A 56,165-nucleotide genomic window follows, 5' to 3' on the forward strand; every position below is an offset into this window, starting at 1 on the left:
CGCGCGGCTGGACACCGCGGCCGCATCAGCTCCAGCTTGTCGAGAAGGCGCGCAGTGGGCGTTCGGCCCTGCTGATCGCCCCCACCGGTGCCGGCAAGACCCTGGCTGGCTTCCTGCCGAGCCTGATCGATCTCGCAGCTCGCCGCGCCGGCGCTCCCGCCGCGCTCCACACGCTCTATATCTCGCCCCTGAAGGCACTGGCTGTCGATGTCGCCCGCAATCTGGAGCGTCCCGCCGGCGAAATGGGCCTGCCCATCCGCATCGAGACCCGCACCGGCGACACACCCCAGGCCAAGCGCCAGCGCCAGAAGCGCGATCCGCCCGATATCCTGCTCACCACCCCCGAACAGCTCGCTTTGCTGCTGGCAAGCCGGGAGGCCGCCGACCTCTTCGGCGGTCTCAAGCGCGTGGTGCTGGACGAACTTCATTCCATCGTCACCTCCAAGCGCGGCGACCTGCTTGCCCTCGGCCTGGCGCGCCTGCGGCATTTCGTGCCGGATCTCGAAGTCGTCGGCCTCTCGGCCACGGTGCGCGATCCGGACGAACTGCGGCGCTGGATCGTGCCCCAATCCCCGGGTCACCCTGCCATGGCCGACCTGGTGATCGCCGAGGGCGGCGCGGCGCCGGTGCTCGACATCCTCGAAACCGCCGAGCGGCTACCCTGGGCCGGGCATACGGCGCGCCACGCCATGGCCGAGCTCTACGCCCTGATCAAGGCTCACAAGACTACGCTCATCTTCGTCAACACCCGTATGCAGGCCGAGTTCGTGTTCCAGGAACTCTGGCGGGTGAACGAGGAGAATCTGGCCATAGCGCTCCATCATGGCTCTCTGGAGGTCGGCCAGCGCCGCCGGGTCGAGGAGGCCATGGCGACCGGCCGGCTCAAGGCGGTGGTCTGTACCTCCACCCTCGACCTCGGCATCGACTGGGGCGACGTCGATCTCGTCATCAATGTCGGTGCACCCAAGGGGGCTTCCCGCCTGCTGCAGCGCATCGGCCGTGCCAATCACCGGCTGGACGAGCCCTCGCAGGCGATCCTGGTGCCGACCAACCGTTTCGAGGTGCTGGAATGCAAGGCGGCCGTCGATGCGGCCAAGGCCGGCGAGCAGGACACGCCGATCGCCCGCACAGGCGCCCTCGACGTGCTGGCCCAGCACGTGCTCGGCGTCGCCTGCGGGGCGCCCTTCGATGCCGATGCGCTCTACCGGGAAATCGTTTCCACCGAAGCCTATGCCGGGCTCGACCATGCGACGTTCGACGACGTCCTCGCCTTCGTGGCCACCGGTGGCTATGCCCTGAAGACCTATGACCGCTTCGCCAAGATCCGGCAGGGCAAGGACGGCCTGTGGCGCGTCGCCAATCCCATGGTGGCGCAGGCCTATCGGCTCAATGTCGGCACCATCGTCGAGGAAGCCCTGCTCAAGGTCCGCCTTTCCAATCGCGGTCCGCGCGAGCCGACGCGCATGGCCGCCGACAAGCCGACGCCCTATCTGCCCTGGTTCATGGACCCAAAGGCCTCCGGCCCGCCCAAACGCAAACCGGGCGAGACCACGGCCCGGCGCGGCTTCGGCCGGGTGCTGGGCGAGGTCGAGGAATATTTCGCCGAAGGGCTTTCGGTGGGCGACACCTTCCTGTTCGCCGGGGAGATCCTGCGCTTCGAAGGCATCCAGGAAGAGGACGTGCTGGTCACCCGCGCCCCGCCCGGGCGCGATCCGAAGATCCCCTCCTTCGCCGGCGGCAAGTTTCCGCTCTCCACGCATCTGGCCAGCCGGGTGCGCTCGATGCTGGCCGATCCCGACAGCTGGGGCGGATTGCCGGACCAGGTGGCGGACTGGCTGCGCCTGCAGCGCGACATCTCCCGGATGCCGCCGGCCGGCGACCTCCTGGTCGAGACCTTTCCGCGCGGCAATCGCCATTACCTGGTCTGCTATCCCTTCGAGGGCCGCCTCGCCCATCAGACGCTGGGCATGCTGCTGACGCGCCGACTGGAACGAGCCAAGCTGAAGCCGATGGGTTTCGTCGCCAACGACTATGCGCTCGCGGTCTGGGGCGTCTCGGACATGCACCGGGCCGCTATGGACCAGCTCTTCGACCAGGACATGCTCGGCGACGATCTCGAGGAATGGCTGGCAGAGTCCGCCCTGATGAAGCGCATGTTCCGCACCTGCGCCATCATCTCGGGCCTGATCGAGCGCCGGGCTCCCGGCAAGGAGAAGACCGGGCGCCAGATCTCGGTATCGACCGACCTCGTCTATGACGTGCTGCGCCAGCACGAACCTCACCACATTTTGATGCGCGCCGCCTGGGAGGATGCGCGCACCGGCCTGCTCGACCTCCAGCGCCTGTCCGGCATGCTCTCGCGCATCAGGGGCCGAATCATCCATAAGAGGCTGGATCGCATCTCGCCTCTGGCGGTACCGATCATGCTGGAGATCGGCCGCGAGCCGGTCTATGGCGAGGCGACGGACAGCGTCCTCGCCGAGGCAGCGGATGATTTGATCGCGGAGGCCATGGTTGGACGGCAGGATCGACCCGACGACAGAGAAAGCGCCTGAGATGATCCGGCGGGATGAAGCCGTGCTGGCGGTCGCGGGCGTCGAATTCCTCGCCACCGCCGACGGCGCGCTGGTCTGGCTCGAGGAAAGCCTGGTCGTCGTTTCGGACCTGCATCTGGAAAAGGGCTCCTCCTTCGCCGAACGCCGCGTGCTTCTGCCACCCTATGATACCGCCGAGACCTTGAAGCGCCTGGCGCGGCTCCTGTCCCGCTTCGGCGCGAAGCGACTGGTCTTCCTCGGCGACAGTTTCCACGACCGCCGCGCCGATACCCGTCTCGCCACCGGCGATCGCGAAGCGCTGCAACGCTGCATTCACGGGCGCGAGATATTCTGGATCGCCGGCAACCATGATCCGGATCCGCCCACGGGCATTGGCGGCACCGCAACGCCGGAACTCGCCATCGGGCCGGTGCTGTTCCGTCATGAGCCATCGGCAAGGGCCGAGCCGGGCGAGATCGCCGGCCACCTGCATCCGGTCGCCCGGGTGGCGACGCGCGGCAGGTCGCTCAGGCGGCGATGCTTTGCCGGCGACGGCCGGCGCGCCATCCTGCCGGCCTTCGGCGCCTATGCCGGCGGGCTGAACGTGCGCGACGCTGCCTTCGCGCCGCTCTTTCCCGACGGCTTCACCGCCCATCTGATGGGCGATGAACGCGTCTTTGCCTTCCCGCGCGCACGCTGCCTGGGCGGGTGAGGGAGTGCCACTTCCTTCTCCCCTCGTGGGAGCGGGCTGGTCACTCCTCATCTTGCTGGAACAACGCTCCCCTCAGCAGGGATGGTGCCCAGCCTTGCCGCCATCGAGCGCCGCGCGTTGCGACGGCGTCAGGCGCGGCTCGATCTCCGCCAGCTTCATCAGGGCGTCGGCATCGCCCGCCGCGGCGGCCAGTGCGAGGAAGCGGTAGGAAACGGCGAGATCACGCGGCGTGCCGAGCCCCCGAGCCGCCAGCAGGGCGTAATTATACTGGCTGGCGACATGGCCCTTCTCGGCGGCCTGATGGAACCAGCGAGCCGCCTGTTCGTAATCGGGAGCGCCCATGACGGCGCCATTGGCATAGAGCACGGCCAGATTGTACATCGCGTTCACGGAGCCATGCTCGGCCGCGCGCTGATACCACAGCCCGGCCAGCACGGCATCCTGGCCGACTCCCCTGCCCTTGTCATAGGCCAGCCCCAGCAGGAACAAGGCCGGGGTATAGCCCATCTGGGCCGCCTGGCGATACAGCCCGGCCGCCTTGGCAAGATCCTGGGTGGAGGCATCGGGCCGATCGAGCCGGCGTGCCTCCTCGAACCAAACCAGGGCCTGGCCGGCCTGCTCGGGCTTGGGTATGGCGATCTCCGGCCGCATCTGGGGCGTTGCCGACGTGCTCAGGCGCGTCATGGGCCGGCTGCTGGGTGCGGCGCCGGCCTTGCCGCCCTGCAGCGCGCCCAGCATCATGGTCACGGCCGCCAGTCCCAGCAGGATCGGGCGCTTGTGCCGTTTGTAGAAAGGTTCACCTCCGGTCACGGGATCGTTCTCCTCGCGCGTGATAGCACCCTCGGCCTCGTTTGCGGCACGCGCCGCCCGCCGCGCCGCGGCGATGAAGGCGCTGCGCGTTCCGCTCGGTGGCGGCGAGCCGCCCGCCCCGAGTGCGGAAACCTGGCTGGGACGGCCGGTATTGTGCGGTGTGTCGGTGACAGAACTGCGGGGGCCGTCCCCCGCAAGGGATCGCGGCAGGTCATCCGACCAGGCGATGTCGTCGGGTCGCTCGCGGCCGAACAAGGGCGGAACCCCCGCCAGATCCGGCGGTCCGGCAACGACCGCTCCGCCCCGGCTCCTGACCACCTCCTCGACGGAGGCAAGGCGGTTGCCGAGCTGGTGCAGCAGCGATTGCAAGGAGTCGAGAGCCTTTCGAGTGTCCCGGACATCGTCCTGCTGGTACTGGCGCAGTTCACGATAGATCCGCTGCAATTCCTCCGGCAAGGCGGCCAGCGCCGATCCGGCCAATGTCTCGCCGAAAGCCGCCCGCAGCTGCGCAGCGCCAGGCCCGCCGCTGGCGAGCCCCTCGATGCTGCCGCCCATGGCCGCGATCTGCCGCTCCAAGGCGGAAAGAGCCGCCTCGTCGACGACACGCCCATCCAGGCCTTCGAGCCGGGCCATCAACCCCGTAAGCGAGGCATTGGTCGAGGACTGCGCCTCGTCGACGGCCTGGCGCAGGGCATCGATCTTCTCATGAAGCTCGTGTGTGCTCTCGGGCTGGCGGACGAGATCGCCGATGCGGGCGCGAATATCGGCCGTCTCCCGCTGGAGTGTGGCCAGCACGGCTGGATCCTGGGCCTGGCGTGCCAACAGATCGAGTTTCTTGTCGAGGCGCGCAAATTGTTCGGGGGAACGGATGTCGGCCACGTGCCGGCTGAGATCCGCCATCTCCGCACGCAGGCCGGCGAGATCCTCCTGGCCGGATGCGGCCGGGGGATGGCTGCGCCTGAGTTCGGCGACCTCCCGCGTCAGCGCCGCAATCTGCTCGCTCAGATCATCGCGAGGCGCAGGCTGGACCGAAGGTATGGATGCGGACGAACCGATCTTGTCGGCCATGCCGGCGATGCGCTGCTCCAGATCCCGCGCCAGATCGTCGAGGGCATCGACTTCGCCGCCCGGCGCCGCAGGGGCGGGCCGGGACGCAAAACCATCGACGAGGGCATCGACCAGGGCAGCCATCTGCACCTCGCTCTGCTCCTGCCTGTGGATAAGTTGCTCGATCAGCCCCGCCATTCTGGCTTCACTCGCACGGATATGGCGCGCGAGCACTGCCGCACTGACTCCTACCGTCTGGATCTTTCGTTTCGGGTCATCGGAACCACTACCGACATACCTCTCCCGGGTCGCAGCCAGCTTCCGAGCAATCGCGGCCAAGGGCGAATCCGGCAGGTCGCTCTGCGTCTCAAAAAGCGACGGTTCATGCAATTTCTGCTCGGCAACAGTGGATTTGAGCCATTGTGCAAGCGTCATGCCCGAGCGGCGGGCCAGAACGGCGGCAGCCTCGCGCGTCTGGGAATCGACGCCCTCGACACTCCATGACGCTGCTTGGCTCATTTGGCTTCCCGTGCCGACGAACGGCCTGATTCTCACGCCTCTCCCAGCCTCCGCCCCGGAAAACCGGGCCGGGAACGCGTGGAGAGGGCGGCACGCAGTGCCCGCAACAGCAGGTTTCGCGCAACAGGGTAAATATCCTGTTAACCCTCACTGCCCTAGCGCTCTTCCCGATGGCAACAACATTGCAGAGCATCCAAAGCGCTTTTTTTACTAAAAACCTTCCGACCCGAACTGCAGAGCAGACGGGAAAGTGGGATACCTTGCAAGAACCGACATTAGACTTTGCAACAAGGTCAGAATTCTGTTGATGCTCGTGTTGTTCGAAACGCTCAACGCGCCCTAATTTAATACGTTACCCTTGAAAGGAAGCAGAGCGAGGGTTATGATCTCCCTGCTGGAGATTTGGGCGTTCGCTTGGTAATATATTAATTGCTGACGCCCCCCGGATTTCGTATTATGGTACCTGTTGCAACGAATGAGTAGCGGCGCTGCTAGCCTGTAACGGGCGCGAGAGAGAGACCATGTCAAAGTTGGAAGCCAGGTCGGCAACAAACACAAAAGGCCAACCGGTGACGGTATTCGTAGCAGAGACAGAAAACGCTACGAATAGCACGACCACCTATACAATAGGTGACCTTGCGCGAGAATTTGGCGTTACTTTGCGAACCTTGCGCTTCTACGAGGACAAGGGTCTCCTCAATCCTACGCGCGACAACCTGACTCGGCTCTATAGTGCACGCGATCGTGAGCATCTGCAACTTATCCTTAAGGGTAAGCGGCTGGGTTTTACCCTGGTAGAAATCGGTGAGATGATCGCCCATCACGGTGAAGGCAAGACGGCGAGTCTCGATATCAGCGCCAGCACCGTCCGCGAGCAGATCGAACATCTGGAGCGTCAGCGCCGCGAGATCGATGAAGCCCTGGTCGAATTGCGCCGCAGCTACGAGGGATTGGCCAACGCCCTGCCGCGTTAAGTGGCCGTATTCCTGCGTCGAAAATACCTGATCGGCAGCGCAGCGTTCCTTGTGTTTGCCGGCCTTGGTCTATGGGCCCTCTTCCTTTTCCTGCACAAGCCCATCGGCGTGATCGACAGGCCGTTCAAGTTGACGGACGCTGAAGGCCGCGTGTTTGACTCCAAGGAATTGCAGGGCAAGCCGAGCCTGGTCTATTTCGGCTTCACCCACTGCCCCGACATTTGCCCGACGACCTTGTTCCTGCTCGCGCAGGCGCTGAAGAAACTCGGGCCGGACGCCTCGCGGATCAACGCCCTCTTCATCACTGTCGATCCCGACCGGGACACGCCCGAGCAATTGAAGACCAGCCTCGCCGCCTATGACCCTCACCTGCGCGGCCTGACCGGCGACCCCGCACAACTCGCCTCGATACGCGACATCTACGGTATAGAAGCAAATATCTTGCCTGGGACAGGCAAGAACTACAATATCGACCACACCGACACCGTATTTGTACTCGACAAGAATGGCCGCGTACAATCGAGCTTCGACCTGCACGCCTCTTCGGACGAAGTGGTTGCTCTTCTGGAAACTGTCATGCAGGCTCGATAAAGTGCAACATCGAGGGTTGGCCTTGCAACCGGCATCCAGGAAAGGATCGGGCACTCCCTGCCAGGGCAGCAGCCAACTCCAGGACACATCCATGGACCCCGCCGGGAAACCCTGCCCGGCCCCGCTGCAATAGGAATATGGCCTGTTGAAATTCGGTGCCCTCTGGACGCTCCTCCTCGGATTGATGCTCGCCATCCCCGCCCATGGCAACGGCACTGCAGCCCCGACCGGCACCGGCCCCTACGGCCTGTGGGATCCGCACCGGCGCCCGGAGCGGCCGGATCTGAAATCCGTACGCCGGATCCGCTTCCTGACGGAGGACGATTTTCCGCCTTTCGACTTCCAGGGATCCAGCGGCGCCCTGGAAGGCTTCAATGTCGACCTCGCCCGCGCGGTCTGCCGGCAGCTGAAGGTCCCCTGCACCATCCAGGCCCGGCGCTGGGACACCATCGTCGCAGCCCTGGAAGAGGGGCAGGCGGATGTGATCGCTGCCTCGCTCGTGCCGAGCAAGGAAGCCCGCGAAAGACTGCAGTTCTCCCGCCCCTATTACATGCGCCCCGCCCGCTTCGCCATGCGGCGCCAGGACCCGCCACCGGCCCTGACGCCGGAGGGACTGGCCGGCCGTCGCATCGGCGTCGTCGCCGACACGGCGCATGCCGCCTACGCCAAGGCCTATCTCAAGACCGCCAACCTGGTATCCTTCGCCAATGACGCGGCGCTGCGCGAGGCGCTCAAGCGCGGAGAAATCGACCTGGTCTTCGCAGATGGCATCGGCCTGTCGCTCTGGCTCAACGGCTCGGAGGCCGGCAATTGCTGCAGCTTTGCGGGCGCGCCCTATCTCGACGGCCACTTCTTCGGTGACGGCATCGGCATGGCCATGCGCCGGGAGGACGGGGATCTCAAGCAGGCCATCGACTATGCCCTTTTCCAGATCTGGGAACAGGGCATCTATGCAGATCTCGTGCGCCGCTGGTTTCCTGTCGATCCCTTTGCAGGCCTTCCGTGACGTAAACGGAAACTTGCACGCCCTCCGCTGTTACCGAAAAGACTCACTTTGTCGCCGAAGCTGGGGAAAACGCACCCCGCGCCAGCAGGACTCTTGCGCGAGAGTCACTGCCTATTGTAGTTAAGGCTTCGTTAAGCACGACATCTCGTGCGGCGTCTCGTAACTCCTGTCAGCTCATGGCGTGCATGCGCAACGATGTTCTGTCGACATCGTGGCTGATGGGAAAGGATTCGGCGTAGCGAATTCGGGCGAAAACAAGGCGGAAGGCAGGAGAGGCTGATGCACTGGACAGACGAGCGGGTAGAACTTCTGAAAAAGCTGTGGTCAGAAGGTCTGTCTGCTAGCGCCATTGCCACAGAACTTGGCGGCGTCACACGCAACGCCGTGATCGGCAAGGTGCATAGACTCGGTTTGTCTGGCCGGGCCAAGGCGCCCGCGCCGGCACCACAGCGTCGCATCAAGCCCACGCGGGCTCCCTCGCATCCGCTCCGCACCCAGACCTCCGCGCCCGTGGTGCGGGGCAATACCGCCCTCGCTCCGCAGATCATGCCGCTCGTCGCCATTGAAGAACGCCCCGAACCCGCCTTGCGTCCGGTCGAGGAAGTCGTCATCCCGATGTCCGAGCGTGTCACCATCATGGAACTGCGCGAGCATATGTGCCGCTGGCCGCTGGGCGATCCCGGGCGTGAGGACTTCCGTTTCTGCGGCAGCCGCGTCGGCCCCTCTGGCCCCTACTGCCCCCATCATGCCTCGATCGCCTACCAGCCGGTGCTCGACCGTCGGCGTGAGCGCGACAAGGAGCGTCGTGCCGCCCGCGCCTGATCGCAGCCTTCCATCCGATCCATTCAAAGGCAGGGATTTCCCTGCCTTTTTCTTTGCGGCGTACTGGTACCTTTCCCAAAAGGAAATCCGCTTGCTTTTAGCGGCGCATCGGCCTAAACGCCGGGCCGCCCCAAACTCTTGTTGCGCGGCGTTGCAAGACAACACACCGGAACCAGAGCAATGACACGGAATGTGGACGGGGCATCTCCCGACATGACCGCAACCATTGGCACCATCGATGGCACGACGCTGATTGCCTGGGGCTTTCAGCCCGGCAAGTGGTTCGGGCGGGCCCTGGCCGAGGCCAATCGCCTGCGCCAGGCCGGCGCGGATGACGATGCCATCTTCATCGCCCTGCAGGCCTTGCAGCCGGTCGAGACCCTGCTGCGCACCAATGGCCTGCCCTATGGCGTCTTCCTCGACGCCGAAGGCGAACTCGAACGGGCCAACCTCGCGGCCGTGACCGCGCATATGGACGCTCTCATGCGGGTGCCGACCATCGTCGCCGGCGCCGTGATGCCGGACGCCTGCCCTTCCGGCACCGCTCTCGGGACGATCCCGGTCGGCGGCGCGGTCGCCTGCGAGGACGCCATCCATCCCGGCTTTCATTCCGCCGACATCTGCTGCTCGGTGGCGATCACCGTGTTCGCACGCAAGGATGATCCCAGGCGCATCCTTGATGCGGTCCAGGCCGTGACTCATTTCGGCCCCGGCGGACGCAAGGCGATGATCGTCCCGGATTTCGCGCCCGACATCGATGCCACGCTACAGGCCAATCCCTTCCTGCACGGGCTCGGCAACATCGTAACAGGCCATTTCGGCTCGCAGGGCGATGGCAATCACTTTGCCTATGTCGGCCACCTCAGCTCCAGCGGCCAGCCGGCGCTGGTGACCCATCACGGTTCGCGCGGGCTCGGTGCCCAGCTCTACAAGCGCGGCATGGCAGCCGCCCGCAGGCACACCCAGATCGTGGCGCCGCGGGTGCCGGCCCACAATGCCTGGCTGCAGGCTTCGAGCGAAGAGGGGCAGGCCTATTGGCAGGCTCTGCAATTCGCGCGGAGCTGGACCAAGGCAAGCCATTTCGCCATTCACGACCTTGCAGCCCGATCGCTGGGCAATGCCGTGGCCGACCGGTTCTGGAACGAGCACAATTTCGTGTTCCGGCGCGATGACGGGCTCTATTATCATGGCAAGGGAGCCACGCCCTCCTGGGCCGGCTTCTCGCCGGATGACGACGGCCGCACGTTGATCCCGCTCAACATGGCCGAACCGATCCTGATCACGACGCATCGCGACCGCAAGGAGGCCCTCGGCTTCGCCCCGCACGGGGCGGGCCGCAATCTCAGCCGCTCGGCCTTTCTGCGCCAGGAAAAGCCGGGCCTGCCCGAGGGTATCGACGTGCGCTTCTATTGTGGCAAGGCGGACCTGTCCGAATTGCCGCAGGCCTACAAGAATGCTGCCGCGGTCCGGGCCCAGATCGACAAATACGGCCTCGCCGAGGTGATCGACGAGGTCATCCCCTATGGCTCGATCATGGCCGGCGACTGGGAGCAGGACGCACCCTGGCGCAAGAAGCGGAGGTGAACCGCGAACCTGCCGGCATCTCGCCTGTTCCAGCCCCATGCCTTTTACCGCGCGGGAAAGACGGACAAGGTGCCGGCACGCAGGCTGCATCACCGCTTCAATGGTTTCACCATCACGATGTTGGCATATCCCCGCGGATAATCCTCGATCGATGCCAACCGCCGGAACCCGCACTTCTCGTAGAAGGCGGGCGCCTGGAAGGAGTGGGTCGTCAGTACAATCTGGCAGCAGCCCCGACGGAGCGCCTCTTCCTCGGCCGCTGCCAGGAGGCGCGCGCCAAGGCCTTGCCGACGACGGCCTTCGGCGACCCAGAGCGTCTTGATCTCGCAGCAACCGCCCCAACTATGCCCGTGCAAGCCGGCATAAAGCTCGCCTTCTGCAGAGCGCAGCAGGGCAGCAGGATGGCCAGCAGCCGTGCATCGCGGATGCCGGTGCGCTCGATATTGTCCTGGTCGAGCAGATCGTCGAGCCGCTGGAGATCTGCAGGAGCGGGATCGTCGAAAACCGAAATCTGGCCCTCGTCAGGCATAGGCCGCGCCCTCAATGCGCGTTGAAGAAGGCGATCTCCTCGGCGAAGGCCTCCTGCGCCATCGGAAAGTCGAAGCCCTGGAAGACATGGCAGCCGCCCGGCCACAGCCTGAGCGTCGTGGCATTGCCAGCCGCCTCCCAGCGTCCCGCCATGAACACGCTATCGTCAAGCAGGGCGTCATAGGTTCCGACGGAGAACAGGGCCGGCGGCATGCCGTTGAGATCGCCATAGAGCGGGGAAACATCGGGCGAGCGCAGATCGACGCCATCGGGCACGCAGGCCCGCACGAACAGCGCGATGTCGCGCGGCGTCAGGATCAGCTTGCCGCGATCGAAGCTGCGCGCACTCGGGGTCATGCCGAGATCGTAGCAGCCGGCGATGAGATTGGCCCCCGCGAAGGGCGTGAGGCCGTGCCGGTCGCGCAGGCGCTGCAGCGTCAGCGCGGAGAGATGGGCGCCGGCGCTCTCGCCGCCGATGAAGAAGCGCTTGGTGCGGAAACGCTTGCTGCCTTCCGACGCCAACCACAGCGCCGCCGCCTCGCAATCGTCCGGTCCGGCGGGAAAGGGATGTTCCGGCGCCAGGCGATATTCCACCGAAATGCAGGCCATGCCGGTGGCCGCGACAATCTTCTCCAGACTTTCGTCCTGGAAGTCGGACTGGTTGAACATCCAGCCGCCGCCATGGATGTGCATGTAAACCCCGGTCGGTGCTTCCGGTGCGATAATGCGGATCGGCACCCTTCCCTGCTTGCCGTCGATCTCCAGCACTTCAGCCCGGGAACTCTTGCCTTGCAGCGGGAAGATCCCCTTGCCCTGGCGCCGGGTCTCGCGGATCAGTTCGGGCGGGAAGGACCACAGATCCGGCAAAGCGCTCATCTTGGCGATGATGTCGGCATTGAGCGCCGCCGTGGTCTCGGCCACGGCATCGGAAGCAAATACGGCGGGGTCGACAGAGGGCATGAGCTTGAATCGCCTTGATGGGATGGCGCACAGTGCCGGGAACCGGCAAGGTCGGCAAGGCCCGCCGCTTCACCCCACCCCTCGCGCAGCCTTTCGCAACAGGAAGGACCCGGGCGCGGCAACTCAACCCTTCTCATCGGACCGGAAAACCGCTATCCCTAGCACCTTGAAAGGTGGCAATAGCGAGACCCATGATTCCTGACGAGACCGAGATCGAACGCCCGCATAACCCGCACGGTGATGCCGGCTCCGGGGATACTCGCGCCAAAACCGTCTTCATCAAGTCCTATGGCTGTCAGATGAACGTCTATGACAGCCAGCGCATGGCCGACACGCTGGCGCCGACGGGCTATGTGGAAACGGCCAATCCCGACGAGGCTGACCTCGTCATCCTCAACACCTGCCATATTCGGGAAAAGGCGGCCGAGAAGGTCTATTCGGAGATTGGCCGCCTGCGCGTGGCGCGCGACGAGCGCCGCCGCCAAGGCGGTGACATGAAGATCGCCGTCGCCGGCTGCGTCGCCCAGGCCGAAGGCCAGGAGATCCTCAGGCGTGCCCCCGCCGTCGATCTCGTGGTGGGCCCGCAGGCCTATCATCGCCTGCCGGAGCTGCTCGCCAAAGCGGATGGCACGGCCAAGCCGGTTGATACCGACTTTCCGGTCGAGGACAAGTTCGCCATCCTGCCGGCGCCGCGGCGGGAGAAGACCCTGGCCCGCGGCCCCTCCGCCTTCGTCACCGTGCAGGAAGGCTGCGACAAGTTCTGCACCTTCTGCGTGGTGCCCTATACGCGCGGAGCCGAGACGTCGCGGCCGGTTGCCGCTATCGTGGCCGAGGTCGAGCGCCTGGCCGATGCCGGCGTGCGCGAGATCAGCCTGCTCGGCCAGAACGTCAACGCCTATCATGGCGAAGGCCCGGACGGTCGCGCCTGGACGCTGGGCCAGCTCGTGCATCGCCTCGCCCGCATCGAGCCGGTGGTGCGCCTGCGCTACACCACCTCCCATCCCCGCGACATGGATGACAGCCTTATCGAGGCCCATCGCGATCTGCCGGCCCTGATGCCCTTCCTGCATCTTCCGGTGCAGTCGGGCTCCGATCGCATTCTGGATGTCATGAATCGCAAGCATACAGCAGTCGATTATCTCAAGCTCATCGAGAAGATTCGGCAGGCCCGGCCCGACATGGCATTTTCTTCCGACTTCATCGTCGGTTTCCCCGGCGAGACCGACGCCGATTTCGAGGCGACCCTGCGGCTGATCGAAGAGGTCACTTATGTGTCGGCCTATTCGTTCAAATATTCCCCGCGTCCGGGCACGCCGGGGGCCGGCATGGCGGATCAGGTCGACGAAGCGGTGAAGGCCGCGCGCCTGGCACGGCTGCAGGCCCTGACCGAAAGCCAGCAGAAGGCCTTCAATCAGGCCAGCATCGGGCGCACCATGGATGTGCTGTTCGATCGCAAGGGCAAGCGCCCGGGCCAGATCGCCGGCCGCACTCCCTATCTCCAGGCCGTGCAGATCGAGGCGGACGACAGCCTGATCGGTACGGTGGCTCCCGTCGAGATCACGGCCACGGGTGCCTGGTCGCTGCATGGCGTGCTGGCCGGCGCCGATTTCCGGGAGGCCGTTGCTTGAAAGTGGACGAGGAACGACGGACACGCATGACAACGCAAACCCCACCCCTGCCGACGACAGAAGCTCCCGCGGAAATCGTCACGGCCTTCGAGGATAATCGCCTGGCCACGCTGCTCTTCGGCCAGCACGACCAGAACCTCGCCTTCATCGAGCGCAAGCTCGGCATCGAGGCGACGGCCCGCGGCAACCACGTTGCCCTGCGCGGCGCCAAGGACAGCGTGGAACAGGCCAAGCGCGTGCTGGAGAGCCTGTATCAGCGCCTGCGCTCCGGCCAGCAGGTGGCGCTGGGCGATGTCGACGGCGCGTTGCGCATGGCCGCCTCGCAAGGCGTGCTGTTCACGCCGGAAGGCAAGCCGAAAGTAGCGACGACCGGCGGTGCAGCCTCCGTCGGTACACGCAAGAAGACGATTGCCGCCCGTACCCCGGCGCAGGACGCCTATATCAGGGCGTTGCAGAAGCACGAGCTCGTCTTTGCTACCGGCCCGGCGGGTACCGGCAAGACCTATCTTGCGGTCGCCCATGCCGCGGCGCTGATCGAGAAGGGCGAGGCCGACCGGCTGATCCTGTCCCGCCCCGCCGTCGAGGCGGGCGAGAGGCTCGGCTTCCTGCCCGGCGACATGCGCGAGAAGGTCGACCCCTATCTGCGCCCGCTCTATGACGCGCTCTACGACATGATGCCGCCGGAACGCGTCGAGCGCGGCCTGACCTCGGGCATGATCGAGGTGGCGCCGCTGGCGTTCATGCGTGGGCGCACGCTCGCCAATTCGGTCGTGCTGCTGGACGAGGCCCAGAACTGCACCTCGATGCAGATGAAGATGTTCCTGACGCGCCTGGGCGAAGGCTCGCGCATGATCATCACCGGCGATCCGACCCAGATCGACCTGCCGCCCGGCCAGAAATCGGGCCTGATCGAGGCGATCGACCTGTTGAAAGACATCCCGGAAATCGCCATCTGCCGATTCAATGCCGCCGATGTCGTGCGCCATGAACTGGTTGCCAAGATCGTGCGGGCCTATGAAGCCAAGGATTCCAGCAAGCCCTCGGGCGACACCAAGTCATGAGCGATGCCATTACCATCGAGATCGCTCAGGAGAGCGAGCTCTGGCAGGACCTCGATGCCATCGAGGCCCTGATCACGCGCGCCGTGGCCAGGGCCATCGATGTCGCGGCGCTTGCCCATGCACCGGGAGCCGAACTTTCGATCGTCCTGACCGACGATGCCTCCATCCGCGAAATCAACGCCGAATGGCGTGGCAAGGACAAGCCCACCAATGTTTTGTCCTTCCCGCAGGCGGTGGGAGAAGCCATCGCGACGGCGCCGATGCTGGGCGACATCATCTTTGCCCATGAGACGATCGCGCGGGAAGCCGAGGAAACTTCCGTGAGCTTTGCCGACCATCTCAGCCACCTCACCGTACATGGCCTCCTGCATCTGTTCGGCCATGACCATTTGAACGATGCCGAAGCCGAGGTGATGGAAGCGCTGGAAGTGCGCATTCTCGCCGAGCTCGGCATCGCCAATCCCTATGCCGACGCGCCCTTGTTGCGCGAAGCGAGCTAACATCCAGAGCCATGTCCGACAGCAACGATCGAAGTAGCAGCCAAGCCGGCACCACCCAGGACACCCAGCATGAGGGCCTGTTCGGGCGGATCAAGTCCGCGCTCGGGCTGAAATCGGCCCCCTCCATCCGCGAGGACCTGGCCGACGCGCTCGAGAATACACGCGCCGGCGAGGATTCCAGCTTCTCTCCGGAGGAGCGGGCCATGCTCAAGAACATCCTCGGCCTGCGCGGCAAGCGCGTCGATGACGTCATGGTGCCCCGGGCGGATATCGTGGCCGTGCCGCTCGACATTTCTCTGGGTGACCTGCTCAAGGTGTTCCAGACAGCGGGCCATTCGCGCCTGCCCGTCTACAACGAGACGCTGGACGATCCGCGCGGCATGGTGCACATCCGCGATTTCGTGGCCTGGCTGGCGTCGCGGGCCGCCATTGCCGCCCGTCGCAGCCGCAAGGTCCGCGAGAGCGAAACCGCCAGGGACGGCGAGGCCGTCAAGCCCTCGCCCAAGGAAGCGGCCCTCGCCCTGGGCAACATCACCCTGTCGACGCCGCTCAGTTCGGTGAAGTCCCTGACCCGAAACGTGCTGTTCGTCCCCCCTTCGATGCCGCCGATCGACCTGCTCGCCAAGATGCAGGCCACCCGCACCCAGCTCGCTTTGGTGATCGACGAATATGGCGGCACGGACGGTCTGGTCTCGATGGAGGACATCGTCGAAATCGTGCTCGGCGACATCGAGGACGAGCATGACGAGGATGACGGCGACATGATCGTCGCCTCCGGCGAAGGCATCTTCACTGCCGATGCCCGCGCCGATCTCGAAGACGTCGCAGCCGCCATCGGCCTGGAGATGCATGAGGACGAGATCGAGGCCGATGTCGATACGCTCGGAGGCTGGCTGGTGACACTGGCCGGCCGCGTACCGGTGCGCGGCGAGATCGTGCAGGGACCGGGCCAGCTCGAATTCGAGATCCTCGATGCCGATCCGCGCCGGGTGAAGCGGGTCCGCATCCACACAGCCGGCAGCGGCATCACCCGGCCGCGCGACGGGCGCAAGCGCGAGAAGAAGACGGTGTCCCCTGCCGATGAGGCGGCCGCAGCCGCCGATGGCGAGAGGACCCCGGCGAACGAAACCAGCGGCGACGGCGCCACGTGATCGCTGCACTTGCGTCCCGTCTGGCCGGGCTGAGGGGCTGGCGACGCATGGCCGTCGCCTTCCTGGCAGGTGCCCTCGCGGCGCTAGCCATGGCCCCGTTCAATGCCTTTCCGGTTCTGGCCGTCAGCTTTCCGGTGGCAATCTGGCTGCTGGACGGCGTCGCCTTCCCTGCGCCGGAGAATCCGTCCCCCCGTTTCTGGCGCAGCATCGGCTCGGCGGCTCGGCTCGGCTGGTGCTACGGCTTCGGCTATTTCCTGGCCGGGCTGTGGTGGATCGGCAATGCCTTCCTCGTCGATGCCGACCAATTCGCCTGGTTGCTGCCCTTCGCAGTGGTGCTCCTGCCTGCCGGCCTTGCTTTCTTCCACGCCGCCGGGTTTGCGCTGGCTCGGCTGCTATGGTCACGGGGAATTGCCCGCATCCTCGCCTTTGCCGTCGCCATGGCTGCTGTCGAATGGCTGCGCGGCCATATCCTGACCGGCTTTCCCTGGAACCTGTTCGGCTATGCGCTCGCCGAGGAACTTCATCTGGCGCAGAGCCTGTCCCTGATCGGGGCCTATGGGCTCACTCTCGTCGCACTCGTCCTGTTCTCCACGCCTGTCGCCTTGGTGCGGCGAGGCGGCTGGCGCTGGCCGGCCCTGTCCGTCGCTGTCCTGGTCGCGATGGCGGCCTTCGGCGTATGGCGCCTCGGCCAACATCCCACCAGCTTCGTCGACGGGGTGCAACTGCGCATCATGCAGCCCGACCTGCCGCAGGATGCCAAGTTCAATCCGGCCCTGCGCAACGAAGTGCTGACGCGCTATCTCGCGCTGTCGCGCCAGCCGGCCGCCGACGGCAGCGACGGCCTTGCCAAAACAACCCATCTGATCTGGCCGGAATCGGCCTTTCCCTTCCTGGTGGCGCAGGATCCCGAGGCCCTCAAGGTGCTCGGCGACCTGGTGGCGCCCAAGGCCGTGCTGCTGACGGGTGCCGGCCGGGCAGAGGAAAATCTCGACGACGGCAGCTGGCGCTTCTTCAATTCCCTGCACGTCATCGACGCCACCGGCACCATTATCGGCAATTATGACAAGGTGCACCTCGTCCCCTTCGGCGAATATCTGCCCTATCAATCCGTGCTCGAATCCCTCGGCTTCGAGCAATTGACCAAGCAGCGTGGCGGCTTTTCGACCGGCCCCGGCCTGCGCACGCTCGACATTCCCAACGCGCCGCCCGCCGGCATCCTGATCTGCTACGAAGCGATCTTTCCGGGCGAGGTGATCGATCCGGCCAACCGTCCGGGCTGGCTGCTCAACGTCACCAACGACGCCTGGTTCGGCATCACCCCGGGGCCCTACCAGCATTTCACCGAGGTAAGGGCGCGCGCGATCGAGGAAGGCCTGCCCGTGGTCCGCGCCGGCAACAACGGCATTTCGGCCGTAATCGACCCGGTGGGGCGCATCGTCGCCAGCCTGCCGCTCGGCACCAGCGGCGTGCTCGATTCGCGCCTTCCCACCACCTTGCCACCACCGCTATTTGCCACGGCTGGCACCGGCATTATTGCCGGATTGTTTCTGATTGCCTTAATCGGCGCCGGCCTTGGTTGTCGAAACCATCGCCGACAGCTGCGATAACACATATTTGTTACAACCGCGCCAAGCGGAAAGCGCGAGACTGACTGGATTTTCCCGCATAAGGAGGTATAGTCACCCTGCTGGTTGCAGGATGCATTTGAACTACTTCAGATTGCGCTGCCGTAATTGTATCTCTGGCATGCCGTGCTTCCGCCACGTTGCGGCCGCAATTCATTTTCAAATTCGTCGCTGTATTTTCAAATATTTGCTAGTGACCTGGAGTTAATATTATGATCAAGAAAGTACCCAATCCCATTGATCAGCACGTTGGCAGCCGCGTCCGTATCCGGCGTGTCCTGGTAGGCATGAGCCAGGAGAAGCTCGGCGAGGCACTTGGCCTTACTTTTCAGCAGGTGCAGAAATATGAAAAGGGCACCAATCGCATTGGTGCGAGCCGGCTGCAGCAGATCGCCTCGATCCTGGGCGTCACCATTTCCTTCTTCTTCGAGGGCCTGCCGCCCGAAACCGGCGCCGTGCACACGGCTGAACATGCCGACGAGAGCGATACCTCGCACGTCATCGAATTCCTGTCGACCACCGAGGGCCTGCAGCTGAACAAGGCCTTTGCCCGCATCAAGGATCCGAAGGTGCGCCGCCGGGTCGTCGATCTCGTCTCCACGCTCAGCCAGGAACACGCAGCCTGAGCGACGGAACGGGCCAATAAAGCGCCCCTGTGACTTCGACGTGCCTTTGTCGGGCTTGGCGATGCCGCCAAGCCCGGAAGTGTGATGGAAAATCGCGCCGCGTTCCTTTAAACGAACAAAACGTACGATTTGCCGCTTGACGACGAAGCTTCCCCTCGCCAAAACGGGACAATACCGAGTTCCATTTTGGCGTGGAGAAACATTCGTGTCCCGTTCCGACTATTTGTTTACCAGCGAGTCGGTCGCTGAAGGCCACCCCGACAAGGTCTGCGATCGCATCTCCGACGAAATCGTCGACCTGTTCTATCGCGAGGCCGCCAAGACCGGAATGGACCCCTCCCAGGTGCGCGTCGCCTGCGAAACCCTCGCCACCACCAACCGCCTGGTGATCGCCGGCGAATATCGTGGTCCCGAGACCGTCACCAAGGGCAAGATCAAGAGTGCCGCCCGCCGCGCCGTCAAGGCGATCGGCTATGAGCAGGACGGCTTCCATTGGAAGAAGGCCAAGATCGAGGTCCTGCTGCACGGCCAGTCCCCCGACATCGCCCAGGGCGTCGATATTTCCGGCAACAAAGACGAAGGCGCAGGCGACCAGGGCATCATGTTCGGCTATGCCTGCCGCGAGACGCCGGAGCTGATGCCGGCTCCGATCTATTACGCCCACAAGATCCTCGAGGACATCACCAAGGCCCGCAAATCGGGCGAACTTGGCATGCTCGGCCCCGACGCCAAGAGCCAGGTCACGGTGAAGTATGAGAACGGCAAGCCGGTCGGCGTGACGCAGATCGTGCTCTCCACCCAGCATCTCGACGAGAAGCTCACCTCCGGCGACATCAAGAAGCTGGTCGAGCCCCATATCCTCAAGACTCTGCCGGAAGGCTGGGTCACCAAGGACACGGTCTGGCACGTCAATCCCACCGGCAAGTTCGTGGTCGGCGGCCCGGACGGCGATTGCGGCCTGACCGGCCGCAAGATCATCGTCGACACCTATGGCGGCGCGGCCCCCCATGGCGGCGGCGCCTTCTCCGGCAAGGACCCGACCAAGGTCGACCGCTCGGCTGCCTATGCGGCGCGCTACCTCGCCAAGAACGTGGTGGCGGCCAAGCTGGCCGATCGCTGCACCATCCAGCTCGCCTACGCCATCGGCGTTTCCGAGCCGCTGGCGATCTATGTCGACCTGCACGGCACCGGCAACGTCTCCGAGGAGAAGGTCGAGAAGGCCCTGCGTGACGTGATGAGCCTGACGCCCCGCGGCATCCGCGAGCATCTCAACCTCAACAAGCCGATCTACGCCCGCACCTCCGCCTATGGCCATTTCGGCCGCAAGTCGGCCCGCGACGGCGGTTTCTCCTGGGAGAAGACCGATCTCGCCGACGCGATCAAGAAGGCCGTGCGCGCCTGATCTGCCGCCAGCCGTCAACGCAAAGCCTTTCCCGCCCGCCGGGAGAGGCTTTTTTCATAGCATTTTGCGATTTGACGGCATCATCCGGAATCGCAATGACGCTTCCGACCAAAATGTTGGAGTAGATTGCGTCCAAACGCGCTTTCCTCTGGTGGATGTGGGCCGTGACTGAAGACGACAAGGACAAATTCGGCGAGGGCACGGATACCCCGCCTCGCGGCCACGGCGCCTTCTTCGGCCGCCGCAAGGGCAAGACCCTGCGGCCGGGGCATGCCGACCTGATGTCCGCTTCGCTGCCGCAATTGCGTCTCGACCTGACCGCGCCGCCTCCCGCCGATCTTGCTGGCCTCTTCCCGGAGCCTGTCGGCGAGGTCTGGCTCGAAATCGGCTTTGGCGGCGGCGAGCACCTCACCCAGCGCGCTGGCGAGAATCCGCAAGTCGGCTTCATCGGCTGCGAGGCCTATGTCAACGGCACCGCCAAGATGCTGGCGCAGATCGAGCAGAACAGGCTCGCCAATATCCGCCTGTGGGACGACGACGCCAAGGCGGTGGTGGACTGGCTGCCGGCCGGCTCGATCGCACGCATCTATCTGCTCTATCCCGACCCCTGGCCCAAGCGGCGTCACCGCAAGCGCCGCTTCCTGGGCGAGGGGATGCTGACGCGCCTGGCTCGTATTCTCAAGCCGGGCGGAGAGCTGCGCTTTGCCACCGACATCGACGACTATGCCGCCTATGCCCTGGCGCGCGTGGCGCGCTCGTCCGAGTTCGAATGGACGGCCGAGCGCCAGGCCGACTGGCTGACGCCGTGGGAGGGCTGGCGCTCCACCCGCTACGAAGCCAAGGCGTTGAGGGAAGGTCGGCGCGGCGCCTATTTCACTTTCAGCAGGATCTAGGTTCTCCTGGGATCGTGCAGGCGGACTGCCTATCGCGCTGTGAGGCGGGCCAGCACGCCTTCCAGGGCGGCATCCGCCGCAGCCTCGCCTCCGCCCTTGAGGGGCCCGTCAAGCTGCCCCGCCAGCAGGAGATGGGCATAGCCGTGCACGACCGACCAAGTCTGCAGCAAGACGTCGAGCTGGTCACGCTCGAGCGGGCCGTCGCCGGCCTTGGTCACCAGGCGAATGGCGGTCTCGAGCTCGGCGAAGGCCTCCTGCCCGGCAGCCCTCAGGGCCGGGTCCGCAATATTGAGGCGATGCCGGTTGAAGGTGAGCCGGAATCTCTCCGGATATTGGCGGGCGAAGGTGACGTAGCCGCGCCCGATCGCCCGCAATCGGGCCTCCGGCTCGTCGATGCCGGCGCGAGCCCGACGCATGAAGAGCGTGAGCGTCTCGAATCCCAGCGCCGCCACCGCGGTCAGGAGGCCGGCTACGTCGCCGAAATGATGCGCGGGCGCGGCGTGGGAGACTCCCGCGCGGCGGGCACACTCGCGAAGCGTGAAACCCTCGACACCGCGTTCGGCTAGGACGAGTTCAGCGGCCGCGAGCAGCGCGGCCCGCAGGTCACCGTGATGATAGCCGGCCTTATGCGCCGTCGATCCCTGTTGCTCCACTTCCTACCCGCTCCATACCACCGGCGCCACCGCGCCATTGCTCGGCGCGAGCGCCACTATCCATCACGATCTTGACAATGTCAAAATAGCTGCCATCCTTATCTTGACACTGTCAAGTTGAGGATACCGAGATGGCTCTCGACCAGGCGTTCACGCTCGACCAGATCTTCTCCGGTGCCGGAATGCTCGCTCTCTGCGGCTGGATCGCGCTTGCCCTGTCTCCACTGCGTCCGGCCCTTGCCCAGCTGATCGCCGCCAGATTCGTTCCGATCGCGCTCGGCCTTGCCTATGCCGCCCTGCTCTTTCGCTTCTGGGGTGAGGCTGCCGGCGGCTTCGGCTCTCTCGGCGACGTCGGCGCGTTGTTCAGCCATCGCGGCCTGCTCCTGGCCGGCTGGCTGCATTACCTCGCCTTCGACCTGCTGGTCGGAGCCTGGGAGGTGCGCGAGGCGAGACGGTCCGGATTGCCGCATCTGGCCGTCCTGCCCTGTCTCGCGCTCACCTTCCTGTTCGGCCCCATCGGCTTCCTGACGTTCCTGGCCCTGCGCAGCGTCTGGCTGCGGGGCCTCTCGCGCCGTCAAGGAGAACCCGCATGACGACGAACACGCCCAGCCTTCGCCTTGCCTGCCGCCCGCATGCGTTTGCCTGGCGAGTGGTGGATGAGTTGCTGCGACGCGAGCGCCTGCTGGCACAAGGCGGCTTCATCATCCTGGCGCTGATGGTCCCGACCCTCATGGCCCTGGCGACCGACGGCAGGACGCTCAATGGCATCTCGGTCTGGGTGAAGCCGCTGAAGTTCCAGCTCTCGGTCGGCCTCTATCTCCTGACGCTGGCCTGGTTCATCGGCGCCTTGCCCGACGAGACGCGCCGCGGGCGGGCAATCAGGATCCTCGTCACCCTCGGCCTTGCCGCGAGCACCTTCGAGATCGGCTACATCAGCCTCCAGGCCGCCAGGGGTCTTGCTTCGCATTACAACGTGGCCGATCCCTTCCATCGGCTGATGTACACATTGATGGGCATCGGCGCGATGACGCTCACGGCCCTGAGCCCTGCCTTGGCGGTCTTGCTGCTGCGACACCGCCCCCAGGCCTGGTCGACCGCCTTCTGGCTCTCGGTCCTGCTCGGTCTGACGCTTACTTTCGTGCTGGGCGCAGGCTCGGGCAGCGTCCTTTCCGCCGGCAATGGCCACTGGATCGGCGGCATTCGCAGCGATGCAGCGGGCGTGCCTATCTTCGGCTGGTCACGCACGGGCGGTGACCTCAGGGTGGCCCATTTCCTGGGCCTGCACGTCCTGCAGATCCTGCCCGTGCTGGGCCTGGTTGCGGAACGTTGGGCGAGCGGCCGCACGGCCATCTTCATCGTCAGCGCAGTTGCGCTCGCCTATGGTGCGGCCACCCTCTTCGTCTTCATCCAGGCCTTGCGCGGCATTCCCTTCATACCCGCGTGAGGACGGGCGACCGGTTCACTTCTTGCGGCCGAACCAGCCCTTCTTTTCCGGCTCTGCCGGGGTTTCCTCGCCTTCCGGCTTGGGCGAGATCGCCTGCCCGAATTTTTCGAAGAAATCGCCGGCCAGCTTCTTGGCCGTACCGTCGATCAGGCGCGCCCCGAGTTGGGCGATCTTGCCGCCGACATCGGCCTTGGCGTCGTAGTGGAGGATGGTGGCATCCTCGCCATCAGCCTCGAGGCGCACCGTCGCTCCGCCCTTGGCAAAGCCGGCGACACCACCCTGCCCCTCGCCGGAAATCGTGTAGCCATTGGGCGGATCGAGGTCCGACAGCGTGACCTTGCCGTTGAAGGAGGCCTTGACCGGACCGATCTTCAGCACGGCCTTGGCGGTCATCTCCGTCGGCGAAACCAGCTCGATCGACTCGCAGCCCGGAATGCATTGCTTGAGGATTTCGGGATTGTTCAGGCCTTCCCAGACCTTCTCGCGCGAAGCCTCGATGCGCTGCGAACCGCTCATATCCATGGAACTGCTCCTCCCGGGCCATATGCCCTTTCGCTTCATAGATCATGACCGGCCGCAGGGGAGCAAGACAAGGATGTAAATTTGATGCCGTCCACTGCCGCTAGGCCCTGCCCGTAATCCAGCCGTAACCCTTGCTTCCTATCGAGGGAGGAAACAGGAGCCGTTCGAATCATGAGCTGGAACACATCGCCTTGCAGACGAGGGGCCTTCGCGCTCTGTTTCCTCGGCCTTTTCCCCCTAAGCGGGCCAGCCCTCGCCCAGACAGCTGCGATCGCCAGCGGTGGCGAGACCGTAACCGTCGCCGGCATCGATAACATCCTGATCCGGCATCCCCATGCCAAAGGCAGCCTCATCCTGCTCACCGGCGGTGACGGCAGGCTCGATGTCGGCCCCAACGGCCAGTTTCGCAGCGGTGCCGACAATGTCCTCATCCGCAACCGCGATGCTTTTGCCGCCAAGGGCTATAACGTCCTGCTGGTCGACAAGGACACCCGCCTCGCCACCGCAGTCGATACCATGGCGGGCCTGAAGCGGCCCGTCACTGTTGTGGCTACCTCCGCCGGCACGCCGCGAGCGGCCAAGGGCCTCCTGAAGGGCGCCAGGCCCGACCGGCTGGTGCTGACCTCCGCTTTCCTCAGTCCGGCCTCAGGGCCGTCCCGGAGCGTCATGGCGATGCTCGGTTCCCCCAGGCTGCTGCCGCCCACGCTCGTCGTGCATCATCGCCAGGATGACTGCCGCTTCACCAGGCCGGCCGGCGTCGCGCCCTTCCAGGCCTGGGCCGGAGAGCGGGTCACGGTGAAATGGCTGGAGGGCGGCCTGCAAGCCGGCAATCCCTGCCGGTCCCGCGCGCATCACGGCTTCAACGGCCAGGATGCAGAACTGGTCTCGCTCGTCGCCTCATTCGCCGGGCAATAACGCCTTCGGGGCATCACTCGCCAAAGCCGAAGGCGCCTTCGGGATCCATGGCCTGGTGCAGCCGTCCCGCTGCGAGGCGGGCGAGCAGCAGGGTGAGGACCTTGCGCGTCGGCGCGGCAAGGCGCTGCTCGGGGGCCTCAGTCAGCAGCGTGCCGCCATAGGCGTCGGCCACGATGTGGCCGGCTGCCTCGGGAAGCAGGGCCAGCGGAAAATCCGGGCCGACGGCGAAGAACAGCCGGTCGCAATAGGCGAGATACTCCGGCCATTTCTGATCGACCTGGAAATCCGTCACCGAGGACTTGATTTCCACGATCCAGATCTCGCCCTTGCGCCCGACCGCCAGGAGATCGGCACGGCGGCCATTGGGCAGCGTCACCTCCGGCACCGGCGTCAGGCCGTATTGGCGCAGCAGCCGGCTGGCGCCGCGCTGGATCGTCAGGGCCATCGCGGACTGGCGGCCATCAATGGGCAGGACCGGCAAACCGCTCGTCATCGTCCCGCCTTCTCCCGCCGCCTTTCCACCGAGGAGGCGATCCGCATGGATTCGCGATATTTGGCCACGGTGCGCCGGGCGATGTCGATGCCGTCCTTGCGCAGCAGCGCGACGATGGTGTCATCGGACAGGATGGCATCGGGTGCTTCGGCGTCGATCATCTGGCGGATGCGGTGGCGCACGGCCTCGGCCGAATGCGCCTCGCCCCCTTCCGCGTTCGAGATCGAGGCGGTGAAGAAATATTTCAGCTCGAACAGCCCGCGGGCCGAGGCGATGAACTTGTTGGCTGTAACACGCGACACCGTGGATTCATGCATGCCGATGGCATCGGCCACGGTCTTGAGATTGAGCGGACGTAGATATTGCACGCCGAGGGCAAAGAAGGCGTCCTGCTGGCGCACGATCTCGGTAGCGACCTTGAGGATGGTGCGCGCGCGTTGCTCCAGACTGCGGGTCAGCCAGTTCGCCGTCTGCAGCGCCTCGGTCAGGAAGGTCTTGTCTGCCTCGCTGCGGGCCGTGCGCGCCACCCGGGCATAGTAGTTCTGATTGACCAGCACGCGCGGCAAGGTGTCGGGGTTGAGCTCCACCATCCAGGTCCCGTCAGGCGCCGCGCGCAACAGCACGTCCGGCACCACCGGCTGAACCGGCGTGGAGCCGAAGGCCAGGCCCGGCTTGGGCGTAAGGCCGCGCAATTCGGCGATCATCTCCGCCACATCCTCATCGTCGACTCCGCACAGGCGCCGCAGGGCCGGGATGTTGCGCTTGGCCACCAGTTCCAGATTGTCGAGCAGCGTCGCCATCGCCGGGTCGAGCCGGTTGCGCTCCTTGAGCTGGAGCGCCAGGCACTCCTTCAGCGAACGGGCGCCGATGCCGCTCGGTTCGAAGCCCTGCACGATGGCGAGCACGGCCTCCACCTCCTGGAGCGGCGCCCCCAGGCGTTCGGCGAGTTCCGCGAGATCGCCGACGAGATAGCCGCTCTCGTCGATCATATCGATGATGAAGCGGCCGATCAGCCTGCGCCCGGGATCCCGGGTCGCCAGATCAAGCTGCATCTCCAGATGATCGGCAAGCGAGAGATCGGCCGCGGCCATGCCCTCGTAATTGACGTCCTCGTCGCCGCCATGCCCACCCGCGCCGACATTCGACCAGGACGAGACATAGGGATCGCTGCCGGCCAGCTGCTCGATCGCGGCGGGCGCCTCCTGCCTGTCGGCTGGCCGTTCATCGGGAAAGACATTGTCGAGATCGGTGCCGAGCCCCTGCTCCATCGCTTCGCGGGAGGGCGCCATATCGTCTCTCAGCCAATCCCCCTCGGCCGGATCGACAGGCACCGCGGCGAGCGTCTCAGGCTCACGCGACACCTCGCCCTCGGCGCGATCCAGAACCGGATTGCGTTCCAGCTCCGCCTCGACATAGGCGGTGAGATCGAGGTTGGATAGTTGCAGAAGCTTGATCGCCTGCATCAGCTGCGGCGTCATCACCAGCGACTGGGTCTGGCGGAACTCAAGCCTTTGCGACAACGCCATGAACGCGCACGATCCTGATTATTGGTCTTGTTGCGGGCAGCATCCTGCATGGACCGCGGCCAGAAGCAAGTTTCACGCCAGATTTTTCGATGCGCAAGCTTGCAAAAACGGAAAGCCTTAAGCCTAAGCCGCGACGAAAGGCGTGGAAGGCGCGCTATGATGCCTTACCCCGGCCGAGAAATCGGCTAGGTAAAGGGAGAATGTGAAGAAGGGAAACTCCGATGGAAGGCGTCATCGTCGTCGATCACCCGCTGGTGCAGCACAAGCTCACTTTGATGCGCGACAAGAATCGCTCGACCAAGGGGTTCCGGCAGTTGCTCAACGAGATCGGCCGCCTGCTCTGCTACGAGGTCACCCGCGATCTGCCGCTGGAAATGGTCGAGATCGAGACGCCCCTGACCAAGATGCAGGCGCCGCGCGTGGCCGGCAAAAAGCTGGTGCTGGCCCCGATCCTGCGCGCCGGCGAGGGCTTCCTCGAAGGCATGCTCGACCTCGTGCCCTCGGCTCGTGTCGCTCATATCGGGCTTTATCGTGATCCCGAAACACTGAAGGCCGTTGAGTACTACTTCAAGGCGCCGCCCGATGTGGCGGAGCGCCTGGTGATCGTACTCGACCCGATGCTGGCCACGGCCAATTCCGCCGTCGCCGCCATCGAGCGGCTGAAGGCGCGCGACGTCAAGGATATCCGCTTCGTCTGCCTGCTCGCTGCGCCCGAAGGCATCAAGCATCTGCGCGAGGCCCATCCCGACGTGACGATCTGGACGGCGGCGATCGACAGCCACCTCAACGACCACGGCTATATCGTGCCGGGCCTGGGCGATGCCGGTGACCGCATCTACGGAACCAAGTGAGGCGGGCCGCTTCCTTGATCAGCCCTTAATTGGTTGCCATCCTCGCCGAGTTCACATTGTTTCCGCGGCGGCCTCATGCGCATTCTTCTGATCGAGGACGACCCGATGATCGGAAAGGCGCTGCTGCAGGCGCTTGGCGATGCCGGCATGGCGGTGGACTGGGTTCGCGACGGCCCGGACGGTGAAGCGGCCTTGCGGCAACACGGCTATTCCGTCGTGCTCCTCGACAACGGCCTGCCCGGCAAGACCGGCTTTGAACTGCTGCGCGATCTGAGGCGGGGCGGCGACACCACGCCGGTCCTGATCATCACCGCCCGGGACGACCTCGACCATCGCGTCGACGGCCTCGATCTCGGCGCCGACGACTACATCGTCAAGCCCTTCGAGATGCGCGAGTTGCAGGCCCGGATCCGGGCCGTGCTGCGTCGCCGCCATGGCGGCCAGGCCGTCTCGACGCTGGTCCATGGCGACCTCGAGCTCGATCTCGAAAGCCACCGCGTCACCTATCGCGGCCAAAGCCATGTGCTGACCGCACGGGTGTTTTCGCTGCTGCTGGTCCTGATGGAACGACCCGGCGCGATCGTCTCGCGCAGCCAGCTGGAAGAACGCCTCTATGGCTGGGGCGAGGAGGTCGAAAGCAACGCCGTCGAGGTGCTGATCCACGCCATCCGCAAGAAATTCGGCAAGGACATCATCCGCAATTCGCGTGGAGCCGGCTGGATGGTCGCAAAGGACGCTCCCTGATGTCGCTGCGCTGGTCGAGCCTGATCGCCATCGCCGCCGTGCTGCTGGTGGTCGGCATCGGCGCGGCCCTCGCCTCCTACTTCGCGGTGCGGCGCGAGGCCCATCGCTTCCTCGACAAGCAGCTGCAGCAGGTCGCCGTCTACGCCCTCGATGCCCGCAGCCTGCGCCCCGCCATCAAAAGCACGCGCAATCGCGAGGACGATCTTCTCGTTCAGGTCTGGGACAGCGCCGACGCGCCGATGCGCTCGACCAATCCCGCCATCGCCATTCCACGCAGCAGCGGTACCGGCTTCTCGAACGAGACCGTCGCCCGGCACGACTGGCGGGTCTACACCCTGGTCGAGGGTGAACGCACCGTCCAGATCGCCCAGCAGATCGAAGCGCGCACGGAGCTGGCCGAGCATGCCGCCCTCGGCGCCGTGCTGCCGATCATCATCCTCATCCCGGTTGCCTGGCTTTTCCTTGGCCTGGTCATCTATCTGGTGATGAAGCCGCTTGGGCGTATCGCCGCCACCCTGTCCGCGCGATCAGCCGTCGACACCACGCCCATTCCCGTAGCAGGGGTGCCATCCGAGGTCCTGCCACTCGTCGCTGCGATGAATCATCTGTTGTCCCGCTTGCAGCAGACGCTGGAACGCCAGCGCCGCTTCATCTCCGATGCCGCACATGAGATGCGCACCCCGCTCGCCGCGCTCACCCTGCAGATCGGCAATCTCAGGCCCCTTTCCCGCGGTGCAGCACTGCATGCAAGGCTCGATGACCTGGAGGCAGGTGCCAGGCGTGCCACCCACCTCACCAACCAGATGCTCCAGCTCGCCCGCCTGGAAGCCGGCACCGGTGGCCAGGAACATACGCCCCAGGACCTCGGCGTACTGGCGCAGGCTTGCGTTGCCGAACTCGAACCGATCGCCGAGGCCCGCGGACTGCGTCTGAGCATGCAGCGGCGCAGCGCGGTTCCGCTTGTCGGCGACGCCAGGGAATTGCGGACGCTGCTCACCAATCTGATCGAAAACGCGCTGCACTACACCCCCTCCGGAGGCGAGATCACGATCGAGACCCTTGAGGAAGGTAGGCACGGCATCCGCATCACGGATAGCGGTCCGGGGCTCGATCCCGACCTGCTCGAACGTGTCTTCGAACGCTTCTTCCGGGCCGCACCGCAGCATGTCGAGGGGACCGGATTGGGGCTGGCGATCGCCAGGTCCATCGCCGACGGCCACGACATCGCCCTCACCCTGGCCAATCGGGCGGATCGCAGCGGACTGGTAGCCGAACTCCTGGTTTCGGCTCGCTTGAACGGCGAAGTCGCGAATGCCCCGGCAGGATCCTGAAAAATGCCGTGGCCGGGCTGGCCGCGCGCCATTTTCATGGCCACATAGTCGCTATATCCGGTTGGGCGATTGGAGCGGTCATGAGCGCAGACTGGCTTGATACCATCGGCGTTGCGGTCGAGCGACGCGACATTGCCGCCGGCCTTACCCATGTGCCCGCCTCGCCCTTCCACCGGCTTGGTGTTCATGTCGGCAGGCCTGTCAACGCCTCCTGCCGCTGTGACGGCCGACGCTACATCCGCATCCAGTCCGATGGCGACATCGACATCGTTCCGGCCGGGTTGGATGGCGAATGGGAGGACGACGCCGATTGCACCATCCTGCGCCTATGGGTAAGCCCGGCCCTTCTGCGCAAGGCCGCCGAAGATCTAGAGATCGACCCCGACCGCGTCAGGCTGATCCCGCGTTTCCAATGCCGCGACGCCAGGATCGAATATATCGCCAAAGCCCTGGCCGAGCCGGCGGGACGGACTCCGACCGACCGCCTGGTTGCCGAAGGCCTCGGTTCGGCCCTGGCTGTGCGCCTCGTCGACGGACATGCGAGGCTGGCCGCCATTTCGGCAAGGCAGACCCTTTCGGCAAGACAGCGCGACGATCTGGTCGAATTCATCGAAAGCCATCTCGATCACGATCTTTCCCTTGCAGTGCTGGCACGGATTGCCGGCATCAGCGTGCCGCATCTCAAGGTCCTGTTCCGGCGCTCGTTCGACCTGCCGGTGCACCAATATGTCATCCGGCGCCGGGTGGAACATGCCAGGCGCCTGCTCGCGAACGGCGACCTGCCGATCAGTCAGGTTGCCTTGAGCGCGGGCTTTGCGCACCAAAGCCATCTCGCCCATGCCATGAAGCGCATCCTGGGCATGACGCCGGCCGGTCTCGCCCGCCTGAGGCGGGAACAGGCCGCCTGACGCCAAAGCTCCCGTTTTTTTCATCTCTTTCTGCTTTGCGCCATCCTTTTGCGTGCGACGATGCCGGCCGGAACGTCTTCAATCGCGCCTCGACAGCAAGCGAGGACAGACACGATGTTCGTCATTCTGGGCGCCAACGGCAAAGTCGGCCGCCATTCGATCCAAACGCTCCGCCAGCTCGGCGCACCTGTGAGGGCCATCATCCGCAACGCGGACCATGCAGCGGCCTTGCAAGTCCTTGGCTGTGACATTGCCATGGCCGACATTCATGACGGCCAGGCTCTGCGCCCCGCCCTGCGGGACGCACAGGCGGTTCAGGTCATCTGCCCCATCAGCCCGCGCAGCGACGACGCCGGCGCGCAAATGCGCAGCTCGATCGAGGCGATCGTCACCGCCTTGGCCGAAACCCGACCAGCTTCCGTGCTGGCAATTTCGGACTATGGCGCCCACCATGCCAGCGAGACCGGCATCGCCCTGACCTTTCACCATCTGGAGGAGGCCCTTCGCGGCCTTGGCCTGCCCCTGACGGTGCTGAGGTCGGCCGAGCACATGCAGAACTGGGCCCGGCTGTTGCCGCGCGCGGTCGAAACCGGTGTCCTGCCCAGCCTGCATCATCCCGTGACCAAGCTGTTTCCCACGGTTTCGGCTGCCGACGTCGGAGAAATTGCCGCCCAGTTGCTGACGACCGGCTCCGGCGCCGGGTTTCGCGTCTTTCACGCGGAAGGCCCGGAACGCTACAGCACGGCGGATGTCGCCTCGGCCCTGGCCAGCCTCACCGGCCGGGAGATCGCGGCACGGGAGCTGCCGCGCGCCCAGTGGCTTCCCGCCTTGGTTCAGGGCGGCCTGAGCGCGAGCTATGCCGAGCTCGTCGCCGAGATGTACGACGCCCACAATGCCGGACGCATCGAGGTGGAGGAGGTCACCGGGAATATCCGGCGTGGCGAAACCGGCCTGCGCCAAGCCCTGGCGGCCATGCTCGGCAGCCCCCTCTAAGTCTGCCCTAATTCTGCTGGGCTAGAACGCGCCGACGATAGGTGGTCGGAGGCGAAGGTTGAGTAGCGGTTCAGCGTACAAATTCCCCACCGGGCGCAGCGCAGGAACTGCCGCCTGGTTGAGGGGCGTTCTCCTGGCGGCGGGCCTGGGCTGCGCCGCCGTCCTGGCCGCCGGCGCAACCTATCTGGGCCTGCAATATCTCGGTGGCAATTTCCACACCGTGGTTGCCGGCGAACTCTATCGCTCCGGCCAACCCACGCCCGGGCGGCTCAGGCACTATGTCCATGAGGCGGGTATCCGCACGGTGATCAATCTGCGCGGTAGGAACACCGGCGCCGCCTGGTACGACGCCGAGATCGCCGAAGCGGCCCGGCTCGGCGTCACCCATGTCGATTTCGCCATGTCCGCGTCACGTGAACTGAGCGGCCTGCAGGCGGACGCCCTGGTACAATTGTTGCGCAATGCGGAAAAACCCATCCTGATCCATTGCGAAGGCGGCGCGGACCGCAGTGGCCTTGCCGCCGCGCTCTATCTGGCGGCGATCAGCAAGACGAGCGAAGCGCAGGCGGAAAGCCAGATGTCCTTGCGCTTCGGCCATTTCTCGCTGCCCTTCCTGCGCAGTTACGCCATGGACGACACGTTCGAGAACCTCGAGGCGAGCCTCGGCTACACCAAGAGCTGAGCCGCCCAGGGCGAGACCGGCTACGCCCATTCGCCCTTGCGCATCAGCGGCTCGGCCTTGCCATCGGCGCCGATACCGTCGATGTCGATCTCGCCCGAGCCGATCATCCAGTCGATATGGATCAGGCTGTTGTTGGCGCCGCGCGTCGCCAGTTCTTCCGGGCTCAGCGAGCCGCCATTGACGAAGCACTGGCTGTAGGACTGGCCGAGCGCGATGTGGCTGGCGGCATTTTCGTCGAACAGCGTGTTGTAGAACAGCAGGCCGCTCTGGGAAATCGGCGAGGAGAACGGCACCAGCGCGACTTCGCCGAGATGCCGGGCCCCCGCATCGGTATCCAGCACCTTGGCGAGCACGTCCTTGCCGGTAGCGGCATCGGCCTCGACGATACGTCCCTCCTCGAAGCGCACGGCGATCTTGTCGATCAGCGTGCCCTGATAGGACAAGGGCTTGGTGGCGGAGACATAGCCGCTCACCCGGTCGCGATGCGGCGTGGTGAAGACTTCCTCGGTCGGGATGTTGGGATTGCAGGTGATGCCGTTCTTGGCCTTGGACGAGCCGCCGAGCCATTCATGCCCGTCGGCGAGGCCGATGGTGAGATCGGTGCCCGGGCCGGTGTAATGCAGCGCGGCATAGCGCTTGTCGTTGAGGTAGGCGGCACGGGCATGCAGGTTGCGGTTATGCTCGGCCCAGGCCGCGACCGGATCGTTCGAATCGATGCGCGAAGCAGCGAAGATGGCATCCCACAACTTGGCGACGGCAACCTCCTCCGCCTCATTGGGGAACACGGCCTTTGCCCAGGCGGCGGAGGCGTAGGACACGATGTTCCAGTTGATGTCGAAGCCGACGATGCGCTTCTGCGCCGGCTTGTAGGCGGCCGAGCGCGCCTGGTTGGCCCGCGCGATCCTGGCCGGGTCCTGGCCAGCCAGCAGCGAGGGATCCTCGCCGGCGATGGCGAGGCGGGCGGCACCGCGATCAAAGGCCGCGGCCATGCCGTCGAACAGCCAGCCCGGAGCAGTGTCGAAGGCCGCATCCGGCGCGAAGCGATAGCGCGCCAGCGTCGATTCCTCGTCCGAAAACAGCGTGGTGACCAGGCTGGCTCCGGCCTTGTAGGCATGCTCGGTGATCCGGCGCACCAGCGGCAAGGCCTCGATCGAGGCCGTCATCACCAATTCCTGGCCGGGCGCAAGGCCGAGGCCGACCTTCACGGCCGTCTCGGCGAGCTTGTCGAGACGTTTGGAATGGCTCTCGGAGGAAATGGACATGGCAAACCTCAAAAGGGAACAATCGAGCGCGCAGACCAGCAACGATGCCCTGCGCCGTCAAGCCCTTTGTCGGCACAACAGCCGAGAGAGGGAGATTAGGCCAGTTCAGGACGGTCTGGAACTTGACAGGCCCGGCTTTCGCGCGGCATTTGCGGCGGGATTATGTGAGGAGACGCCATGGAAATCGCCCGCCTGCAGACCGTGATCGACGCCGCCTGGGAAGACCGGGCCCAGTGCAATTTCGAGACCAAGGGCGAGATCCGGGCAGCCGTCAACCATACGCTCGGCCTGCTCGACGAAGGCAAGCTGCGCGTCGCCGAAAAGGTACCCGGCGCGACCGGTCGTGAATCCTGGCACACCCATCAATGGCTGAAGAAGGCGGTGCTGCTGTCCTTCCGCCTCAATGACATGACCACGATTGCCGGCGGCCCGGGCGGCACCCTGTGGTGGGACAAGGTTCCCTCCAAGTTCGAGGGCTGGAGCACGACGGAATTCCGCCTGGCCGGCTTCCGCGCCGTTCCGAATTGCGTGGTGCGCCACTCGGCCTATATCGCGCCCGGCGTGGTGCTGATGCCGTCCTTCGTCAATCTGGGCGCCTATGTCTCCACCGGCACCATGGTGGACACCTGGTCGACCGTCGGCTCCTGCGCCCAGATCGGCAAGAACGTGCATCTGTCCGGCGGCGTCGGCATCGGCGGCGTGCTCGAGCCGCTGCAGGCCAATCCGACCATCATCGAGGACGACTGCTTCATCGGCGCTCGTTCGGAAGTGGTCGAGGGCGTCATCATCGGCGAAGGTTCGGTGATCTCGATGGGCGTCTATATCGGCGCGTCCACCACCATCATCGACCGGGCCACCGGCCAGACCTACAAGGGCTATGTGCCGCCCTATTCGGTGGTGGTCTCCGGCAACCTGCCCGGCAAGCCCCTGCCGGACGGCCGCCCCGGCCCCTCGCTCTATTGCGCCGTGATCGTCAAGACGGTCGATGCGCAGACGCGTTCCAAGACCAGCATCAACGAATTGCTGCGCGACGGAAACCACTGAGCCGCATCGGGGGGCGGGTCTTCAGACCCGCCTGGAACTGCATCATTTGTCAAGAAAGAGGCGAGTCTGAAGACCCGCCCCCCAAACGCCCCATGACTGATCTCAGCTTCGATCCCCGCGATCCCGTCGCCCTCACCCAGGCCCTCATCCGCTGCCCCTCCGTCACGCCGGCCGAAGGCGGTGCCCTGACGCTGCTGGCCGAGGTGCTGCAGGCGAACGGCTTCACTGCCCATCTGGTGCCGTTCAGCGACGAGGACACTCCTGATATCGTCAATCTCTATGCGCGCATCGGGCCGCCGGACAAGCCGGCCCTGATGTTCGCCGGCCATACCGACGTTGTGCCGCCGGGCGACGAGGCGCGCTGGCGCCATCAGCCCTTCTCCGGCGACATCGTCAACGGACAGCTCTACGGACGCGGCGCGGTGGACATGAAGGGCGGCGTCGCCGCCAGTGTCGCGGCGAGCCTGCGCCATCTCGATGCCAATCCCGAGGCGCCGATCGCCTTCCTGATCACCGGCGACGAGGAAGGCCCGGCCATCAACGGCACCGTGAAACTGCTGGACTGGGCCGTGGCTAAGGGCGACCGCATCGGCCATTGCATCCTCGGCGAGCCGACCAACCCCGACGCCCTCGGCGACATGGTCAAGATCGGCCGGCGCGGCTCGCTGTCAGGCATCATCACCGTGCATGGCAAGCAGGGGCATGTCGCCTATCCGCACCTGGCCATGAACCCCGTGCCGCAGATGGTGCGCCTGCTCGCCGCCCTCACCCAGAGCGAACTCGACCAGGGCAGCGACCATTTCGACGCCTCCAATCTCGAAGTGGTATCGGTGGATGTCGGCAATCCCGCCTTCAACGTCATTCCCGCCGACATCAGCGCGACCTTCAACATCCGCTTCAACGACCGCTGGACCCGGCAAAGCCTGGAGGAGTGGGTGCGGGGCAAGCTCGACGGCGCTGCGGGCAACGAGGTCGCCTACGACCTCGTCTTCGAGCGCTCGGCTTCCGAATCCTTCTTCACCCCGCCCGGCGCTTTCGTCGATGCGATCGTCTCCTCGATCGAGGCGGAAACCGGCCGCCGCCCGGTGCTGTCGACTTCGGGCGGCACCTCGGACGCCCGCTTCATCAAGAATGTCTGTCCGGTGGTGGAGTTCGGCCTGGTCGGCAAGACGATGCACCAGATCGACGAGCGCGTCGACATCCTCGACCTGGAAAGCCTGACCCGGATCTACCAGCGCATTCTCGGGCAGTATTTCGGATGATCCTGGGACCGCCGGCCTCCTGGCCGGCATCCTGTCTTTCGCACGACAGAAGTTCCTAAGAGCCGGCCAGGAGGCCGGCGGTCCCAGGATCACAGCGCCTTCACCGTCGGCCACGGCGCGTCCACGCGCCCGATCGGATTGGCGAGCGGCAGCCCGAAAGGCTCGGCCGAGATCTCGAAGACGTCGCCGGGCTCGGTCACCACGCCGTCGGAGACGCTCAGCGTCGCCGTGCCGTAATAATGCACGTTCACCTGTCCAGGCTGGCGGAACAGCTGGTACTTGAAGTGATGGCCTTCGAGATTGGCGATGGTGTGCGACATGTTCGCCTCGCCAGTGAGGAAGGGCTTTTCCCAGATCACCTTGCCCTGGCGCAGGATGCGCGAGGTGCCGCGGATATCGGCGGGCGCCTCGCCGACCAGGAGCTCCGGCCCGATGGCTGAGACGCGCAGCTTGGAATGGGCGAGATAGAGATAGTTCTGCCGTTCGGTGACGTGATCGGAAAACTCGTTGCCGAGCGCAAAACCAATACGCCAGGGCGTGCCGTCGGGCCCGTTGACATAGATGCCGGCCAGTTCCGGCTCCTCGCCGGCGTCGAGGGCGAAGGATGGCGACGGCAAGGCGCCCTGCGGAGCAATCAGCGTCGAGCCATCGCCCTTGTAGAACCATTCGGGCTGCACGCCCTCCTGGCCCGGCGCCGGCCGGCCGCCATCGAGCCCCATGCGGAACATCTTCATGGAATCGGTGGCCTTCGACAGATCGGCAAGGTCCTGGTGCATCTTGTCGCGCCCTTCGGCGCTGCCGAGATGGGTCAGCCCGGTGCCGGCAACCATGACATGGCTTGGGTCCGGATGGTCGATCGGCGCCAGCACCTCGCCGGCGGCAAGCGCGGCCGCGAGGTCGACGGTCTCACCCAGGCCCCGCTTCTCAATCTCGGCCCTCAGGCTGTGACCTGAAGCGATCGCGGCATTGGCGAGGTCCAGCACCGTCGCGGTGTCGCGAATGAGGCGCGAGACGCCCTCGCTGGTGGCGACGACGGCGCGCCGACCCTGATGGCGCAATTGGGCTAGGCGGAGGGGAGTAGGAGACACGCGGCGCATTCCTCAGACAAATTAGCAGACGCGCATCATAGAAAGCATTCGACAGAGCGCAACGGTAAAATGCGCTCCGCCATCAATTGCCGGCCCGCGGCGACAGGCCGAATTCTGATTCCGTGAAAATATTCGAAGGCGGCATCGTGTCGCGCTTTTTGATTTTGTTTAGAGTGGGCAGAAAAACAATTGCATCCCTGCTCAAATTGCGTTCAATTTGGGAACGGTTCGTGTCGAATCTGCCAGCCGGCAAGTGGCGGTCCTCCCTGCGTGATGAGAGCGGCAGGCGACCGAAAGGGCTCCCGCGATGCGAAACCGCTGGGGTTTTTGCAGATGTTTATTCTCGATACTATGTTGAAGCGCCTGATTAAAAAGGGTGCACTTACGGTTATTGATCCCGAGGGCCACGTTCATACCTACGGATCCGGCCAGGGTTTTTCGAGCACCATTCGAATTGTAGACAAGGCAACAGCCTGGAAGCTTCTCACCAATCCGGAACTGGAAGTGGGCGAAGCCTTCATGGACGGGCGCCTCGTCATCGAAAAGGGTGATGTCTACGACATGCTCGCCGTGTTCATGCAGAATATCGGCTGGTCTACCTCGATCGGCCCGCTAAGCAACATCGCTTCCACGGCTCGCAAGATCAGCCGGCGCATCGCCCAGTACAATCCGGCCGGAAAGTCGAAGAACAACGTCGCCCATCACTATGACCTGAAGGACGAATTGTTCGACCTCTTCCTGGATGCGGACCGGCAGTATAGCTGCGCCTATTTTCCCAGCCTCGACATCACGCTGGAAGAAGCGCAGGCCTATAAGAAGCGGCATATCGCCGCCAAGCTGCTGCTGAAGCCGGGCGTGAAGGTCCTCGACATCGGCTCGGGCTGGGGCGGCATGGGTCTCTACATTTCCGACGTGACCAAGGCGGATGTCACCGGCATCACCCTGTCGGAAGAGCAGCACCGGGTTTCCAATGCCCGGGCCCAGGCCGCCGGCATCGCCGACCGCGTGCGCTTCGAGCTGGTCGACTACCGCGCCCTCGATCGGAAATTCGATCGCATCGTCTCCGTCGGCATGTTCGAACATGTCGGCGTCAACCACTACGATGCCTATTTCCGCAAGATCGCCACCCTTTTGAACGAGGACGGCGTGGGCCTCGTGCATGCCATTGGCCGTTCCGACGGGCCCGGCGCCACCAATCCGTGGATCCAGAAGTATATCTTCCCCGGTGGCTATTCGCCGGCGCTTTCGGAAGTGCTGCCGGCGATCGAACGGGCCGGGTTGGTCGTCACCGACATCGAGATCCTCCGGATCCATTATGCGGAGACGCTCAAGCACTGGCGCGAGCGCTTCAACCATCATCGCGACCAGATCCGTTCCTTCTATGACGAGCGCTTCTGCCGGATGTGGGATATGTATCTGGCCGCTTCCGAGGCCACTTTCCGCTGGGGCGGCCACATGGTCTTCCAGATCCAGGTGGCAAAGTCGGTCAACGCCGTACCGCTGACCCGCGACTATATCGGCGAGGCCGAGCGGCGCCTGCCTCTCGACCTGCAGCCGGTCCCCGCGCCAAACCGCGAGGCAGCCGAATAAGCGCTTGCCGATTATCGATGGCGGGTCATTGAAGGACGCCATTCCGGCCATTTCCAAGAAGAGGCGGGTCTTCGGGCCCGCCTCTTCTTTCCGCTCCAGGCACATCCCTCTTTGTTTCCAAGGCCGCGATCCGGAGGAATGTGCAAGATATTTTGCATAGAATAGGAAGCCGCGACCGAGCTTCCGGAAAGCAGTTATGACCCAGTCCGAACCGGCCAGTTCCGCGCTGAGCCCTCAGGAGATACGCTCGATCATCATCGGCGTGCTGGTGGCGATGTTCCTTGCGGCGCTCGACCAGACCATCGTTGCCACGGCAATGCCGACGATCGGCCGCGTGCTTGGCGATTTCGAGAATCTGCCCTGGGTCGTCACCATCTACCTGCTGACCTCGACGGCGGTGACGCCGCTCTATGGCAAGATGGCGGATATCGCCGGCCGGCGCGTGACGCTGCTGGTGGCGATCGGCACTTTCGTGGCCGGCTCGATTCTGTGCGCCCTCGCGCCGACCATGCTGACCCTGATCCTGGCGCGGGCCCTGCAGGGCCTCGGCGGCGGCGGGTTGATCTCGCTGGCGCAGACCATCATCGCCGATATCATTCCGCCACGCGAACGCGCTCGCTATCAGGCCTATTTCGCCACCGTCTTCGTCTCCTCCAGCATCGCCGGCCCGGTACTCGGCGGCTTCATGGCCGAGAAGCTCCACTGGTCGGTGATCTTCTGGATCAACCTGCCGCTCGGCCTGCTCGCCTTCTGGATGACGAATTCGGTGCTCAAGAAGCTGCCGCGCCACGAAAGGCCGCACAAGCTCGATTTTCTCGGCTCGGCGCTGATGGCCGTGGCCACCATCGCCCTGCTGCTCGCCCTCAGCCTGGGCGGGCCGCATTATGCCTGGAACTCGGCACCGATCCTCGGCCTGTTCGGCCTTTCCGTCCTGTTCTGGATCGGCTTCGTCGTCCGCCTGCGCACCGCGCCCGAACCGCTGATCCCCACCGAGATCCTGGCCAATCCGGTGGTGGCGGCGGGCACCATCGCCGCCTGTTTCGGCATGGGCGTCTTCATCGGCATGACGATCTACATGCCGATCCTGCTGGAAGGCGTCTATGGCCTGACGGCAAGCCAATCGGGCCTCGCCTTGATCCCGATGATGGTCGGCACCGTCACGGGGGCGACACTGTCGGGCCGCCTGATGGCGCGCATCACGCATTATAAGCGCCCACCCCTGATCGGCCTTGCCGTCTCGACCCTCGCCTTCGCCCTGATCTCGATCAACCCGCAGGCCCTGCCTCTGGTGGTGCTCGAAGTCCTGCTGACGGCCGCATCCCTGGGCATCGGCACCATGCTGCCGGTCACTACGGTGGCGATCCAGAACGCCGTCCTGCAGCACCAGATGGGCACGGCCACCGGCGCCATGAATTTCTTTCGCTCGCTCGGCGGCGCCCTGATCGTTGCGGTGTTCGGCGCCATCGTGATGGGCGGCCTGCCGGCCGACCTCGCTGCCAACGTCACCATCGAGACCTTGGCGAAATCGATCGCTGCCGCCGGCAGCGATATCGGTTCGGTGTTCCGCTGGGTGTTCCTGGCCGCTGCCTTCGGATCGCTCGCCACGCTTTGCGCCCTGTTGCGCATGGAAGAGCGGCCGCTCAGGACCAAGGTCGAGCCGGCCTCGGTAGCGATGGAGTGACCGCCCGGGCATCTTGCGATTTGGCGCAATCGCCTCTTTTCATGCCCGCAGCATGCTGTAAAAGCGCTTCCAGTCTCTTTCGGATCCCGTAGCCATGAGCCCTAATTTGAGCGTCCACGACAAGGCTGAAATCCTCTCCGAAGCCCTTCCCTACATGCAGCAGCATGACGATGCCACCATCGTCGTCAAATATGGCGGCCATGCCATGGGCAGCGAGCAGGTCGCCCGCGATTTCGCGCGCGACATCGTGCTGCTCGAACAGGCCGGCCTCAATCCGGTGGTGGTGCATGGGGGCGGCCCGCAGATCTCGGAAATGTTGAAGCGCCTCGGCATCCAGTCCGAATTTGCCGCCGGACACCGTATCACCGACGCTGCCAGCGTCGAGGTGGTGGAAATGGTGCTGGCCGGCTCGATCAACAAGCAGCTCGTCGGCTTCATCAACGCCGCCGGCGGCCGCGCGGTCGGGCTCTCCGGCAAGGATGGCCGCATGCTCACCGCCAAGAAAGCGACGCGGACGATCTACGATCCGGATTCCGCCATCGAGAAGGTGGTCGATCTCGGCTTCGTGGGCGAGCCCGACAAGGTCGACACCACCGTGCTCGACCAGATCATCCATTCGCAGATCATCCCGGTCCTGGCGCCGGTGGCGGCATCGGATGACGGCGGCACCTTCAACGTCAATGCCGATACTTTCGCAGGCGCCATCGCCGGAGCGCTCGGCGCCACCCGTCTCCTGCTGATGACGGACGTGCCGGGCATCCTCGACAAGGACAAGAACCTGATCGAGGAAATCGACGTGGAAGGCATCCGCCGCCTGATCGCCGACGGCACCATCACCGGCGGCATGATCCCCAAGGTGGAAACCTGCATCTATGCCCTCGAAAAGGGCGTCGAGGCCGTGGTGATCATGGACGGCAAGGTGCCGCATGCCGTGCTGCTGGAACTCCTCACCAATCACGGCGCGGGTACGCTGATCCGGCGCTGAGCGCCATAACGCACAGTCCACAGTTTCCCCGTTCCGCTTTCAGCCCGCGCCGGCATTCGCCGGTGCGGGCTTTTGTTTGATCCGCCCCTCCCGATTTCGCCCACTGCTCTTCAAGTAAATTTTCTTGAAGGCAAAGATATTGCCTTGTAAATCGGCCCGACGAGGCGTCGAGACGACATAGTTTTAATTAGAATAATTAAAATCGGGGCATATCTTGTTCAGAGCGATCACGACACTACTGAAAGCAAGTCTCCTGTCCCTGCTTTTTGGCAGCGCAATCCTGGCCGAGGAAGCCAAGCCCACGGCAATCACCGATGATCGCGGCATCAAGGTCGATGTGCCGGCCACGCCGAAGCGCGTGGCAGCAATCTCCTATTTCGGCGTGGACCTGATGCTCGCTCTCGGCCTCGAGCCGATAGCCACCACCTATATGGTCAAGGGCCGGGAGCCCGACTTCCTGCTCGGACGGACCAGGGACATTCCCCAGATCGGCCAACGCGCCAAGCCCAATCTGGAGCTGCTTGCCGAGGCCAAGCCCGACCTGATCGTCGCCATGCGCCGCTACACCGAGGGCAATGCGGCGCAGTACCAGAAGATCGCCCCCTATCTTGCCTATAATCTCGAACTCTACGACGACAGCGACCGCACCATCACGCAGCTTGCCACCCTGCTTGGAAAAAAGGAGCGGGCCGAACAGCTCAATGCCGAGTTCAAGCAGGACCTGGCCGCCTTCGCCGCCAAGGCACCCAAGGGCGTGCATCCGCGCTTCCAGGTGATGTGGGCCGGCGATGCGCCCTGGACCTTCTACAACGAGAACATGACCGCGGCGATCCTCACGGCCCTGGGGGGCGAGAACATCGCCGGCAACAATCCCGCGACCTACAAGGTCGACAATTTCGGGGTGGAGATGAGCCTCGAAACCATGCTGGAGAAGGATCCCGAAGTCATCTTCGTCTATGACTATGGTCCCGATCGTCCCAATGAGAACAATCCGATCTGGAACAGCCTGTCCGCGGTGAAGAACGGCCGGGTCTACTATGTCGGCGACCAATGGGTGGAGGCGCATGGCCCGATCGCGCGCGAGATCGTCCTGCGCGAGGCCGCGCACTACCTCTATCCGGATGTTTTCCCCAAGCCGGACGTCGCGGCGGAGGCAACCAAACTGATCCCCGCCGCCTCGAAATGAGAGGAATAGCGGCAAGGCAAGCAGCGGGGACGCCCGGCGGGCACCTGTCCGCAGTCGCCCTGGCCAGCCTGTTCCTGCTGATCGCCATCCTGGTCGGCTTCGGCGGGCTGCTGGTTGGTGCCAAGCCCATGCGCCTCGACACTGCGCTCAACGCGATCTTTGCGCCTGCCGCGAACATCGACAGCACCATCGTCTGGACCTTGCGCCTGCCGCGCAGCATCGCCGCCTTCCTGGCGGGCGGCGGCCTCGGCCTGTCGGGCTATCTGCTGCAGTCGTTCAGCCGCAATCCCCTGGCCTCCCCCGATCTCACCGGCGTCACCGCCGGCGCGGTCGCGTCGATCGTCGGCTGCTTCGTCTTCCTGCCCTGGCTCTCCTCGATCTATTACGCGCCGATCGGCCTTGTCGGCGGACTCGGAGCGGCGGCAACCACCTTCTGGATCGCCCGCGGCGGCCGCACCTCGCCGCTGCACCTGGCTCTCGGCGGCGTGACCGTCGCACTCTTCCTCGGCGGCCTCACCACCTACATACTGCTGCTCGGCGGCCCGCAATCGCCGGCCGTGCTGTTCTGGCTCTCCGGCGGCCTGCAGGGAAGATCCTGGAGCCATATCGTCTTCATGCTGCCCTGGATCGAGGCGAGCCTGATCGGGGCGCTGCTTGGCCACCGCATCGTCGCCCTGCTGTCCCTCAGCGACCAGGCCGCCGCCGGCATGGGTCTCAACCTCGCTTTGTGGAAGCCGGTCCTGCTCGTGCTGGCGACGCTGCCGGTGGCCGGCATCACGCCGGTCGCGGGGCCGATCGCCTTCATCGGCCTCGCCGTCCCGCATATCGTCCGCCTGTTGCGCCCTTCCGGCCCGGCGACAGCCATCATGCTCAACGTGGCGGCCGGCGGCATGCTGCTGGTGGCCGCCGACGTGCTGGCCCGCAGCCTCGCCGCTCCGCGCGAGATTCCGGTCGGCATCATCACCGCGCTGATCGGCGGCCCCTATTTCGTCTATCTGACGCAAAGGCCGAACTTCGGCGCAGGCAGGGAGCGCTGAGATGGCAAGGCCATTGCCCTCGAGAACCGCTGCCTCGCGAAGCCGGCTCACCATCCTGCTCTTCGGTGCCCCCGTGCTGGTTGCCATCGCCGCCATCTTTCTCGGCGTCAGCCATGTCGCACCTGCCGATGTGCTGGCCGCCCTGACGGGACAGGGATCCCGGCAGGCGAATCTCATCATCGGCGATTTCCGCGTGCCGCGGGTGATCACAGGAATCCTGGCAGGGATTCATTTCGCGCTGGCGGGCCTGCTCCTGCAGACCATCACCCGCAATCCCCTCGCCGATCCGACGCTGATGGGCGTCTCGCAGGGCGCCACACTCGCCGTCACCCTCTTCCTGTTCGCCACTGTCTATGGCTCCGCCGGCGGCAGCAACATGCTCTACCAGCTCCCCATCGCCTGGCTTCCCGCCGCCGGCCTGATCGGCGGCCTCGTCGCCGGCGGCATCATCTATCTGCTGGCACTGCGCCACGATCTCGGACCCCTGCGCATCACGCTCTGCGGCATTGCCGTCGGGGCCGTGTTGCATGCCATGGCCATCGGCCTGATCACCGGCTGGGGCTCCGCCCGTATCGAGATCCTGCTGGAATGGCTCACGGGCAGCCTCTACGCCCGCAGCTGGGAGCATGTGCTGTTCCTGTTGCCCTTCACCATCGTCGGCCTGGCCGCCCTGCCCTTCCTGCAGCGCTCGATCGGCATGCTGCGGTTCGAGGCGCCGGTGGCGCGTTCCTTCGGCCTCGACTACAGGCGCCACTTCACCCTGGTGCTGATGCTGGCCTGCGGCCTCGCCGCCAGTGCAGTGGGCGCGGTCGGGCCGCTGGTCTTCGTCGGCCTGGTGGTGCCGCATCTCGCCCGCATGCTGGCGGGCCGGCATGGCGGCGCCGTGATACCGCTCACCATCCTCCTCGGCGCCATGCTGGTCACGACCGCCGATCTCGTCGGCCGCCTGATCGGGCAGGCCGATGAGATACCGATCGGTGTCGTCACGGCCATCGGCGGCGCCCCCATCCTCGTCATCCTGCTGCGCCGCCTGCCATGAGTGCCGCCATGATCCTTTCCTGCTCCGCCCTTTCCGTCTCCTATGGCAGCCACAAGGCACTGCAGGGGTTCGACTTCAGGCTGGAGCGCGGCGAGATCCGCGCCCTGATCGGTCCCAACGGCTCGGGCAAGAGCACCGCGCTGCAGGCCACCGCCGGGCTGATCCAGCCCAGCGCGGGAGGGGTCACTCTCGACGGCCGGACCCTGTCGACGATGTCGCGCCGAGAGCTTGCCCGGCGCCTGTCCTTCATGCCCCAGCAGCCCCAGGCTCCGGACGAGATGACGGTGGAACAATTGGTCCGGCAGGGGCGCTTTGCCCATGTCGGCCTGTTGCGCAGCTACGGCCCCGCCGACTTCGACGCCATCGACTGGGCGCTGGAAAGCACCGGGTTGACCGCCCTGGCCCAGCGCAGCCTGCGCCAATTATCGGGCGGCGAGCGGCAGAGGGCCTGGATCTCGGCGGCCCTCGCCCAGCAGGCCGACATCATCATGCTCGACGAGCCGACCTCCTTCCTCGATATCGGCCATCAGGTGGAGGTGCTGGAGCTGCTCACGCGTCTCGCCCGCGAGCGCGCCGTCACCGTGGTGATGGCCCTGCACGACCTCAACCAGGCCATGGCGGTCTGCGACCGCATATCCCTGCTCGAAGAGGGCCGGCTGGTGTTCGACGGCACGGCAGAGGCCCTGGCGGCGAGCGGCCTGATCGAGCGCGTGTTCAACGTGCGCGGGCGCTTCGTCAGCCTTGGCCCCGGCAGCGCTCCGCATTTCGATGTCGAGATCGGGGCACGGCCGCCGCCAAGCGTGAGCGGATAGGATCCGCTCAGCGCGGCTTGACCAGGCGGAACAGGATCTTGGTCTGCCCGTAATAATCGAGTTCGTCGGCGAAATCGGGCATCCAGCCGCTGGCGCCCGAATAGGGCAGGAAGCCCTCGAAGCGCAGCCTGCGCCCGAAGACTTCGAAGCCGGCCTCGCTGAAGACGCGGGCGTAATCGGTGATCGAACGGTCCTGGACGACGGTGTTCGTCCGCTCCGCCACCAGCTTGCGCCAGCGCGGCCAGAGCGGATTGTCGGTATGGCAGCCCGTCACGGCGTAGTAGACGCCGCCCGGCTTGAGGGCCGAGAGGATATCGGCGGCATGGGCGGCAATATCGGGAATGAGATAGATCACCTCATGGCTGAAGGCGAGGTCGAACCGAGCATCCTCGCCCTGCATCGTCGAGCGCACCTCGTAGCGGATGGGCAGGCCGGCCCTGAGCTGGTTGGCCTTCTCGATCGACTTCTCGGCGATATCGACCCCGAGCCCCCGCTTGAAGGGCAGCATGGCATGGAGGTGGCGCAGAAAGCCGCCCTGGTTGCACCCGAAGTCCAGGACGGTGCAGTCGCTGAGGTCGCGCTCCATCACCAGGCCGATGAGGTGGCGCCAGATCGGGGCGTGGCCCTCGCCCATGGCGTTCTCGGCCTCCAGGTCGACATACCAGCTGTCGATCGGTTTGACTTCACCGCGCCCCGTCATCGCTGCCCTTCCATACATTTCGGCTCCCCTCGGAATCAGGGGAGCGCCAGATTTGATAGCATCACGCAGGCAGCCGATGACAGGACAAGGGCGAAATGCCGCCCTGTTCGCACGCAATCCATCCTTAACTTTGCCACCCGATGCTGGCATAAGGATGATAGAGACGAGCATGGATCAAAGCGTAGCCACAATCACGGAGAAGCTGTCGGCGGATTTCGCCCATGTCGACACATGGGTCTTCGATCTCGACAATACGCTCTACCCTCACCACGCCAATCTGTGGGAGCAGGTCGACAACCGCATCACCACCTGGATGGCGAATTACTACGGCGTCGACGGCCTCACCGCGCGCGGGCTGCAGAAATATTACTATCAGCGCTATGGGACCTCGCTGCGCGGCCTGATGATCGACGAAGGCGTGGATCCCGCGCATTTCCTCGAATTCGCCCATGACATCGACCATTCGCCGCTGGAGCCCAACCCACTGCTCGGCACCGCGCTCAGCCTGCTGCCCGGCCGCAAGCTGATCTTCACCTCGGGCACCACCCGGCACGCCTTGAACATCATCAAGCGCCTGGGGGTGGAGGAGCATTTCGCCGATGTCTTCGACATCGTCTCGGCCGACTACCTGCCCAAGCCCGCCGCCGATACCTATGCCAGTTTCTTCGCCCGCCATGACGTCGATCCGGCTCGTGCCGCCATGTTCGAAGATCTCTCACGCAATCTGATCGTGCCGCATGACCGGGGCATGCGCACCGTGCTGGTCGTGCCCAAGCTTGATGCCGAGATCGTGCGCGACGCCTGGGAAATCGAGCGCGTGCAGGCCGAGCATGTCGACTATGTCACGGACGACATTGCCGGCTTCCTGACTGATCTATCGGCTTCGCTCTGAAGCATCACGGCTGCCAATCTACCGAATAATACCGAAATAGTCGGCTTGCCTGCTTGGCGAAGAGGCCTGCGCGTTGCATTGTCGGCCGCGTCAGGCCGCTCCGGCTCTCCTGCAGAGCGGCTTCCACTGCATGGGGTTGCATGATGCCCTCACCTCAGCCCGATCAGACGGGCCTCCTCATCCGGATCCCGCTCCTGGTCCGGACTTTGCTCATCGCCGTCCTGGCCAGTAGCGGCGTTCTCCTGTTGGCTGGCGGTGCGCAGGCGGCCGTCCGCGGCTATGCCACCGCCAATGTCAATCTGCGTGCCGGCCCCGGCACCCAATATCCGGCCGTCACCACGTTGCGGCCGGGCGAAGCCGTGCTCATCCATGGCTGCCTCTCCGACCGCTCCTGGTGCGATATTTCCGTCCGCGGCGAGCGGGGCTGGTCGGCGAACAAATATCTGTCCGCCGCCGCGAACCGCAATGTCGGTATCGGCGCGCTGGCGATCCCCGCCATCGTGTTCAGCTATGCCTATTGGGATCGCTATTATGTGCGGCGTCCCTGGTATAACACCTGGTGGGGCCATGGCCGGCCACGGCCGCCGCATCACGGGCCTGGCTGGCGTCCACGGCCGCCCGTCATTGGCCCGCCCGGGACGCGCCCACCAGTGGTCCGTCCACCTGGAGGCCGCCCTCCTGGCATTCGCCCGCCCGGCGTGAGGCCTCCCCATCATGGCGGCCCGCGTCCGAAGCCTGTCTTCCGTCCCGGCCGGCCGGGACGGCCGATCATTCCGCAATGAGCCGATCGAGGACTGCCTGAGCAGCCTTGTATCGTCGCGGCCGCAAAAGACCGTTACGCATCCGCGTCGAAACAGGCGCGGATGCCCTCGCGATAGGTCGGATAGCGCAGCATGTAGCCGAGATCCTCACGAACCCGCCGGTTCGAGACGCGCTTGTTCTCGCCATAGAAGGACCGGGCCATCGGCGTCATCTGGGCCTTGTCATAGGCGATCTCGGCCGGAGGCGTCACACCAAGCAATTCGGCCGCATAGGTAACCACGTCCTGAGGTGGCGCCGGCTCGTTGTCGGTGACGTTGAAGGCCGGCCCCGCCCCGGGCTTCTCGATGCCGGCGGCGACGGCGCCGGCGATGTCCTCGACATGGATGCGGTTGAAGACCTGGCTCGGCTTGACGATACGACGGGCGGTGCCGCGCTTGAGATTGACGACGGCATTGCGCCCCGGGCCGTAAATGCCGGCGAGCCGGAAAAGCTGCACAGGCACATCCTTGCCGCGGCCAAGTTCGAGCCATTCCTTCTCGACATCGACCCGCATGGCATTGCGGGCCATGGTCGGGCGCAGCGGCGCGGTCTCGTCGATCCAGGCGCCGCCGGCGTCGCCATAGACCCCGACGGTGGAGAGATAGCCGATCCATTGCAGCTTCGGCGCCTGCCTCAGGGCCCGGTCGAAATGCCGCAGGACAGGATCGCCGTCATCGTCGGGGGCGATGGAAGTGAGGATATGCGTCGCTTCGGCAATCGCCGCCTCGGCGGCCGGCGAACCGGCAAGGCCGTCATAGGGCAGGCGCGCCACGCCAGGCAGGTCCGGCAGCTTCTCGTGCGGCGCCGTCGAGCGGAAAGTGCCAGTGACCGCGGCGAAGCGCTCGCCATAGCGGGCCGCGAAATGCGAGGCGGTGTAGCCGAGGCCGAAGATCAGGAGATTCATGCAACACATTCCCGCCGTTTCAGGGGGCGGATCGTCAGACTCGCCAGTCCCCCTTCCGGCCTCACGACAAAGGCGGGTCTGAAGACCCGCCCCCCCATTACTGTCCGAGCCCGTCGAAGAAATCACGGACCTTGGCGAAGAAGCCCGCGCTTTCGGGCTGGGTTTCCTTCGACGATTGTGCGTCGAACTCGGCCAGCAATTCGCGCTGGCGGCGCGTGAGGTTCTTGGGCGTCTCGACGAAGAGCTGGACATACATGTCACCATGCTCGCGCGAGCGCAGCACCGGCATGCCCTTGCCGCGCAGGCGCACCTGCCGGCCGGTCTGCGTACCCTCGGGTACCGCCACCTTGGCCTTGCCGCCGTCGACGGTCGGCACCTGGAATTCGCCGCCGATGGCGGCCGTCACCATCGAGATCGGCACGCGGCAATGCAGGTCCGCGCCGTCGCGCTGGAAGAATTCGTGGGGCGCCAGCGACAGGAAGATATAGAGGTCGCCCGACGGCCCGCCGCGCGAGCCGGCCTCTCCTTCATTGGCGAGGCGGATGCGCGTTCCGTCCTCCACGCCGGCCGGGATGTTGACCGAGAGGGTGCGCTCGCGCGTGGTGCGTCCAGCACCGCCGCAGGACGGACAGGGATTGTCGATGACCTCGCCGCGGCCCTGGCAGGTCGGGCAGGTGCGCTCGATCGAGAAGAAGCCCTGGGTGGCGCGCACGCGGCCATGGCCGGCGCAGGTTCCGCAGGTCTTCGGCTTGGAACCGGCCTTGGCACCGGAACCGGAACAGGCATCGCAGGTGACGGAGGTCGGGATCTTGATGGTGGCGGTCTTGCCGTTGAAGGCCTCCTCCAGCGTGATCTCCATGTTGTAGCGCAGATCGGCGCCGCGCTCGCGCCCGCCCGAATTGCTGCGCCCGCGGCCGCGCCCGGCCAGATCCTCGAAGATGTCGTTGAAGATGTCGGAGAAGGAACCGAAGCCCCCGCCTCCGCCGAAGCCGCCTCCACCGCCGCCCTGTTCGAAAGCGGCGTGGCCGAAGCGATCGTAGGCCGCACGCTTTTGCGGGTCCTTCAGGGCTTCATAGGCCTCGTTCACTTCCTTGAACTTGGCCTCGGCATCCTTGTTGCCGGCATTGCGGTCGGGATGATGCTTCATGGCCTGCTTGCGGAAAGCAGCCTTGAGTTCAACCTCGGTTACTTCGCGAGTAACCTCGAGCACTTCGTAATAGTCACGCTTGGCCATAGGAATCGCTCAAAGCATCCCAGCGAAAGCGTCTTTGCGAAGGGCGGCAAATCACCGGCGCTCGCAAAGACGTGTGAAACAACCAATTCGAGCGAAGGGCGCCTCCGCTAGAACGCGCCTTGCTCCCGAAGGTGCGCGAAAGCCCCCGCCTTACCCGGCACGAACCTCGGAGGTCCGTGCCGTTTGGCGAGGGCTCGCACACGATCGTCAGAGATTACGCACGCTTCTTGTCGTCGTCGACTTCTTCGAAGTCGGCATCAACAACATCGTCATTCTTCGTGCCGGCCTCACCTTCCGTCGCGCCAGCCGCCTGCTGCTGCTGATACAGGGCCTCGCCCAGCTTCATGGCAGCCTGCTGCAGGTCGTTGGTGCGGGTCTTGATCAGCTCGGCATCCTCGCCTTCCAGCGCGGACTTCAGGGCGGTGATCGCGGACTCGACGCTCGACTTGTCGGCCTCGGAGATCTTGTCGCCAAGCTCCTTGATCGACTTCTCGGCCTGGTGCACCGCCGCATCCGCATGGTTGCGGACCTCGACGAGCTCACGCCGCTTCTTGTCCTCCTCGGCGTTGGCCTGGGCGTCCTTGACCATCTTCTCGATGTCGGCATCGGAAAGACCGCCGGAAGCCTGGATGCGGATCTGCTGCTCCTTGCTCGTCGCCTTGTCCTTGGCCGAGACATTGACGATGCCGTTGGCATCGATGTCGAAGGTCACCTCGATCTGCGGCATGCCGCGGGGCGCCGGCGGAATGCCGACGAGATCGAACTGGCCGAGGGCCTTGTTGTCGGCCGCCATTTCGCGCTCACCCTGGAAGACCCGGATGGTCACGGCTGTCTGGCCGTCCTCGGCGGTCGAGAAGGTCTGGCTCTTCTTGGTCGGGATCGTGGTGTTGCGCTCGATCAGACGGGTGAAGATGCCACCCAGCGTCTCGATACCCAGCGACAGCGGGGTCACGTCGAGCAGCAGCACGTCCTTGACGTCACCCTGCAGCACGCCGGCCTGGACAGCAGCACCGATGGCCACGACTTCGTCCGGGTTGACGCCCTTATGGGGCTCCTTGCCGAAGAACTGCTTCACGACTTCCTGGATCTTGGGCATGCGGGTCATGCCGCCGACCAGCACCACTTCGTCGATCTGGCCAGCAGCCAGGCCGGCATCCTTCAAGGCCTTGCGGCAGGGCTCGACCGTGCGCTGGACGAGATCGTCGACCAGGCTTTCGAACTTGGAGCGCGAGAGCTTGAGAGCCAGATGCTTCGGACCCGAAGCGTCGGCCGTGATGTAGGGCAGGTTGATCTCGGTCTGGGCCGTCGAAGACAGCTCGATCTTGGCCTTTTCGGCCGCTTCCTTCAGGCGCTGGAGAGCGAGCTTGTCCTTCTTGAGGTCGATGCCCTGCTCGCGCTTGAACTCATCCGCCAGATACTCGACCAGGCGCATGTCGAAGTCCTCGCCGCCGAGGAAGGTGTCGCCGTTGGTGGACTTCACCTCGAACACGCCGTCGCCGATCTCCAGGATCGAGACGTCGAAAGTGCCGCCGCCGAGGTCATAGACCGCGATGGTGCCGGCCTTCTTCTTATCGAGGCCGTAGGCGAGCGCAGCCGCCGTCGGCTCGTTGATGATGCGCAGCACTTCGAGGCCGGCGATCTTGCCGGCATCCTTGGTGGCCTGGCGCTGGGCATCGTTGAAGTAGGCGGGAACGGTGATGACGGCCTGTGTCACCGGCTGACCCAGATGAGCCTCGGCCGTTTCCTTCATCTTCTGCAGGGTGAAGGCCGAAATCTGAGACGGGGAGTAGGACTTGCCGTCCGCCTCGACCCAGGCGTCGCCATTGCCGCCCTTGACGATCTTGTAGGGCACCAGGCCCATGTCCTTCTTGGTCATGGGGTCATCGTAGGTGCGGCCGATCAGGCGCTTGATCGCGAAGAAGGTGCGCTCGGGATTGGTCACAGCCTGGCGCTTGGCCGGCTGGCCCACGAGGCGCTCGCCATCGTCGGTGAAGGCGACGATGGAGGGCGTGGTGCGCATGCCCTCGGAATTTTCGATGACCCGGGCGCTCGTGCCTTCCATGACGGCCACGCACGAATTGGTGGTGCCGAGGTCGATACCAATAACTTTAGCCATAGTTCTCATCCTTCCTATTCAGCAGACCGGCGCGCCCCGAAGCAGCAGCGCCTAGGCCGGGAAAGCCCTCAGGAACCCGGCCGGTCCCTATCGGAAACCCCGTGACTGACGTTGGATTAATCACGGGTTCGGCGGGTATATAAGGGGGGCTTTCACAGGCCGCAAGGCGCGAAAGCTGCCTGTCCGCTAAGGAATTTGCGTCTTCGTCACAATTCTTGGACGAAGCGCCGGCCGTCTCCGGCCGAGGCAAGCCAACAGGCCGTATAGCGATACATCAGCCAGCATCCCCGGTCACTCGATTTCGCCGGCCCGCTCTCGCGGCGAGAGCCGGCAAAATTTGCCTTGACTATAACAATCTTGTTATATAACAAAATTGTTATTAATGAAGCGCAACCGCCATGCCCGATCTCGACCACACCTTTGCCGCCCTGTCCGATCCGACCCGCCGGGCCATCCTGAGCCGCCTGGCACGCGGCGAAGCGACGGTGATGCAGCTGGCGGAACCCTTCGCGATGACGCAGCCCGCCATCTCGCGCCATCTCAAGGTCCTCGAAGGCGCCGGACTGATCGTCCGCCGCGCCGAGGGAACGAGACGGCCGTGCCGGCTCGCCCCGGAGGGCATCGCCGCCATCGACCAATGGCTGGGCCTGCTGCGCGAAGCCCTCACCCGCAATTACGACCGGCTGGACGCGCTCCTGGCCCAAGGACTGCCCGAGAAACCTGGACTGCCCGAGAAAACAGAGGAAAGCCCATGACCAAGCTCACGATCCGAACCGAAGGCGAAACCCATGTCGTGGTGACCAGGCGCTTTGCCGCCCCGCCCGAGGCGGTCTACCGCGCCCACACCGAGCCCAGGCTCATCCAGCAATGGATGCTCGGACCGGACGGCTACACCATGCCCGTCTGCATCAGCGAGGCTAGGCCCGGCGGCAAGATCCGCTTCGAATGGCGGGACGCCTCGGGGAGCGGCGGCTTCTCCCTGACGGGCGAATATGTCGAGCTCGAGCCCCATAGCCGCATCGTGCATGTCGAGCGCATGCATCTGCCCGACCCCACGCCGGACAACCATGTCGAGACCCGCTTCGAGGCAGACGGTGCGGGCACGCTGATGACCCTGCGCATGACCCTCCCGAGCGCCGAAGTGCGCGAGCAAATGCTGGCGACCGGCATGGAGCACGGCATGGAAGCCAGCTATGTCCGGCTGGAGGGTATTTTGTGAGGATCCATACTGACCTTCATGGTCGGGCGAGATGAAGGCTTCGATATGAAAGTCCGACGTTCGCGTCCCCCTCGCCCCGCCTGCGGGGAGAGGGTACGGGTGAGGGGCTACGCAATGCCTTATTATTTGTGCGCGACCCGCTGCCCCTCATCCTCACCTTCTCCCCGTAAGAACGGGGCGAAGGGGCGGCTGGTGTCGCGTTCTTCGCCCACCGGGCCTTTGCCTCTCCCTCCTCAATCCACCAGCTGGCCCACGATCATGTGCGCCGTCGAGGCATTGAGGGCCATGGGAATATCGTAGACGAGCGCGAGCCGGGTCAACGCCTTGACGTCGACATCATGCGGCAGGGGCGAAAGCGGATCGACGAAGAAGAACAGGCCATGCACCTGCCCCTCGGCGATCAGGGCGCCGATCTGCTGGTCGCCGCCGAGCGGACCGCTCTTCAGCGGTGTCAGCGACAGTTCCGGGCAGGCGGCCAATATGCGGCTGCCGGTGGTACCGGTGGCGACGAGATTGAAGCGCGCCAGAATGGCCCGGTGGGTGCGCGCGAACTCGACCATTTCGTCCTTCTTCAGATCATGCGCGACGAGCGCCAGAGTGCGCCGGACCAGCTTTGCCATCTCATATCCTCGTTTCCAACCGGCGTTTCCCACCTGATTCCATGTGAAAATCAGGGGCAACCGCACAACGCCTCTTCTCAATAGCGCAATCGGCATGCCATGTTGACCATAAGGTCTGCACGGGAAGCCTTTCCCGCGCGGCCCCCATCCAAGAGCGAGAACGAGCGCGGGAGAGCGTGATGAAATCGACCCTTCTTGGCCTGGCTGCCCTGCTGGCAGCCGGCACTGCGGGATTTGGCGCGGCACAGGCAGCCGACAAGCCGGGCCCGGCGGTCATCTATGACCTCGGCGGCAAATTCGACAAGTCCTTCAACGAGGGAGCCTATAACGGCGCCGAGCGCTGGAAGAAGGAAAGCGGCAAGACCTATCGCGACTTCGAAATCACCAATGCTTCCCAGCGCGAACAGGCACTGCGCCGCTTCGCCAAGGATGGCAACGATCCCATCATCGTGATGGGCTTTGCCTATGAGGACGTGCTGGCGAAGGTGGCCAAGGCTTATCCGAAGGTGCATTTCGGCATCGTCGACAGCGTCGTCGACCTGCCCAACGTCGCCTCCTACGTCTATCGCGCCGACGAAGGCTCCTATCTCGCCGGCTATCTCGCCGCCAAGACCAGCAAGACCGGCACGATCGGCTTCATCGGCGGCATGGACGTGCCGCTCATTCGTAATTTCGGCTGCGGCTATGTCCAGGGCGCCAAGGCCGCCAATCCGCAGATCAAGGTCATCCAGAACATGACCGGCACCACGCCCGCCGCCTGGAACGACCCCGGTCGCGGCGCCGAACTCACCAAGGCGCAGATCTCGCAAGGCGCCGACATCGTCTATGCCGCAGCCGGCCAGACGGGCCTGGGCGTGCTGCAGGCGGCCGCCGACGGTGACAAGCTCGGCATCGGCGTCGATTCCAACCAGAACGGCCTGCATCCCGGCAAGGTGCTGACCTCGGTGCTCAAGCGGGTGGACGAAGCGATCTATCAAGGCTTCAAGGACGGCGAGGAAGGCAAGTTCAAGGCCGGTACCCACGTGCTCGGCATCAAGGACAGCGGCGTCGCCCTGGCCATGGACGACAACAACAAGCCCCTGGTCACCGACGCCAACAAGGCCGCCATCGAGGCGGTGACCAAGGACATCGCCGACGGCAAGGTGGTGGTGCATAATTACGAGAAGGACAATGTCTGCCCGGTGAACTGAGAGGGCGGACAGACCATTTTTCGTAAGCTGAAAGGCGGGTCCCCGGATTTAGTGCCGTTCACTCAAGCGTCTTCGAGACTGCACGACCTTTGTCATTGCCGGGCTTGACCCGGCAATCCACCTCCCGACCGGTTGCGCGTGGGGTTCCTGGATAGCCGGGTCAAGCCAGGCTATGATAAATCGGAGCGTTTCCTCCCTAAGTGAACCGCATTGGGCCCGGGCTCGCCTTTCAGCTATGAACCGCCGTCTTCGCCGATCCGGGATCGGCCCCTATTGCTCCCGCGAGGCTCCCTTTGGCAACTGCCCTCGAACTGAAGCAAATCGACAAACGTTTCGGCCCCGTCCACGCCAACAAGGCGATCGACCTCGTGGTCGAGAGAGGCACCATCCACGGCATCATCGGCGAGAACGGCGCCGGCAAATCCACGCTGATGTCGATCATCTACGGCTTCTACGAGGCCGACAGCGGCGAGATCCACATCAACGGCACCGCGAAGGCGATCCGCTCCTCCCAGGATGCCATCGATGCCGGCATCGGCATGGTCCATCAGCACTTCATGCTGGTCGATCCCTTTACGGTGCTGGAAAACGTCATGCTCGGCGCCGAAGGCGGCGGCCTGCTGGCGAAGGGGCGCGAACATGCCCGTACCGAACTGGCACGGCTGGAAACGAGCTATCATCTGGAAGTCGATCCGGATGCCGTGGTGGGCGAACTGCCCGTCGGCGCCCAGCAGCGCGTCGAGATCCTCAAGGCCCTCTATCGCGGTGCCGACATCCTCATCCTGGACGAGCCCACCGGTGTGCTGACCCCGGCCGAAGCCGACCAGCTCTTTGAAATCCTCAAGGTCCTGCGCGAGCAGGGCAAGACCATCCTCTTGATCACCCACAAGCTGCGCGAGATCATGGCGATCACCGACAGGGTCTCGGTGATGCGGCGCGGCGAGATGGTGGCCACCGTCGATACCGCCAAGACCAACCCCACCGAGCTCGCCGAGCTGATGGTGGGGCGCCGGGTGCTGCTGCGCGTCGACAAGGCGGAGGCCAAGCCGACCGACATCATCCTCGAGGTCAAGAATCTCACCGTCAAGGACGAGAAGGGCATCACCCGCGTCGATGATGTCTCCTTCACCGTGCGGGCCGGGGAGATCGTCGGCGTCGCCGGCGTCGCCGGCAACGGCCAATCGGAGCTGCTGGAAGCCATTGCCGGTATCCGGCCGGTCTTTTCCGGCGAGATCCGGCTGCGGGGCAGCAATGCCGCGGCCGCGGACCCGGCGGAGCTGCGCAAGCTCGGCCTGGCCCACGTGCCCGAAGACCGCATGAAGATGGGCCTGGTCAAGCCCTTCGCCGCCTATGAAAGCGCGATCCTGGGCTATCAGAAGGATCGCAAGCTCGGCAGCGGCCCCTTCCTCAATTATCGCCGCATCATCGCCGACCTCACCGACAAGATGGAACGCTTCGATGTGCGCCC

At 64.9% G+C, this 56,165-nt stretch carries 53 protein-coding genes (2 of these 53 cut by a window edge); 39 read left to right on the plus strand and 14 right to left on the minus strand.

Annotated features, from left to right (window positions below; translation table 11 throughout):
- Positions 1 to 2,555, plus strand: the 3' portion of a protein-coding gene (locus ACTJKX_RS18680) for a ligase-associated DNA damage response DEXH box helicase (RefSeq protein WP_440726120.1). 94 nt of this gene lie to the left of the window's left edge; the window shows 2,555 of its 2,649 coding nt (coding positions 95-2,649); its start codon lies beyond the left edge, outside the window; its stop codon occupies positions 2,553 to 2,555.
- 1 nt (position 2,556) lies between these two features.
- Positions 2,557 to 3,246 carry a ligase-associated DNA damage response endonuclease PdeM gene (gene pdeM / locus ACTJKX_RS18685; RefSeq protein WP_394313703.1) on the plus strand — a complete coding sequence of 230 codons (690 nt, stop codon included), beginning with the start codon at positions 2,557 to 2,559 and terminating at the stop codon, positions 3,244 to 3,246.
- Positions 3,247 to 3,318: 72 nt separating this feature from the next.
- Here pdeM and ACTJKX_RS18690 read toward each other — a convergent pair whose 3' ends face one another.
- The gene (locus ACTJKX_RS18690; protein WP_440726121.1) at positions 3,319 to 5,622 is read right to left on the minus strand and encodes a hypothetical protein; all 2,304 of its coding nucleotides are present in this window, start codon (positions 5,620 to 5,622) and stop codon (positions 3,319 to 3,321) included.
- A 521-nt stretch (positions 5,623 to 6,143) separates the two neighbouring features.
- On the opposite strand from ACTJKX_RS18690, the gene ACTJKX_RS18695 reads away from it, so the two are divergent.
- The 5 genes from ACTJKX_RS18695 (at position 6,144) to ACTJKX_RS18715 (ending at position 10,599) form a co-directional block, all read left to right on the plus strand.
- Positions 6,144 to 6,596 carry a MerR family transcriptional regulator gene (locus ACTJKX_RS18695; RefSeq protein ID WP_082979729.1) on the plus strand — a complete coding sequence of 151 codons (453 nt, stop codon included), beginning with the start codon at positions 6,144 to 6,146 and terminating at the stop codon, positions 6,594 to 6,596.
- Positions 6,597 to 7,187, plus strand: coding sequence for an SCO family protein (locus tag ACTJKX_RS18700; protein WP_394313707.1), 591 nt, complete (start codon positions 6,597 to 6,599; stop codon positions 7,185 to 7,187). It abuts the gene before it with no gap.
- A gap of 145 nt (positions 7,188 to 7,332) precedes the next feature.
- A complete protein-coding gene (locus tag ACTJKX_RS18705; protein ID WP_311942884.1) occupies positions 7,333 to 8,193 on the plus strand; it encodes a transporter substrate-binding domain-containing protein in 861 nt (286 codons plus the stop codon).
- Between the two features lie 279 nt (positions 8,194 to 8,472).
- A complete protein-coding gene (locus ACTJKX_RS18710) occupies positions 8,473 to 9,015 on the plus strand; it encodes a GcrA family cell cycle regulator (protein WP_311942886.1) in 543 nt (180 codons plus the stop codon).
- Positions 9,016 to 9,228: 213 nt separating this feature from the next.
- The gene (locus ACTJKX_RS18715; protein ID WP_394313710.1) at positions 9,229 to 10,599 is read left to right on the plus strand and encodes an RtcB family protein; all 1,371 of its coding nucleotides are present in this window, start codon (positions 9,229 to 9,231) and stop codon (positions 10,597 to 10,599) included.
- An 89-nt stretch (positions 10,600 to 10,688) separates the two neighbouring features.
- On the opposite strand, the gene ACTJKX_RS18720 is transcribed toward ACTJKX_RS18715, so the two are convergent.
- On the minus strand, positions 10,689 to 10,955 hold the full coding sequence (locus ACTJKX_RS18720; RefSeq protein ID WP_394313712.1) for a GNAT family N-acetyltransferase: 267 nt from the start codon (positions 10,953 to 10,955) through the stop codon (positions 10,689 to 10,691).
- Between the two features lie 184 nt (positions 10,956 to 11,139).
- Positions 11,140 to 12,087: an alpha/beta hydrolase gene (locus tag ACTJKX_RS18725; RefSeq protein WP_440726122.1), complete on the minus strand. Its 948-nt coding sequence runs from the start codon at positions 12,085 to 12,087 to the stop codon at positions 11,140 to 11,142.
- A gap of 191 nt (positions 12,088 to 12,278) precedes the next feature.
- On the opposite strand from ACTJKX_RS18725, the gene miaB reads away from it, so the two are divergent.
- The 8 genes from miaB (at position 12,279) to trmB (ending at position 20,973) form a co-directional block, all read left to right on the plus strand.
- Positions 12,279 to 13,715 (plus strand): tRNA (N6-isopentenyl adenosine(37)-C2)-methylthiotransferase MiaB, encoded by a 1,437-nt coding sequence (gene miaB, locus ACTJKX_RS18730; protein ID WP_440726123.1) that lies wholly within the window; start codon positions 12,279 to 12,281, stop codon positions 13,713 to 13,715.
- Positions 13,716 to 13,741: 26 nt separating this feature from the next.
- Positions 13,742 to 14,776 (plus strand): PhoH family protein, encoded by a 1,035-nt coding sequence (locus tag ACTJKX_RS18735; protein WP_311942903.1) that lies wholly within the window; start codon positions 13,742 to 13,744, stop codon positions 14,774 to 14,776.
- Complete coding sequence (gene ybeY / locus ACTJKX_RS18740; protein ID WP_311942906.1) at positions 14,773 to 15,276, plus strand: rRNA maturation RNase YbeY; 504 nt, start codon at positions 14,773 to 14,775, stop codon at positions 15,274 to 15,276. Before ACTJKX_RS18735 ends, ybeY begins: the two co-directional genes overlap by 4 nt.
- 11 nt (positions 15,277 to 15,287) lie before the next feature.
- Positions 15,288 to 16,427 carry a transporter associated domain-containing protein gene (locus ACTJKX_RS18745; protein WP_415080335.1) on the plus strand — a complete coding sequence of 380 codons (1,140 nt, stop codon included), beginning with the start codon at positions 15,288 to 15,290 and terminating at the stop codon, positions 16,425 to 16,427.
- A 47-nt stretch (positions 16,428 to 16,474) separates the two neighbouring features.
- Positions 16,475 to 18,034, plus strand: coding sequence for an apolipoprotein N-acyltransferase (gene lnt, locus ACTJKX_RS18750; RefSeq protein ID WP_440726227.1), 1,560 nt, complete (start codon positions 16,475 to 16,477; stop codon positions 18,032 to 18,034).
- Positions 18,035 to 18,264: 230 nt separating this feature from the next.
- Positions 18,265 to 18,678, plus strand: a complete 414-nt coding sequence (locus tag ACTJKX_RS18755) for a helix-turn-helix domain-containing protein (protein WP_068288091.1) — start codon at positions 18,265 to 18,267, stop codon at positions 18,676 to 18,678.
- A gap of 205 nt (positions 18,679 to 18,883) precedes the next feature.
- Entirely contained in the window at positions 18,884 to 20,080 is a 1,197-nt protein-coding gene (gene metK, locus ACTJKX_RS18760; RefSeq protein WP_068288087.1) for a methionine adenosyltransferase, read from the plus strand.
- 155 nt (positions 20,081 to 20,235) lie between these two features.
- A complete protein-coding gene (gene trmB / locus ACTJKX_RS18765; protein WP_440726124.1) occupies positions 20,236 to 20,973 on the plus strand; it encodes a tRNA (guanosine(46)-N7)-methyltransferase TrmB in 738 nt (245 codons plus the stop codon).
- 29 nt (positions 20,974 to 21,002) lie between these two features.
- Here trmB and ACTJKX_RS18770 read toward each other — a convergent pair whose 3' ends face one another.
- Complete coding sequence (locus tag ACTJKX_RS18770; RefSeq protein ID WP_367625214.1) at positions 21,003 to 21,626, minus strand: TetR/AcrR family transcriptional regulator; 624 nt, start codon at positions 21,624 to 21,626, stop codon at positions 21,003 to 21,005.
- A gap of 131 nt (positions 21,627 to 21,757) precedes the next feature.
- Between ACTJKX_RS18770 and ACTJKX_RS18775 the strand changes: the two genes are divergently transcribed.
- Positions 21,758 to 22,219, plus strand: coding sequence for an ABA4-like family protein (locus ACTJKX_RS18775; protein WP_440726125.1), 462 nt, complete (start codon positions 21,758 to 21,760; stop codon positions 22,217 to 22,219).
- Entirely contained in the window at positions 22,216 to 23,070 is an 855-nt protein-coding gene (locus ACTJKX_RS18780) for a hypothetical protein (RefSeq protein ID WP_440726126.1), read from the plus strand. The genes ACTJKX_RS18775 and ACTJKX_RS18780 overlap by 4 nt, the downstream gene beginning before the upstream one ends.
- A gap of 15 nt (positions 23,071 to 23,085) precedes the next feature.
- On the opposite strand, the gene ACTJKX_RS18785 is transcribed toward ACTJKX_RS18780, so the two are convergent.
- A complete protein-coding gene (locus ACTJKX_RS18785; RefSeq protein ID WP_394313726.1) occupies positions 23,086 to 23,592 on the minus strand; it encodes an SRPBCC family protein in 507 nt (168 codons plus the stop codon).
- Between the two features lie 171 nt (positions 23,593 to 23,763).
- On the opposite strand from ACTJKX_RS18785, the gene ACTJKX_RS18790 reads away from it, so the two are divergent.
- Positions 23,764 to 24,507 (plus strand): alpha/beta hydrolase, encoded by a 744-nt coding sequence (locus ACTJKX_RS18790; protein ID WP_440726127.1) that lies wholly within the window; start codon positions 23,764 to 23,766, stop codon positions 24,505 to 24,507.
- 13 nt (positions 24,508 to 24,520) lie between these two features.
- On the opposite strand, the gene ACTJKX_RS18795 is transcribed toward ACTJKX_RS18790, so the two are convergent.
- The gene (locus tag ACTJKX_RS18795) at positions 24,521 to 25,000 is read right to left on the minus strand and encodes an MmcB family DNA repair protein (RefSeq protein WP_311942932.1); all 480 of its coding nucleotides are present in this window, start codon (positions 24,998 to 25,000) and stop codon (positions 24,521 to 24,523) included.
- Positions 24,997 to 26,526: an RNA polymerase factor sigma-54 gene (gene rpoN, locus ACTJKX_RS18800; RefSeq protein ID WP_440726128.1), complete on the minus strand. Its 1,530-nt coding sequence runs from the start codon at positions 26,524 to 26,526 to the stop codon at positions 24,997 to 24,999. The genes ACTJKX_RS18795 and rpoN overlap by 4 nt, the downstream gene beginning before the upstream one ends.
- Before the next feature lie 221 nt (positions 26,527 to 26,747).
- On the opposite strand from rpoN, the gene upp reads away from it, so the two are divergent.
- From upp to ACTJKX_RS18830, 6 genes are all read left to right on the plus strand, one after another.
- Complete coding sequence (gene upp / locus ACTJKX_RS18805) at positions 26,748 to 27,377, plus strand: uracil phosphoribosyltransferase (RefSeq protein ID WP_068288071.1); 630 nt, start codon at positions 26,748 to 26,750, stop codon at positions 27,375 to 27,377.
- 75 nt (positions 27,378 to 27,452) lie between these two features.
- Positions 27,453 to 28,121: a response regulator transcription factor gene (locus ACTJKX_RS18810; protein WP_311942941.1), complete on the plus strand. Its 669-nt coding sequence runs from the start codon at positions 27,453 to 27,455 to the stop codon at positions 28,119 to 28,121.
- A complete protein-coding gene (locus tag ACTJKX_RS18815) occupies positions 28,121 to 29,452 on the plus strand; it encodes an ATP-binding protein (RefSeq protein ID WP_440726129.1) in 1,332 nt (443 codons plus the stop codon). Before ACTJKX_RS18810 ends, ACTJKX_RS18815 begins: the two co-directional genes overlap by 1 nt.
- Before the next feature lie 80 nt (positions 29,453 to 29,532).
- Complete coding sequence (locus ACTJKX_RS18820) at positions 29,533 to 30,360, plus strand: AraC family transcriptional regulator (protein ID WP_311942947.1); 828 nt, start codon at positions 29,533 to 29,535, stop codon at positions 30,358 to 30,360.
- A gap of 114 nt (positions 30,361 to 30,474) precedes the next feature.
- Positions 30,475 to 31,353 carry an NmrA family NAD(P)-binding protein gene (locus ACTJKX_RS18825; protein WP_440726130.1) on the plus strand — a complete coding sequence of 293 codons (879 nt, stop codon included), beginning with the start codon at positions 30,475 to 30,477 and terminating at the stop codon, positions 31,351 to 31,353.
- Between the two features lie 118 nt (positions 31,354 to 31,471).
- Positions 31,472 to 32,035 (plus strand): phosphatase domain-containing protein, encoded by a 564-nt coding sequence (locus ACTJKX_RS18830; RefSeq protein ID WP_376717753.1) that lies wholly within the window; start codon positions 31,472 to 31,474, stop codon positions 32,033 to 32,035.
- 20 nt (positions 32,036 to 32,055) lie between these two features.
- On the opposite strand, the gene ACTJKX_RS18835 is transcribed toward ACTJKX_RS18830, so the two are convergent.
- Positions 32,056 to 33,297: an aminopeptidase gene (locus tag ACTJKX_RS18835; RefSeq protein WP_440726131.1), complete on the minus strand. Its 1,242-nt coding sequence runs from the start codon at positions 33,295 to 33,297 to the stop codon at positions 32,056 to 32,058.
- Positions 33,298 to 33,474: 177 nt separating this feature from the next.
- On the opposite strand from ACTJKX_RS18835, the gene dapD reads away from it, so the two are divergent.
- Together dapD and dapE are read left to right on the plus strand one after the other, a co-directional pair.
- Complete coding sequence (dapD, locus tag ACTJKX_RS18840) at positions 33,475 to 34,341, plus strand: 2,3,4,5-tetrahydropyridine-2,6-dicarboxylate N-succinyltransferase (RefSeq protein ID WP_311942958.1); 867 nt, start codon at positions 33,475 to 33,477, stop codon at positions 34,339 to 34,341.
- A 92-nt stretch (positions 34,342 to 34,433) separates the two neighbouring features.
- Entirely contained in the window at positions 34,434 to 35,603 is a 1,170-nt protein-coding gene (gene dapE / locus ACTJKX_RS18845; protein ID WP_311942961.1) for a succinyl-diaminopimelate desuccinylase, read from the plus strand.
- An 89-nt stretch (positions 35,604 to 35,692) separates the two neighbouring features.
- Here dapE and araD1 read toward each other — a convergent pair whose 3' ends face one another.
- On the minus strand, positions 35,693 to 36,691 hold the full coding sequence (gene araD1 / locus ACTJKX_RS18850; RefSeq protein ID WP_440726132.1) for an AraD1 family protein: 999 nt from the start codon (positions 36,689 to 36,691) through the stop codon (positions 35,693 to 35,695).
- A gap of 333 nt (positions 36,692 to 37,024) precedes the next feature.
- Between araD1 and ACTJKX_RS18855 the strand changes: the two genes are divergently transcribed.
- The 7 genes from ACTJKX_RS18855 to ACTJKX_RS18885 all read left to right on the plus strand — a co-directional run bounded on the left by ACTJKX_RS18855 (position 37,025) and on the right by ACTJKX_RS18885 (position 45,021).
- The gene (locus ACTJKX_RS18855; protein ID WP_394313742.1) at positions 37,025 to 38,281 is read left to right on the plus strand and encodes a class I SAM-dependent methyltransferase; all 1,257 of its coding nucleotides are present in this window, start codon (positions 37,025 to 37,027) and stop codon (positions 38,279 to 38,281) included.
- Between the two features lie 196 nt (positions 38,282 to 38,477).
- Positions 38,478 to 39,962, plus strand: coding sequence for an MDR family MFS transporter (locus ACTJKX_RS18860; RefSeq protein ID WP_394313743.1), 1,485 nt, complete (start codon positions 38,478 to 38,480; stop codon positions 39,960 to 39,962).
- A 94-nt stretch (positions 39,963 to 40,056) separates the two neighbouring features.
- Complete coding sequence (gene argB, locus ACTJKX_RS18865; protein ID WP_311942971.1) at positions 40,057 to 40,947, plus strand: acetylglutamate kinase; 891 nt, start codon at positions 40,057 to 40,059, stop codon at positions 40,945 to 40,947.
- A gap of 214 nt (positions 40,948 to 41,161) precedes the next feature.
- Positions 41,162 to 42,133 carry an ABC transporter substrate-binding protein gene (locus tag ACTJKX_RS18870; protein ID WP_440726133.1) on the plus strand — a complete coding sequence of 324 codons (972 nt, stop codon included), beginning with the start codon at positions 41,162 to 41,164 and terminating at the stop codon, positions 42,131 to 42,133.
- Complete coding sequence (locus ACTJKX_RS18875) at positions 42,130 to 43,170, plus strand: FecCD family ABC transporter permease (protein ID WP_440726134.1); 1,041 nt, start codon at positions 42,130 to 42,132, stop codon at positions 43,168 to 43,170. The genes ACTJKX_RS18870 and ACTJKX_RS18875 overlap by 4 nt, the downstream gene beginning before the upstream one ends.
- A gap of 1 nt (position 43,171) precedes the next feature.
- A complete protein-coding gene (locus tag ACTJKX_RS18880; RefSeq protein ID WP_367625223.1) occupies positions 43,172 to 44,209 on the plus strand; it encodes a FecCD family ABC transporter permease in 1,038 nt (345 codons plus the stop codon).
- Between the two features lie 8 nt (positions 44,210 to 44,217).
- Positions 44,218 to 45,021: an ABC transporter ATP-binding protein gene (locus ACTJKX_RS18885; protein WP_440726135.1), complete on the plus strand. Its 804-nt coding sequence runs from the start codon at positions 44,218 to 44,220 to the stop codon at positions 45,019 to 45,021.
- Positions 45,022 to 45,028: 7 nt separating this feature from the next.
- Here the strand turns inward: ACTJKX_RS18885 and ACTJKX_RS18890 are convergent, their stop codons facing one another.
- Positions 45,029 to 45,721, minus strand: a complete 693-nt coding sequence (locus ACTJKX_RS18890) for a class I SAM-dependent methyltransferase (RefSeq protein ID WP_311940666.1) — start codon at positions 45,719 to 45,721, stop codon at positions 45,029 to 45,031.
- Positions 45,722 to 45,890: 169 nt separating this feature from the next.
- Here ACTJKX_RS18890 and ACTJKX_RS18895 point away from each other — a divergent pair, with 169 nt between their 5' ends.
- Both ACTJKX_RS18895 and ACTJKX_RS18900 read left to right on the plus strand, forming a co-directional pair.
- Entirely contained in the window at positions 45,891 to 46,613 is a 723-nt protein-coding gene (locus ACTJKX_RS18895; RefSeq protein WP_440726136.1) for a pyrimidine 5'-nucleotidase, read from the plus strand.
- Positions 46,614 to 46,753: 140 nt separating this feature from the next.
- Positions 46,754 to 47,395 carry an SH3 domain-containing protein gene (locus ACTJKX_RS18900; protein WP_440726137.1) on the plus strand — a complete coding sequence of 214 codons (642 nt, stop codon included), beginning with the start codon at positions 46,754 to 46,756 and terminating at the stop codon, positions 47,393 to 47,395.
- Positions 47,396 to 47,448: 53 nt separating this feature from the next.
- Here the strand turns inward: ACTJKX_RS18900 and ACTJKX_RS18905 are convergent, their stop codons facing one another.
- The 3 genes from ACTJKX_RS18905 to dnaK form a co-directional block, all read right to left on the minus strand.
- Entirely contained in the window at positions 47,449 to 48,318 is an 870-nt protein-coding gene (locus ACTJKX_RS18905; protein ID WP_440726138.1) for an SDR family oxidoreductase, read from the minus strand.
- Between the two features lie 97 nt (positions 48,319 to 48,415).
- Positions 48,416 to 49,552 (minus strand): molecular chaperone DnaJ, encoded by a 1,137-nt coding sequence (gene dnaJ, locus ACTJKX_RS18910; protein WP_440726139.1) that lies wholly within the window; start codon positions 49,550 to 49,552, stop codon positions 48,416 to 48,418.
- Positions 49,553 to 49,766: 214 nt separating this feature from the next.
- Complete coding sequence (gene dnaK / locus ACTJKX_RS18915; RefSeq protein ID WP_440726140.1) at positions 49,767 to 51,668, minus strand: molecular chaperone DnaK; 1,902 nt, start codon at positions 51,666 to 51,668, stop codon at positions 49,767 to 49,769.
- A gap of 398 nt (positions 51,669 to 52,066) precedes the next feature.
- On the opposite strand from dnaK, the gene ACTJKX_RS18920 reads away from it, so the two are divergent.
- Entirely contained in the window at positions 52,067 to 52,423 is a 357-nt protein-coding gene (locus ACTJKX_RS18920; protein WP_311940683.1) for an ArsR/SmtB family transcription factor, read from the plus strand.
- Positions 52,420 to 52,887: an SRPBCC domain-containing protein gene (locus ACTJKX_RS18925; protein ID WP_311940686.1), complete on the plus strand. Its 468-nt coding sequence runs from the start codon at positions 52,420 to 52,422 to the stop codon at positions 52,885 to 52,887. The genes ACTJKX_RS18920 and ACTJKX_RS18925 overlap by 4 nt, the downstream gene beginning before the upstream one ends.
- A gap of 233 nt (positions 52,888 to 53,120) precedes the next feature.
- Here the strand turns inward: ACTJKX_RS18925 and ACTJKX_RS18930 are convergent, their stop codons facing one another.
- Positions 53,121 to 53,507 (minus strand): methylglyoxal synthase, encoded by a 387-nt coding sequence (locus ACTJKX_RS18930; RefSeq protein ID WP_068288004.1) that lies wholly within the window; start codon positions 53,505 to 53,507, stop codon positions 53,121 to 53,123.
- Positions 53,508 to 53,686: 179 nt separating this feature from the next.
- On the opposite strand from ACTJKX_RS18930, the gene ACTJKX_RS18935 reads away from it, so the two are divergent.
- Positions 53,687 to 54,697 (plus strand): BMP family lipoprotein, encoded by a 1,011-nt coding sequence (locus tag ACTJKX_RS18935; protein WP_394313759.1) that lies wholly within the window; start codon positions 53,687 to 53,689, stop codon positions 54,695 to 54,697.
- A 293-nt stretch (positions 54,698 to 54,990) separates the two neighbouring features.
- A protein-coding gene (locus tag ACTJKX_RS18940) for an ABC transporter ATP-binding protein (protein ID WP_440726141.1) crosses the window boundary here: on the plus strand, positions 54,991 to 56,165 show its 5' portion. Its footprint extends 343 nt past the window's final position; 1,175 of the gene's 1,518 nt are visible here — the first part of the coding sequence; it begins with the start codon at positions 54,991 to 54,993; its stop codon lies off the right edge, out of view.

It is taken from the genome of Labrys sp. 22185 (assembly GCF_052045555.1).
Classification (GTDB): domain Bacteria; phylum Pseudomonadota; class Alphaproteobacteria; order Rhizobiales; family Labraceae; genus Labrys; species Labrys neptuniae.

Excerpts from the sequence above, each read along its gene's own strand:
- ACTJKX_RS18855 (WP_394313742.1), top strand. The coding sequence starts at position 37,025 with ATGTTTATTCTCGATACTATGTTGAAGCGCCTGATTAAAAAGGGTGCA.
- ACTJKX_RS18785 (WP_394313726.1), bottom strand. The coding sequence starts at position 23,592 with ATGGATATGAGCGGTTCGCAGCGCATCGAGGCTTCGCGCGAGAAGGTC.
- ACTJKX_RS18725 (WP_440726122.1), bottom strand. The coding sequence starts at position 12,087 with ATGCCCTCTGTCGACCCCGCCGTATTTGCTTCCGATGCCGTGGCCGAG.
- ACTJKX_RS18715 (WP_394313710.1), top strand. The coding sequence starts at position 9,229 with ATGACCGCAACCATTGGCACCATCGATGGCACGACGCTGATTGCCTGG.
- ACTJKX_RS18815 (WP_440726129.1), top strand. The coding sequence starts at position 28,121 with ATGTCGCTGCGCTGGTCGAGCCTGATCGCCATCGCCGCCGTGCTGCTG.
- ACTJKX_RS18885 (WP_440726135.1), top strand. The coding sequence starts at position 44,218 with ATGATCCTTTCCTGCTCCGCCCTTTCCGTCTCCTATGGCAGCCACAAG.
- argB (WP_311942971.1), top strand. The coding sequence starts at position 40,057 with ATGAGCCCTAATTTGAGCGTCCACGACAAGGCTGAAATCCTCTCCGAA.
- ACTJKX_RS18735 (WP_311942903.1), top strand. The coding sequence starts at position 13,742 with ATGACAACGCAAACCCCACCCCTGCCGACGACAGAAGCTCCCGCGGAA.
- ACTJKX_RS18920 (WP_311940683.1), top strand. The coding sequence starts at position 52,067 with ATGCCCGATCTCGACCACACCTTTGCCGCCCTGTCCGATCCGACCCGC.
- ACTJKX_RS18900 (WP_440726137.1), top strand. The coding sequence starts at position 46,754 with ATGATGCCCTCACCTCAGCCCGATCAGACGGGCCTCCTCATCCGGATC.
- rpoN (WP_440726128.1), bottom strand. The coding sequence starts at position 26,526 with ATGGCGTTGTCGCAAAGGCTTGAGTTCCGCCAGACCCAGTCGCTGGTG.
- trmB (WP_440726124.1), top strand. The coding sequence starts at position 20,236 with ATGTGGGCCGTGACTGAAGACGACAAGGACAAATTCGGCGAGGGCACG.
- dnaK (WP_440726140.1), bottom strand. The coding sequence starts at position 51,668 with ATGGCTAAAGTTATTGGTATCGACCTCGGCACCACCAATTCGTGCGTG.
- ACTJKX_RS18710 (WP_311942886.1), top strand. The coding sequence starts at position 8,473 with ATGCACTGGACAGACGAGCGGGTAGAACTTCTGAAAAAGCTGTGGTCA.
- ACTJKX_RS18825 (WP_440726130.1), top strand. The coding sequence starts at position 30,475 with ATGTTCGTCATTCTGGGCGCCAACGGCAAAGTCGGCCGCCATTCGATC.
- ACTJKX_RS18895 (WP_440726136.1), top strand. The coding sequence starts at position 45,891 with ATGGATCAAAGCGTAGCCACAATCACGGAGAAGCTGTCGGCGGATTTC.
- upp (WP_068288071.1), top strand. The coding sequence starts at position 26,748 with ATGGAAGGCGTCATCGTCGTCGATCACCCGCTGGTGCAGCACAAGCTC.
- ACTJKX_RS18890 (WP_311940666.1), bottom strand. The coding sequence starts at position 45,721 with ATGACGGGGCGCGGTGAAGTCAAACCGATCGACAGCTGGTATGTCGAC.
- ACTJKX_RS18835 (WP_440726131.1), bottom strand. The coding sequence starts at position 33,297 with ATGTCCATTTCCTCCGAGAGCCATTCCAAACGTCTCGACAAGCTCGCC.
- ACTJKX_RS18780 (WP_440726126.1), top strand. The coding sequence starts at position 22,216 with ATGACGACGAACACGCCCAGCCTTCGCCTTGCCTGCCGCCCGCATGCG.
- ACTJKX_RS18755 (WP_068288091.1), top strand. The coding sequence starts at position 18,265 with ATGATCAAGAAAGTACCCAATCCCATTGATCAGCACGTTGGCAGCCGC.
- ACTJKX_RS18810 (WP_311942941.1), top strand. The coding sequence starts at position 27,453 with ATGCGCATTCTTCTGATCGAGGACGACCCGATGATCGGAAAGGCGCTG.
- ACTJKX_RS18930 (WP_068288004.1), bottom strand. The coding sequence starts at position 53,507 with ATGGCAAAGCTGGTCCGGCGCACTCTGGCGCTCGTCGCGCATGATCTG.
- ACTJKX_RS18820 (WP_311942947.1), top strand. The coding sequence starts at position 29,533 with ATGAGCGCAGACTGGCTTGATACCATCGGCGTTGCGGTCGAGCGACGC.
- ACTJKX_RS18695 (WP_082979729.1), top strand. The coding sequence starts at position 6,144 with ATGTCAAAGTTGGAAGCCAGGTCGGCAACAAACACAAAAGGCCAACCG.
- ACTJKX_RS18795 (WP_311942932.1), bottom strand. The coding sequence starts at position 25,000 with ATGACGAGCGGTTTGCCGGTCCTGCCCATTGATGGCCGCCAGTCCGCG.
- ACTJKX_RS18935 (WP_394313759.1), top strand. The coding sequence starts at position 53,687 with ATGAAATCGACCCTTCTTGGCCTGGCTGCCCTGCTGGCAGCCGGCACT.
- ACTJKX_RS18905 (WP_440726138.1), bottom strand. The coding sequence starts at position 48,318 with ATGAATCTCCTGATCTTCGGCCTCGGCTACACCGCCTCGCATTTCGCG.
- ACTJKX_RS18875 (WP_440726134.1), top strand. The coding sequence starts at position 42,130 with ATGAGAGGAATAGCGGCAAGGCAAGCAGCGGGGACGCCCGGCGGGCAC.
- ACTJKX_RS18925 (WP_311940686.1), top strand. The coding sequence starts at position 52,420 with ATGACCAAGCTCACGATCCGAACCGAAGGCGAAACCCATGTCGTGGTG.
- lnt (WP_440726227.1), top strand. The coding sequence starts at position 16,475 with ATGGCCGTCGCCTTCCTGGCAGGTGCCCTCGCGGCGCTAGCCATGGCC.
- dapE (WP_311942961.1), top strand. The coding sequence starts at position 34,434 with ATGACTGATCTCAGCTTCGATCCCCGCGATCCCGTCGCCCTCACCCAG.
- pdeM (WP_394313703.1), top strand. The coding sequence starts at position 2,557 with ATGATCCGGCGGGATGAAGCCGTGCTGGCGGTCGCGGGCGTCGAATTC.
- ACTJKX_RS18860 (WP_394313743.1), top strand. The coding sequence starts at position 38,478 with ATGACCCAGTCCGAACCGGCCAGTTCCGCGCTGAGCCCTCAGGAGATA.
- miaB (WP_440726123.1), top strand. The coding sequence starts at position 12,279 with ATGATTCCTGACGAGACCGAGATCGAACGCCCGCATAACCCGCACGGT.
- dapD (WP_311942958.1), top strand. The coding sequence starts at position 33,475 with ATGGAAATCGCCCGCCTGCAGACCGTGATCGACGCCGCCTGGGAAGAC.
- ACTJKX_RS18880 (WP_367625223.1), top strand. The coding sequence starts at position 43,172 with ATGGCAAGGCCATTGCCCTCGAGAACCGCTGCCTCGCGAAGCCGGCTC.
- dnaJ (WP_440726139.1), bottom strand. The coding sequence starts at position 49,552 with ATGGCCAAGCGTGACTATTACGAAGTGCTCGAGGTTACTCGCGAAGTA.
- ACTJKX_RS18745 (WP_415080335.1), top strand. The coding sequence starts at position 15,288 with ATGTCCGACAGCAACGATCGAAGTAGCAGCCAAGCCGGCACCACCCAG.
- ACTJKX_RS18775 (WP_440726125.1), top strand. The coding sequence starts at position 21,758 with ATGGCTCTCGACCAGGCGTTCACGCTCGACCAGATCTTCTCCGGTGCC.
- ybeY (WP_311942906.1), top strand. The coding sequence starts at position 14,773 with ATGAGCGATGCCATTACCATCGAGATCGCTCAGGAGAGCGAGCTCTGG.
- ACTJKX_RS18690 (WP_440726121.1), bottom strand. The coding sequence starts at position 5,622 with ATGAGCCAAGCAGCGTCATGGAGTGTCGAGGGCGTCGATTCCCAGACG.
- ACTJKX_RS18790 (WP_440726127.1), top strand. The coding sequence starts at position 23,764 with ATGAGCTGGAACACATCGCCTTGCAGACGAGGGGCCTTCGCGCTCTGT.